The sequence below is a fragment of the Streptomyces sp. NPDC044719 genome, assembly GCF_056433405.1.
In genome coordinates, this window is record NZ_JBWKHE010000002.1 from 173015 (window position 1) to 228446 (window position 55432).

General features: G+C 71.7%; 54 protein-coding genes and 3 pseudogenes (2 of these 57 cut by a window edge). 29 read left to right on the forward strand and 28 right to left on the reverse strand.

Annotated features, from left to right (window positions below):
• Positions 1–170, reverse strand: partial view of an excinuclease ABC subunit UvrA gene (locus tag AC07DF_RS07425; protein ID WP_478967873.1) — the beginning only. It extends 2191 nt beyond the left edge of the window; the window shows 170 of its 2361 coding nt (coding positions 1–170); the start codon lies at positions 168–170; the stop codon falls past the left edge of the window.
• Between the two features lie 10 nt (positions 171–180).
• Positions 181–1167, reverse strand: coding sequence for an LLM class flavin-dependent oxidoreductase (locus AC07DF_RS07430; RefSeq protein ID WP_478967875.1), 987 nt, complete (start codon positions 1165–1167; stop codon positions 181–183).
• A gap of 131 nt (positions 1168–1298) precedes the next feature.
• Here AC07DF_RS07430 and AC07DF_RS07435 point away from each other — a divergent pair, with 131 nt between their 5' ends.
• Positions 1299–2009: a nucleotidyltransferase domain-containing protein gene (locus AC07DF_RS07435; protein WP_478967877.1), complete on the forward strand. Its 711-nt coding sequence runs from the start codon at positions 1299–1301 to the stop codon at positions 2007–2009.
• On the opposite strand, the gene rpmF is transcribed toward AC07DF_RS07435, so the two are convergent.
• The 4 genes from rpmF to AC07DF_RS07455 form a co-directional block, all read right to left on the reverse strand.
• A complete protein-coding gene (gene rpmF / locus AC07DF_RS07440) occupies positions 1992–2162 on the reverse strand; it encodes a 50S ribosomal protein L32 (RefSeq protein ID WP_104786949.1) in 171 nt (56 codons plus the stop codon). The two genes, AC07DF_RS07435 and rpmF, sit on opposite strands and share 18 nt — an antisense overlap.
• A gap of 105 nt (positions 2163–2267) precedes the next feature.
• A complete protein-coding gene (locus AC07DF_RS07445) occupies positions 2268–3863 on the reverse strand; it encodes a sodium/solute symporter (protein ID WP_478969438.1) in 1596 nt (531 codons plus the stop codon).
• Positions 3860–4306 carry a DUF485 domain-containing protein gene (locus AC07DF_RS07450; RefSeq protein WP_478969440.1) on the reverse strand — a complete coding sequence of 149 codons (447 nt, stop codon included), beginning with the start codon at positions 4304–4306 and terminating at the stop codon, positions 3860–3862. The genes AC07DF_RS07445 and AC07DF_RS07450 overlap by 4 nt, the downstream gene beginning before the upstream one ends.
• Before the next feature lie 405 nt (positions 4307–4711).
• On the reverse strand, positions 4712–5920 hold the full coding sequence (locus AC07DF_RS07455) for a right-handed parallel beta-helix repeat-containing protein (RefSeq protein ID WP_478967880.1): 1209 nt from the start codon (positions 5918–5920) through the stop codon (positions 4712–4714).
• Positions 5921–6023: 103 nt separating this feature from the next.
• Here AC07DF_RS07455 and AC07DF_RS07460 point away from each other — a divergent pair, with 103 nt between their 5' ends.
• Both AC07DF_RS07460 and AC07DF_RS07465 read left to right on the forward strand, forming a co-directional pair.
• A complete protein-coding gene (locus AC07DF_RS07460; RefSeq protein ID WP_478967882.1) occupies positions 6024–6518 on the forward strand; it encodes a phosphatase domain-containing protein in 495 nt (164 codons plus the stop codon).
• Positions 6519–6601: 83 nt separating this feature from the next.
• The gene (locus AC07DF_RS07465; protein ID WP_478967885.1) at positions 6602–6847 is read left to right on the forward strand and encodes a hypothetical protein; all 246 of its coding nucleotides are present in this window, start codon (positions 6602–6604) and stop codon (positions 6845–6847) included.
• A gap of 24 nt (positions 6848–6871) precedes the next feature.
• Here AC07DF_RS07465 and AC07DF_RS07470 read toward each other — a convergent pair whose 3' ends face one another.
• The 5 genes from AC07DF_RS07470 to egtA all read right to left on the reverse strand — a co-directional run bounded on the left by AC07DF_RS07470 (position 6872) and on the right by egtA (position 11642).
• Positions 6872–7087 carry a dodecin gene (locus AC07DF_RS07470; protein ID WP_478967887.1) on the reverse strand — a complete coding sequence of 72 codons (216 nt, stop codon included), beginning with the start codon at positions 7085–7087 and terminating at the stop codon, positions 6872–6874.
• A gap of 133 nt (positions 7088–7220) precedes the next feature.
• Positions 7221–8183 carry an L-histidine N(alpha)-methyltransferase gene (gene egtD, locus AC07DF_RS07475; protein ID WP_478967889.1) on the reverse strand — a complete coding sequence of 321 codons (963 nt, stop codon included), beginning with the start codon at positions 8181–8183 and terminating at the stop codon, positions 7221–7223.
• Entirely contained in the window at positions 8180–9007 is an 828-nt protein-coding gene (egtC, locus tag AC07DF_RS07480) for an ergothioneine biosynthesis protein EgtC (protein WP_478967892.1), read from the reverse strand. Before egtC ends, egtD begins: the two co-directional genes overlap by 4 nt.
• Complete coding sequence (egtB, locus tag AC07DF_RS07485; RefSeq protein ID WP_478967894.1) at positions 9007–10344, reverse strand: ergothioneine biosynthesis protein EgtB; 1338 nt, start codon at positions 10342–10344, stop codon at positions 9007–9009. The genes egtC and egtB overlap by 1 nt, the downstream gene beginning before the upstream one ends.
• Positions 10341–11642 carry an ergothioneine biosynthesis glutamate--cysteine ligase EgtA gene (egtA, locus tag AC07DF_RS07490; protein WP_478967896.1) on the reverse strand — a complete coding sequence of 434 codons (1302 nt, stop codon included), beginning with the start codon at positions 11640–11642 and terminating at the stop codon, positions 10341–10343. The genes egtB and egtA overlap by 4 nt, the downstream gene beginning before the upstream one ends.
• A 291-nt stretch (positions 11643–11933) precedes the next feature.
• Between egtA and AC07DF_RS07495 the strand changes: the two genes are divergently transcribed.
• Complete coding sequence (locus tag AC07DF_RS07495; RefSeq protein ID WP_478967898.1) at positions 11934–12761, forward strand: TIGR02452 family protein; 828 nt, start codon at positions 11934–11936, stop codon at positions 12759–12761.
• Here AC07DF_RS07495 and AC07DF_RS07500 read toward each other — a convergent pair.
• The 4 genes from AC07DF_RS07500 to AC07DF_RS07515 all read right to left on the reverse strand — a co-directional run bounded on the left by AC07DF_RS07500 (position 12746) and on the right by AC07DF_RS07515 (position 16502).
• Positions 12746–13192 (reverse strand): type II toxin-antitoxin system PemK/MazF family toxin, encoded by a 447-nt coding sequence (locus AC07DF_RS07500; protein ID WP_399017164.1) that lies wholly within the window; start codon positions 13190–13192, stop codon positions 12746–12748. The two genes, AC07DF_RS07495 and AC07DF_RS07500, sit on opposite strands and share 16 nt — an antisense overlap.
• Positions 13193–13234: 42 nt before the next feature.
• Positions 13235–14704: an SPFH domain-containing protein gene (locus tag AC07DF_RS07505; protein WP_478967901.1), complete on the reverse strand. Its 1470-nt coding sequence runs from the start codon at positions 14702–14704 to the stop codon at positions 13235–13237.
• Positions 14705–14838: 134 nt separating this feature from the next.
• Positions 14839–15057: a hypothetical protein gene (locus AC07DF_RS07510; protein ID WP_478967903.1), complete on the reverse strand. Its 219-nt coding sequence runs from the start codon at positions 15055–15057 to the stop codon at positions 14839–14841.
• Between the two features lie 20 nt (positions 15058–15077).
• Entirely contained in the window at positions 15078–16502 is a 1425-nt protein-coding gene (locus tag AC07DF_RS07515) for an amidase (protein WP_478967904.1), read from the reverse strand.
• Between the two features lie 215 nt (positions 16503–16717).
• Between AC07DF_RS07515 and AC07DF_RS07520 the strand changes: the two are divergent.
• Both AC07DF_RS07520 and AC07DF_RS07525 read left to right on the forward strand, forming a co-directional pair.
• Positions 16718–18107, forward strand: a pseudogene (locus AC07DF_RS07520) (glycoside hydrolase family 43 protein).
• Positions 18108–18207: 100 nt separating this feature from the next.
• Positions 18208–19272 (forward strand): aldehyde dehydrogenase family protein, encoded by a 1065-nt coding sequence (locus AC07DF_RS07525; protein WP_478967906.1) that lies wholly within the window; start codon positions 18208–18210, stop codon positions 19270–19272.
• 306 nt (positions 19273–19578) lie between these two features.
• On the opposite strand, the gene AC07DF_RS07530 is transcribed toward AC07DF_RS07525, so the two are convergent.
• Positions 19579–21564 (reverse strand): trypsin-like serine protease, encoded by a 1986-nt coding sequence (locus tag AC07DF_RS07530; protein WP_478967908.1) that lies wholly within the window; start codon positions 21562–21564, stop codon positions 19579–19581.
• 96 nt (positions 21565–21660) lie between these two features.
• Here AC07DF_RS07530 and AC07DF_RS07535 point away from each other — a divergent pair, with 96 nt between their 5' ends.
• Together AC07DF_RS07535 and AC07DF_RS07540 are read left to right on the forward strand one after the other, a co-directional pair.
• Entirely contained in the window at positions 21661–22641 is a 981-nt protein-coding gene (locus AC07DF_RS07535; RefSeq protein ID WP_478967909.1) for a polymorphic toxin-type HINT domain-containing protein, read from the forward strand.
• Complete coding sequence (locus tag AC07DF_RS07540) at positions 22638–23153, forward strand: hypothetical protein (protein ID WP_478967911.1); 516 nt, start codon at positions 22638–22640, stop codon at positions 23151–23153. The genes AC07DF_RS07535 and AC07DF_RS07540 overlap by 4 nt, the downstream gene beginning before the upstream one ends.
• A gap of 158 nt (positions 23154–23311) precedes the next feature.
• On the opposite strand, the pseudogene AC07DF_RS07545 reads toward AC07DF_RS07540, so the two are convergent.
• A pseudogene (locus AC07DF_RS07545) lies at positions 23312–23407 on the reverse strand (IS5/IS1182 family transposase); the annotation flags it as partial.
• Between the two features lie 284 nt (positions 23408–23691).
• Positions 23692–24633 carry an aldo/keto reductase gene (locus AC07DF_RS07550; protein ID WP_478967913.1) on the reverse strand — a complete coding sequence of 314 codons (942 nt, stop codon included), beginning with the start codon at positions 24631–24633 and terminating at the stop codon, positions 23692–23694.
• 46 nt (positions 24634–24679) lie between these two features.
• On the opposite strand from AC07DF_RS07550, the gene pdxR reads away from it, so the two are divergent.
• Positions 24680–26137 (forward strand): MocR-like pyridoxine biosynthesis transcription factor PdxR, encoded by a 1458-nt coding sequence (gene pdxR / locus AC07DF_RS07555; protein WP_478967915.1) that lies wholly within the window; start codon positions 24680–24682, stop codon positions 26135–26137.
• A gap of 226 nt (positions 26138–26363) precedes the next feature.
• Here the strand turns inward: pdxR and AC07DF_RS07560 are convergent, their stop codons facing one another.
• The 4 genes from AC07DF_RS07560 to AC07DF_RS07575 form a co-directional block, all read right to left on the reverse strand.
• A complete protein-coding gene (locus AC07DF_RS07560; protein ID WP_478967917.1) occupies positions 26364–27290 on the reverse strand; it encodes a hypothetical protein in 927 nt (308 codons plus the stop codon).
• A 123-nt stretch (positions 27291–27413) separates the two neighbouring features.
• Positions 27414–28931 carry a catalase gene (locus AC07DF_RS07565; protein WP_478967919.1) on the reverse strand — a complete coding sequence of 506 codons (1518 nt, stop codon included), beginning with the start codon at positions 28929–28931 and terminating at the stop codon, positions 27414–27416.
• A 209-nt stretch (positions 28932–29140) separates the two neighbouring features.
• On the reverse strand, positions 29141–30364 hold the full coding sequence (locus tag AC07DF_RS07570; RefSeq protein WP_478967921.1) for an FUSC family protein: 1224 nt from the start codon (positions 30362–30364) through the stop codon (positions 29141–29143).
• A 141-nt stretch (positions 30365–30505) separates the two neighbouring features.
• Complete coding sequence (locus AC07DF_RS07575; RefSeq protein WP_478967923.1) at positions 30506–31837, reverse strand: MFS transporter; 1332 nt, start codon at positions 31835–31837, stop codon at positions 30506–30508.
• A gap of 358 nt (positions 31838–32195) precedes the next feature.
• Between AC07DF_RS07575 and AC07DF_RS07580 the strand changes: the two genes are divergently transcribed.
• From AC07DF_RS07580 to AC07DF_RS07635, 12 genes are all read left to right on the forward strand, one after another.
• A complete protein-coding gene (locus tag AC07DF_RS07580; protein ID WP_478967925.1) occupies positions 32196–33014 on the forward strand; it encodes a 2-amino-3,7-dideoxy-D-threo-hept-6-ulosonate synthase in 819 nt (272 codons plus the stop codon).
• Entirely contained in the window at positions 33011–34225 is a 1215-nt protein-coding gene (locus AC07DF_RS07585; RefSeq protein WP_478967927.1) for a 3-dehydroquinate synthase II family protein, read from the forward strand. The genes AC07DF_RS07580 and AC07DF_RS07585 overlap by 4 nt, the downstream gene beginning before the upstream one ends.
• Before the next feature lie 6 nt (positions 34226–34231).
• Positions 34232–35644, forward strand: coding sequence for a class I adenylate-forming enzyme family protein (locus AC07DF_RS07590; RefSeq protein ID WP_478967929.1), 1413 nt, complete (start codon positions 34232–34234; stop codon positions 35642–35644).
• Positions 35645–35739: 95 nt separating this feature from the next.
• The gene (locus AC07DF_RS07595; RefSeq protein ID WP_478967931.1) at positions 35740–36015 is read left to right on the forward strand and encodes an acyl carrier protein; all 276 of its coding nucleotides are present in this window, start codon (positions 35740–35742) and stop codon (positions 36013–36015) included.
• Positions 36012–36302 carry an acyl carrier protein gene (locus AC07DF_RS07600; RefSeq protein ID WP_478967932.1) on the forward strand — a complete coding sequence of 97 codons (291 nt, stop codon included), beginning with the start codon at positions 36012–36014 and terminating at the stop codon, positions 36300–36302. Before AC07DF_RS07595 ends, AC07DF_RS07600 begins: the two co-directional genes overlap by 4 nt.
• Positions 36292–37845: a beta-ketoacyl-[acyl-carrier-protein] synthase family protein gene (locus AC07DF_RS07605; protein ID WP_478967934.1), complete on the forward strand. Its 1554-nt coding sequence runs from the start codon at positions 36292–36294 to the stop codon at positions 37843–37845. The genes AC07DF_RS07600 and AC07DF_RS07605 overlap by 11 nt, the downstream gene beginning before the upstream one ends.
• Entirely contained in the window at positions 37842–38666 is an 825-nt protein-coding gene (locus tag AC07DF_RS07610) for a hypothetical protein (RefSeq protein WP_478967936.1), read from the forward strand. The genes AC07DF_RS07605 and AC07DF_RS07610 overlap by 4 nt, the downstream gene beginning before the upstream one ends.
• Positions 38653–40314 carry a class I adenylate-forming enzyme family protein gene (locus AC07DF_RS07615; protein WP_478967938.1) on the forward strand — a complete coding sequence of 554 codons (1662 nt, stop codon included), beginning with the start codon at positions 38653–38655 and terminating at the stop codon, positions 40312–40314. The genes AC07DF_RS07610 and AC07DF_RS07615 overlap by 14 nt, the downstream gene beginning before the upstream one ends.
• Positions 40311–40841 (forward strand): hypothetical protein, encoded by a 531-nt coding sequence (locus AC07DF_RS07620; protein ID WP_478967940.1) that lies wholly within the window; start codon positions 40311–40313, stop codon positions 40839–40841. The genes AC07DF_RS07615 and AC07DF_RS07620 overlap by 4 nt, the downstream gene beginning before the upstream one ends.
• A gap of 3 nt (positions 40842–40844) precedes the next feature.
• Positions 40845–41762, forward strand: coding sequence for an NAD-dependent epimerase/dehydratase family protein (locus AC07DF_RS07625; protein WP_478967942.1), 918 nt, complete (start codon positions 40845–40847; stop codon positions 41760–41762).
• Positions 41759–43456 carry an MFS transporter gene (locus AC07DF_RS07630; RefSeq protein ID WP_478967944.1) on the forward strand — a complete coding sequence of 566 codons (1698 nt, stop codon included), beginning with the start codon at positions 41759–41761 and terminating at the stop codon, positions 43454–43456. The genes AC07DF_RS07625 and AC07DF_RS07630 overlap by 4 nt, the downstream gene beginning before the upstream one ends.
• The gene (locus tag AC07DF_RS07635; protein ID WP_478969442.1) at positions 43341–44054 is read left to right on the forward strand and encodes an SDR family oxidoreductase; all 714 of its coding nucleotides are present in this window, start codon (positions 43341–43343) and stop codon (positions 44052–44054) included. The genes AC07DF_RS07630 and AC07DF_RS07635 overlap by 116 nt, the downstream gene beginning before the upstream one ends.
• 20 nt (positions 44055–44074) lie before the next feature.
• On the opposite strand, the gene AC07DF_RS07640 is transcribed toward AC07DF_RS07635, so the two are convergent.
• Both AC07DF_RS07640 and AC07DF_RS07645 read right to left on the reverse strand, forming a co-directional pair.
• The gene (locus tag AC07DF_RS07640) at positions 44075–44896 is read right to left on the reverse strand and encodes a lipase family protein (protein WP_478967946.1); all 822 of its coding nucleotides are present in this window, start codon (positions 44894–44896) and stop codon (positions 44075–44077) included.
• A gap of 188 nt (positions 44897–45084) precedes the next feature.
• Positions 45085–45939 carry a LysR family transcriptional regulator gene (locus AC07DF_RS07645; RefSeq protein WP_478967948.1) on the reverse strand — a complete coding sequence of 285 codons (855 nt, stop codon included), beginning with the start codon at positions 45937–45939 and terminating at the stop codon, positions 45085–45087.
• A 68-nt stretch (positions 45940–46007) separates the two neighbouring features.
• Here AC07DF_RS07645 and AC07DF_RS07650 point away from each other — a divergent pair, with 68 nt between their 5' ends.
• Positions 46008–46988 (forward strand): EamA family transporter, encoded by a 981-nt coding sequence (locus AC07DF_RS07650; RefSeq protein ID WP_478967950.1) that lies wholly within the window; start codon positions 46008–46010, stop codon positions 46986–46988.
• A gap of 77 nt (positions 46989–47065) precedes the next feature.
• On the opposite strand, the gene AC07DF_RS07655 is transcribed toward AC07DF_RS07650, so the two are convergent.
• Positions 47066–47515: a spore-associated protein gene (locus AC07DF_RS07655; RefSeq protein ID WP_478967952.1), complete on the reverse strand. Its 450-nt coding sequence runs from the start codon at positions 47513–47515 to the stop codon at positions 47066–47068.
• Between the two features lie 329 nt (positions 47516–47844).
• Between AC07DF_RS07655 and AC07DF_RS07660 the strand changes: the two genes are divergently transcribed.
• From AC07DF_RS07660 to AC07DF_RS07675, 4 genes and pseudogenes are all read left to right on the forward strand, one after another.
• Complete coding sequence (locus AC07DF_RS07660; RefSeq protein ID WP_478967954.1) at positions 47845–48801, forward strand: SCO2400 family protein; 957 nt, start codon at positions 47845–47847, stop codon at positions 48799–48801.
• A gap of 112 nt (positions 48802–48913) precedes the next feature.
• A pseudogene (locus AC07DF_RS07665) lies at positions 48914–49435 on the forward strand (class I SAM-dependent methyltransferase); the annotation flags it as partial.
• 87 nt (positions 49436–49522) lie between these two features.
• Positions 49523–50326 carry a serine/threonine protein kinase gene (locus AC07DF_RS07670; RefSeq protein ID WP_478967956.1) on the forward strand — a complete coding sequence of 268 codons (804 nt, stop codon included), beginning with the start codon at positions 49523–49525 and terminating at the stop codon, positions 50324–50326.
• Positions 50323–51894 (forward strand): serine/threonine-protein kinase, encoded by a 1572-nt coding sequence (locus AC07DF_RS07675; RefSeq protein ID WP_478967958.1) that lies wholly within the window; start codon positions 50323–50325, stop codon positions 51892–51894. Before AC07DF_RS07670 ends, AC07DF_RS07675 begins: the two co-directional genes overlap by 4 nt.
• Positions 51895–51963: 69 nt before the next feature.
• Here the strand turns inward: AC07DF_RS07675 and AC07DF_RS07680 are convergent, their stop codons facing one another.
• Entirely contained in the window at positions 51964–53142 is a 1179-nt protein-coding gene (locus tag AC07DF_RS07680) for a hypothetical protein (protein ID WP_478967962.1), read from the reverse strand.
• 218 nt (positions 53143–53360) lie between these two features.
• On the opposite strand from AC07DF_RS07680, the gene AC07DF_RS07685 reads away from it, so the two are divergent.
• Positions 53361–53810 (forward strand): hypothetical protein, encoded by a 450-nt coding sequence (locus AC07DF_RS07685; RefSeq protein ID WP_478967964.1) that lies wholly within the window; start codon positions 53361–53363, stop codon positions 53808–53810.
• 39 nt (positions 53811–53849) lie between these two features.
• Positions 53850–54197: a hypothetical protein gene (locus AC07DF_RS07690; RefSeq protein ID WP_382485850.1), complete on the forward strand. Its 348-nt coding sequence runs from the start codon at positions 53850–53852 to the stop codon at positions 54195–54197.
• A 69-nt stretch (positions 54198–54266) separates the two neighbouring features.
• On the opposite strand, the gene AC07DF_RS07695 is transcribed toward AC07DF_RS07690, so the two are convergent.
• The gene (locus tag AC07DF_RS07695) at positions 54267–54644 is read right to left on the reverse strand and encodes a peptidase M23 (protein ID WP_478967966.1); all 378 of its coding nucleotides are present in this window, start codon (positions 54642–54644) and stop codon (positions 54267–54269) included.
• A gap of 52 nt (positions 54645–54696) precedes the next feature.
• Positions 54697–55071 carry an SH3 domain-containing protein gene (locus AC07DF_RS07700; protein ID WP_478967968.1) on the reverse strand — a complete coding sequence of 125 codons (375 nt, stop codon included), beginning with the start codon at positions 55069–55071 and terminating at the stop codon, positions 54697–54699.
• Positions 55072–55344: 273 nt separating this feature from the next.
• Between AC07DF_RS07700 and AC07DF_RS07705 the strand changes: the two genes are divergently transcribed.
• Positions 55345–55432, forward strand: the beginning of a protein-coding gene (locus AC07DF_RS07705) for a VOC family protein (RefSeq protein WP_478967970.1). It continues 341 nt past the right edge of the window; 88 of the gene's 429 nt are visible here — the first part of the coding sequence; its start codon is at positions 55345–55347; its stop codon lies off the right edge, out of view.

Consider the following 55432-nt stretch of genomic DNA (forward strand, 5'->3'; position numbering starts at 1 on the left):
GCCTCGGCGTAGATCGTGCCGAACGCCAGCGACGACTTGCCCGAGCCGGACACGCCGGTGAACACGGCCAGCACGTCCCGGGGGATGTCGACGTCGATGCCCTGGAGGTTGTGCTCGCGGGCGCCACGGACGCGGACGTAGGGGTCGTGGGAGGTGTGGGGGTCGTGCATGAGCAGGACTCTAACCGGGGGCGATCGCGGCCAGCCGCCGGTAGGAGTCCAGCAGGGCCTCGCGGTCGTACGTGCTGGTGGTGACCAGGACCTCCTGGGCGCCCGTCTCCTTCAGCAGCGTCTGAAGCTCATCGGCCACCTGCTCCTCGGTGCCGGCGACATGACCGGCGAGGCCTGCCTCGTAGAAGCCGCGCTCCTTGCCGGTCATCGTGAGCGCCCCCACGCGCTCGGCGGGCGACAGGGGAGGGAAGGTGCCGTGAGTACGGGAGTACGCCATCGCCCAGGCCTCCGGGACCAGCAGCCGCCGGGCCTCCTCGGGGGTGGCGGCCACGGCGATGGTGCCCGAGACGACGACGTACGGCTCCGGCGCCCAGGCGGAGGGGCGGAAGTGCTCGCGGTAGTGGTCGATGCCACGCCGCATCTTCTCCCGGTTGCGGAGATCGCCGATGACCATGGGCAGGCCCGCGCGGGCGGCGATGCCGGCGCCCTCGCCCATGGCCAGGACGAACGGCGGCACGGTCAGCCCCTCGGCGGGGCGGGCATGGACCCCGGTGGGGGAGGTGCCCCGGAACCAGCCGAGCAGCTCCCGCAGCTGGTCCTCGAAGTCATCGGCGTCGTCCTTGTCGCGGCCCAGGGCCCTGCGCACCCCGTCCGTGAAACCGACGGACCGGCCAAGGCCCATGTCGATCCGCCCGGGGAACAGCGACTCCAGCACCCCGAACTGCTCGGCCACGACCAGCGGCCGGTGATTGGGCAGCATCACCCCGCCGGTGCCCACCCGGATCGTCCGCGTCGCGGCGGCCACGGCGGCGGCCAGCACGGTCGGCGCGGAACCGGCGACCCCGGGAACTCCGTGATGCTCCGACACCCAGACCCGGTGGTAGCCCAGCCGCTCCAGCTCCCCCGCCAGCCGCACGGTGTCCCGCAGCGCCTCGGGGTGGGTGTGGCCCTCGCGGGTGCGGGAGCGGTCGAGGACGGACAGGCGTACTGGTTCCATACGAGGTTCTACGCCGCTCGGGGCCGCCGGTATTCCGCCGCCGCTCGGGGGCCACCGCCGGAAAACCGGGTGACCGTGTCCTGGCAGGTCAGGACAATGGCCCGGTATCCCGTAGTGAAAGGCGGCCGACCGTGACCGTCCCCAACGTCCTGCTCTCCGGCATCGTCGGATCGACCGCGTACGGACTCGCCCGCGAGGGTTCCGACATCGACCGCCTCGGCATCTTCGCGGCGCCCACAGCGGAGCTGCACGGTCTGCGCCGGCCCAAGGAGTCCCACGTCAGCACGGCGCCGGACAGCACGCTGCACGAGGCCGCCAAATGGTGCCGGCTCGCCCTGGGCGGCAATCCGACCGCGATGGAGCTGGTGTGGCTCCCCAACGAGCTGTACGAGGTGCGGACCCCGCTCGGCGACGAGCTCATCGGCATCCGTACGGCCTTCCTGTGCGCCAAACGCGTCCGGGACGCCTACCTCGGCTACGCCACCCAGCAGTTCCGGCGGCTCGAGACGCGCGGCGACGGCTCGTTCTCCGCGGACACCCGCAAGCGCACCGCGAAGCACGCCCGGCATCTCAAGCGGCTGTGCGGGCAGGGCCTGGAGCTCTATACCACCGGGCGGCTGACGATCCGCGTCGAGAACCCGGAGGAGTACCACGCCTTCGGGGAGCGCGTCGCCGCCGACCCGTCTGCCGCGCTGCCCCTGCTCAGACACTACGAGGCCGCCTTCGACGCCGGCCCCACGGCGCTGCCCGACGTACCCGACGAGGCACCGGTCGAGGCATGGCTGCGCCGGGTCCGCGCGCACTTCTACGCGGAGGCCGCGAGCTCAGCCGTCCGGGCGTAGCAGCCCACGCTCGTAGGCCTTGACCAGGTTCTGCGGTACGAGGTGGCGGACGCCGTCGACGGTGACCGGTACCAGTGCCGGGGTGGCCGCCTTCCACTGGGCGCGGCGGTGGCGGGTGTTGCTGCGGGACATCTTCCGCTTCGGGACAGCCATGGGGACTCCTCCTCGGTGGTCGGGCACCGAGGACGCTACATGAAAATGGATCCCATTAACAATGTGCGTCCCCGGTGCCCGTTCGCCGAGGCCTCCCGGGGCGGGTCAGTCGTCGGCGCCCACGAGCATCCGCACCTCGAACTCCTCGTGCACGCTGCTCTCCTCGGCCGGGCCCTTGTCCAGCACCGTGCCGAGCCAGCCCAGCAGGAAGCCCGCGGGGATGGAGACGATGCCCGGGTTCTGGAGCGGGAACCAGGCGAAGTCGACGTCGGGGTAGAAGGAGGCCGGGGCGGAGGAGACGACGGGGGAGAACACGGCGAGCAGGACGGAACAGGCCAGGCCGCCGTAGAGGCTGAGCAGTGCCCCCTTCGCCGTGAAGCGCCGCCAGAAAAGGGTGTAGATGATCGTCGGCAGGATCGCGGACGCCGCGATGGCGAAGGCGAGGAAGGCGAGCGTCGCGGTGTTCGCCCCCCAGGCGACGAGGGCCAGCAGGATGCCGAGGATGCCGATGACCGCTCCGGACAGCCGGGCCACGGTCAGTTCCTCCGTCTCACTGGCCCGGCCCTTGCGGATCACCTCGCTGTACAGGTCGTGCGCGAGGGACGAGGCCGCCGCCAGGGTGAGGCCCACCGCCACGGCGAGCAGGGTCAGATAGGCCAGGCAGGTCAGCAGCGCGGTGAGCACACTGCCGCCCAGTTCGTGGGCGAGCAGCAGGACGGAGGCGTTGCCGGTGCGGTCCGTGTTCTCGATGGTGTCCCGGCCGAGGAGCGCGGTGGCGCCGAGGCCGAGGATGCCGGCCCCGAAACAGACCGCGCCGACCAGACCGACGGCCCACAGGAGGGAGGAGCGCAGCACGCCGCTCTTGCGCGGGGCGAGCAGCCGCATCAGTACGTGCGGGAGCGCGGCGAGGCCGAGGACGATGGCCAGTTCGAGGCTGAAGAAGTCCAGCTTGTTGCTGACGGTCCCGCCGTAGCGCAGCCCGGGTTCGAGGAAGCTCAGGCCGGCACCGCTGCGTTCGGACGCCCTCTCCAGCAGGGCGTTGGGGTTCCAGTCGAAGTGGTGCAGCACCCAGCCCGCGGTGAACAGCACGCCGGCCACCAGCATCACGGCCTTGATGATCTGGATGACCGTGGCGCCCGGCATGCCGCCGAGGGAGGCGTACAGAATCACGAAGGTGCCGATCACGGCCACGCACAGAGTGCGGGTGGTGGCGCTCGGAGCTCCGGTGAACTGCGTCAGCAGTGCGACGCTGCCGACGAGTTGGGCCACCAGATAGAGCGTCGCGATGGCCAGGATGCAGACCGCGAGCGCGACCCGCACCGGCCGCTGCTGCCGGGGCAGGCGCAGCGCCACCGTGTCGCCCAGCGTGAACTTGCCCGTGCGGTGCAGGGGTTCGGCGATCAGCAGCAGCACCATCATCCAGGCGACGGTGGTGCCGCCGAGGTACATCAGTCCGTCGTACCCGGTCAGGGCGACCAGTCCGGTGCTGCCCAGCAGGGTGGCGGCGGACAGGTAGTCGCCGCACATGGCCAGGCCGTTGCGCAACGGCGACATGGCGCGGTTTCCGAGGTAGAACTCGCTGATCTCGTCACGCTGAGGTGCGGTCAGCAGTGCCGTGAACAGGGTGATCACGACGACGGTCAGGAACAGGACGAACGTCAGCTGCAGGCTGCTGTCGTCGATGGCGGCGGCGGTCCTCACCACGTACGGAACCCCCTCGTGCCGTGCTGGAGGGGCTGTCCGGCGCCCTGGGGCGCCGTGGCCGAACGGGCGCGGCGGCTGTCGTTCTCGAACTGACGGGACCTGAGGCCGCGGGCGAGCGGATCGACCCGGCCGCGCATGTGCCGGACGTAGCACCAGGCGGTCACGCCCATGATGACGAACTGCCCGAGGCCGAGGGTGAGTCCGATTGTGAGGTGGCCGAACAGCGGCTGGTTCATCACCGCGGGAACAAAACTCGACAGCAGCACATACAGCAGGAATCCGCCGGCGGACAGGACCGTCGCCCGGGCGCCGAACCGGCGCTGCGCGCGACGCAATGAGTGAAATTCGGGATGGTCGGATATACGAGACGGCGGTGTGTGTTCGATGTGCGGAAGCGGGAATGTGGGAGTATCTTCCCGCCGCGGTGGGAATTCGGGCACAGGCGCACCTTCTTCGCTGCTTCGTGCCCCGCACTCGACCCCGTCGGACATGTGGCGCGCCCGGCCTCCGAGCAGGGTGGAGGGGCGCCGGACATGGTGAGGGGGTGCGGGCTCTGTGGGGGGCTCGTGAAACCGAGAAACTCGCAGTTCGGAATCACGCGGACGGCCTCGGGGTTCTGTGTGGGGATCCCCGACCAGCCCCGGCCACGGGTGGTGGCGAGGCTGAATGCGGAGTATGTCAGTGCCGTGCTTGAGCCATCAACTGTGATGGTCAATTGACTTGTGGTCATGGCTCGTTCACGTCCCCGGTGAAGGGGTGGCGATACTGCGACGGCCTGCGTGAAAGGAGTTTCCGGTGGATAGTCCGGACCATTTATCCGGCCAGGCTGTCTCAAATGAGCCGGATCAGAAACGGGCGCCGACGGCGGTGCCGTTGCGTGGGACGAGGAACGCCGGCGCCTTGGGCAGCGCACCGTCCGCCGCCCTGGGGCCGGTGAGCGGACCCGGGTCGGTGCTCAGCACCGAGGCGGCGTTCCAGGTGCCGCCGATGTTCCAGGAGTTGCCGTCGGCGACCGTCTTCGCCCCGACGGCCGCCGCACGCTGGTCCGCGACGGACAGGTTGCCGGTGAGCCGGGCGGTCCCGCCCGAGATGTCGGCGTCGAAGCCCGTTCCGGTGTTGCCGTACGTGGTGTCGCGGCTCAGGGCGAGGGAGCCGGGGTTGCCGTTGTCGGTGAAGCCGTGTTTCGCGTTCTTGAAGGCCACGCTGCCGCGGACGGTGTGCGCCACCGCCGGGGCCGGGCTGCCGCCGCCGAGCTTGAAGCCGTTGCCGTCGCCCGCGAAGTCGGGGAAGTTCCAGCGGTTGAACCCGTTGCCGTACGCCACCGTGCTCTCGATCGTCACCGGGGAGGCGAACTCCCAGGCGTCGAAGCCGTCGTCGACGTTGTTCCACAGCCGGGCGCCGCGCACCACGTTGCCCGTGCCGCTGCCCTCCTTCACGGCCAGGCCGTCGGCGCTCTCGCCGTTCTTGCGCGGGTCGCGGTTGCCGTAACTGTCCAGGTCCAGGATCTGGTTGCCGCTGGATGCGCCCTGGAGCTGGAAGCCGGACTCGTAGTTGTCGTGCGTGCTCAGGCGCGAGAAGACGTTGCCGTCGCAGCCGTCGCAGTAGATCCCGTACGGGCCGTTGACGATCTCCAGATCCGAGATCCGCCAGTGCGACGCCTCCATGTGGACCGCCCCGCGCTCGGCACGGGGGATGCTGCCGCCGACCGGGGTGTGGCCGGCCGGCAGTCGCTCGCCGTCGACGACCACACGCTCGCCCGGGCGGGCGGCGAGGGTGATGGGCTGGGACGCGGTCCCCGAGGTGGTGATGGTGATGTTGTCCGTGAGGGCGTACGCCCCGCCGCGCACGCTGATGGTGTCGCCGGGCCTCGCCAGGTCCACCGCCCGCTGGATGGTCCTCAGCGGCCGGGCGAGCGTGCCGGGGGCGGAGTCGTCCCCGTTCGGCGCCACGACCAGGGTCGTGCCCGCGGCGGCCGCCGGCCCCGCCGGACCGCCCAGCGCCATGGCCAGCGCCGCCCCCGTCACCGCCGCCGACCAGATCCTCGTGTTGCGCATACGGCCTCCTGCCTCTGCCCGCTTGCTGTCGCAGAGCAGTGGCCGCCACGGGGGTGAAGGTTGCCGGGCGACGGCAAGCCGTCGCAGGCCTAAGGTGGGCAGCGTGAACGACGAGCGAAGCAAGGCCCCGCTGGCCGTGTTCGACCTGGACAACACCCTCGCCGACACCGCGCACCGGCAGCGGTTCCTGGAGCGCAGGCCGCGGGACTGGGACGGCTTCTTCGCGGCGGCGCCGCAGGACCCGCCGCTCCCGGAAGGCATCGAGCTGGTCCGGGAGAGCGCTCGGGAGTGCGAGATCGTCTACCTCACCGGGAGGCCCGAGCGCTGCCGGCGCGACACTCTCGACTGGCTCGCCGCGCAAGAGCTGCCCGAAGGGCGCGTGTACATGCGGCCGAACGCCGACCGCAGGCCCGCCCGGGTCACCAAGCTGGAGATCCTGCGAAGGCTCGCCCGCACGCGTGACGTCCGCGTCCTCGTCGACGACGACGAACTCGTCTGCGAGGACGCCCGGCGCGCGGGCTTCACCGTCCTCCGGGCCGACTGGGCCGCCCGGTCGGCCGAACTGAAGGTGGCTCAGGAGCGGGAAGGCCGGACCTGAGAGCACGTGTTGGCGGAGCGTTCACCTCCGCCGGGCACTCCCCCCCCCGTGTCAAGACACAGCGGACACAAACGGGGGTTGCCATGAGGGGAAGCCACAAGGGCGCGCTCGCGGGAGCCGCGCTCCTCGGCGTCGTGCTGCTCACGGGCTGTGCGAAGCCCGACCGGAGCGAGATCGTCACCTGGACCGACGAACACGGCCGCGCCTGCACCGGCGTGGCCGTGGTCGACTCCGAGGACGGCGACCGGGAGGTGGCGAGCATCGACTGCGACTATCCGCCGGAGGGCAGGCGGCCGGGGCGTGCCACCTCGGCACCCCTGCCGGACTGAGTCCGCCGTTCGGACCACAGCGGCCTACTCGCCCTCCTCCAGCCGGAAGCCCACCTTGAGCCCCACCTGCCAGTGCGCGATCTGCCCGTTCTCGAGCTGGCCGCGCACCTGGGTCACCTCGAACCAGTCCAGATTGCGCAGGGTCTGCGAGGCCCGGTTGATGCCGTTGCGGATGGCCGCGTCGACGCCCTCGGGCGAGGTCCCGACGATCTCCGTGACCCGGTAGGTGTGGTTCGACATGCCGCTGCTCCTGTTCCAGTGACGTCTGACGTTCCAGTGACGGGTGTCACGCGTCATTCCACCGTGCCCCACCCGGCGGCGAAGCGCGAGACGTCGCCTCCCGCTCCGCCACCGTCCCAGGGTTTCCCGGATGTCAGCGCGCCATGCTCAGCGACAGCGCGAACCGGCCGGCACCGTCCGTCCACCAGTGGGCCAGGTCCAGCCCCGCCGCCGACAGTTCGGCGCGCACACCCTCCTGCCGGAACTTCGCCGACACCTCGGTGCGCAACTCCTCGCCCGCCGCGAAGTCGACGGCGAGGTCGAGTGCCGGCACCTTCACCGTCTGCGCCGTACGGGACCGCAGCCGCATCTCGATCCACTCGTGTTCGGCGTCCCACACGGCCACGTGGGCGAATTCGGCGGGCTCGAAGTCGGCGCCGAGCTCACGGTTGATCACGGTGAGGACGTTCTTGTTGAACGCGGCCGTCACCCCGGCCGCGTCGTCGTACGCCCGGACCAGCACCTCCTCGTCCTTGACCAGGTCCGTGCCCATCAGCAGGGCGTCGCCCGGGGCGAGCAGGCCCCGCACCGACGCCAGGAACGCGGCGCGCTCGGCGGGCAGCAGATTGCCGATCGTGCCGCCGAGGAACGCCACCAGCCGGGGTCCCGGCGTGTCCGGCAGCGTCAGTTCCGCCGTGAAGTCGGCGATCAGCGCGTGCACGTCGATCCCCGGCCGCTCGGCGGCGAGCGCCTGCCCGGCCTGGGTGAGGGCGCTGCCGCTGACGTCGACGGGGACGTAGGTGTGCAGCTCCGTCAGGGCGTCCAGCAGGTGCCGCGTCTTCTCGGAGGAGCCGGAGCCGAGCTCGACCAGGGTGCGGGCCCGGGTCGCCGCGGCGATGTCGCCGGAGCGCCCGAGCAGGATCTCCCGCTCGGCGCGCGTGGGGTAGTACTCGGGCAGTTCGGTGATCTTCTCGAACAGGTCGCTGCCGTGCGCGTCGTAGAACCACTTCGGCGGCAGCGCCTTGGGGGTGCCGGTCAGGCCCCGGTGGACGTCGGCGCGCAGCGCGGCGTCCGTGGCGTCCTCGGGCAGGGTGCGGGTGAGACGGAACGGGCTCACGTGCGGGGCTCCTTCGGGGATGGGGGTCCCCCCGCTCGGGCGGAGCCGAGCGCGGGGGAGGGGACGAGGGGGCCGGCCGGCTCCTTCAGCGGTGTGAGCAGCACGTCCGTGCGGCTCGCCGCGAGAAGCGTGCGGTCGGGGACCTCCTGCCAGTGCGGATCGTCGTCGTAGGGCTCGGAGGCCACGACCGTGCCGCCGCCCGGCCGGGTGAGGTACCAGAGGGTGTCGCCCCAGGCCGTCGCGGTGATGGTGTCGCCGTTGGTCAGGAGGAGGTTGAGCCGTGAACCGGGCGCCGCGGCGGCGACCTCCAGGACCGTGTCGGCCATCGCCTGGCCCTCCTCGTCACCGCCGCGCAGCCGGGCCAGCACCAGCGCCCACACGAGCGCCGAGTCGTTGCGGGCCTCCAGCGACAGCAGGTCCTCCGGCGGCAGGCTCCGGGACACCGGCGCGAGCGAACCCGGCCAGCCCTTGACCGCGCCGTTGTGGCTGAACAGCCAGGTCCCCGCGGCGAACGGCGCCGCCGCGGCCTCCGCGTCCGCGCCCGACAGTGTCGCGTCCCGCACCGCCGCGAGCAGCGCCTCCGTCGTCACGACCCGGGCGAGATCGGCGAAGGACAGGTCCGCCCAGATCGGCCCGGCCCGGCGGTAGCGGGCCGGTACCGGGTCGCCCCCGGCGTACCAGCCGACGCCGAAACCGTCGGCGTTGACCGTCCCGTACCGCTGCTTCCGAGGCGCCCACGACTGCCGGTACAGGCCGTGCGGGGGATCGACCAGGAGCCGCCCCAGCGGCTCCTTCGGCCCCACGTACGCCACATGACGGCACATCAGACCTCCTCCGAGCGGGCCGTGCGGAACCCGGAGAAGATCTGCCGCCGGATCGGATGGTCCCAGTTGCGGAACGTGCCCCGGCAGGCCACCGCGTCCACGGCGAACGAACCGCCGCGCAGCACCTTGTAGTCGGGCCCGAAGAAGACCTCCGAGTACTCCTTGTACGGGAACGCCTTGAACCCCGGGTACGGCAGGAAGTCGCTCGACGTCCACTCCCACACATCGCCGATCAGCTGCCGCACGCCGAGCGGGGACTCACCGGCCGGATAGCTCCCGGCGGGCGCCGGACGCAGATGCCGCTGGCCGAGGTTGGCGTGCTCGGGGCCCGGGTCGGCGTCGCCCCACGGGTAGCGCATGGAACGGTCACCGGCCGGGTCGTACCGGGCCGCCTTCTCCCACTCGGCCTCGGTGGGCAGCCGGCGTCCGGCCCAGCGGGCGTAGGCGTCGGCCTCGTACCAGCACACGTGCAGCACCGGTTCGTCGGGCGGTACGACCTCGGTGAGGCCGAAGCGCCGGCGCAGCCACTGCCTGCCGTCCCGCCGCCAGTACAGCGGGTGCGCGAGGGAGTTCCGGCGGATGTGGGCCCAGCCGTCCGCCGTCCACCAGCGCGGGTCGTTGTAGCCGCCGTCCTCGATGAACGCCTGGTACGCGCCGTTCGTCACCGGCGTGGTGTCGATGTGGAACGGCGCGACCTCGCGCCGGTGCGCGGGACGCTCGTTGTCCAGGGCCCACGGCTCACCGGAGGTGCCCATCGTGAACGGGCCGCCCGGGACCAGGACCTCGGACGGGCCGGTGAACAGCGGCACCGGCTCCGGGTCCGGCGCGGTCAGGGCCTGCGGGCCCCTGCGCAGCTGATGCGTGATCAGCATGGTCTCGTCGTGCTGCTGTTCGTGCTGCGCGATCATCCCGAAGGCGAACCCGGCCTCCGTCAGCCGCGTCCCGTGGAACGCGGCCCGCTCCAGCACGTCCAGCGCCCGGCCGCGGACGTCGGCCGCATAGGTGCGCGCCTCACCGGGCGACAGCAGCGGCAGCTTCGGCCGCTCGGCCCGCGGGTGCTCGAAGGCGTCGTAGAGGCTGTCTATCTCCGGCCGTATCGCCTCCTGCCCGGCGACGGCCCGCAGCAGCCACTGCTCCTCCTGGTTGCCGATGTGCGCCAGGTCCCACACCAGCGGCGACATCAGCGGCGAGTGCTGCGTGGTCAGGTCGGGCTCCTCGACACAGCTCGTCAGCAGCGTGGTGCGGTCGCGTGCGACGACCAGCGAGGCGACCGCGCGCTCGCGGAGAATCTCGGGGTCGACGGTGTCGGTGTCGACGGCGGGATCGGTGTCGGTCATGGGCGGATGTCCTTCCCGTGGGCGCGACCGTCCATGGCGCGCTGTCGGTCGAGCAGGTCGTCGGCGGGGCAGCGGCCCCGGACGACATAGCGGTCCAGATGGGCCGAGACGGCTTCCACGACCTCGGGTGCGGCGCCGAGCCGGGGCAGGGCGTCCAGCGCGGTCGTGAAGCACGTGACGGCCACCTCGCGCAGTTCGGCGTCGGCCAGCCCGCCGCGGGCCGCGTCCAGCCACAGCGGGTTGTGCGGCGCGGGCAGCCCCAGCGTCCGCTCGGCCAGCGGCTTCACGGCCCGGTAGGCGGTCTCGGCGGCCTCCGGGTCGTCGAACAGCGCCGCCGTCACGGCCAGCGGCACGATCCAGCCGTCGTCCCCGGGCTGCGCGTCGATCATGCGCAGTTCCAGGTGGCCGCGTGGCCTGACCGGCGGGAACAGCGTCGTGACGTGGTAGTCGAGGTCCTCCCTCGTGGGCGGTCTCGGCACCCCCGTCCGGATCCACTCCCGGAAGGTGAGCCCCTCGGGGACGTCCCAGGGCGCGCGGTCCTGCCGTACGCACATCACGGGGGAGTCCAGCACGTGCCGGGCCCAGGCGCCGCGCGGGTCGGCGTCCAGCGGCGGTGCGCCGGCCCGGCCCGCGCCGATCCGCGTCCACAGCAGCTGCCGGGTGGACATCCAGCCGGTCGGCCGGTGACCGGCGAGCGGGGAGCTGGCGAACGCGGCCACCAGGACCGGGCCCAGATGATGGGCGAGCCACCAGCGCCGCACCAGGCCCAGGGGCCCGGGCTCCTCGTGGCCGGCGTCGAGGCACACCTGCACGGAGGCGGAGGTGCACATCATGGCGCGGCCGGAGGGGCCCGTGCGGTCCAGGCAGCGCTCCATGGCGTCGTAGCGCGGTTCGCGCAGGAACCGGCGGGGTTCGTGCCAGGGATCGTGGCCGAGGCCGACGAGCGCGAGGCCGGCCTCGCGCAGAACCGTGCGTACGGCGTCGAGGTCGGCGGAGACGGTACCGATGCACTCCGTCAGCGAGTCGGCGGGGGGCGAGCTCAGCTCCAGCTGGCCGCCGGGCTCCACGGTGAGCGCCGACCTCAGAGGCAGGTTCCGCAGTGCGGCGTAGGCCGCTTCGAGTCGTTCGGGTGTGACGGGGAGCTGCGGTGCGCGCAGCTCGTGGACGAGCCATTCCACCTCGACACCGAGGCGGCGTGGCGGGCCGGTTTTGAAGCAGATGCCGCGGACCAGGGCCTCGACGTCTGCGGCGGACAGGGCGGTGGGTGGCTCGGTACAGCCACTTACCGAATCGGACATGTCGGGATCCTCCTGAGATTCCACCATGCCATCGGACCGGGCTCTTGGCGGCCCGGGCCGGGATCACTCATCCCACCCAAGACCTTCGCGTCGCTCGGCACAAGGGGGCGAACCGGGGCGTTCCAGGCCGGTCATCCGGGCCGACCGGGCGTTTCCCGGTGCTTTCCCCGGCGTTTCTCCGACGGCGGAAACTCCGTTGCGCCGCCGATCCGGTATCACCCACGATGCCTGCGTGAGCACGACAAAGCAGGCCGCGGGGTGCGCGGTCACGGCGCGCACGGGGGTGGCGCCGTGAGCGCGCGCCTGCGCGATATCGCGCGGCAGACGGAGCAGATCGTGGCGACGGGGGCCTACCGGGCGCCGAACGGCCGCGAGGTGTCCATCGCAGGGGAACTGCGGGCGGCGCGCGAGGGCACGCGGCTGTACGGGCCGGAACCGGTACCCGTGCCCTCCGTTCGGGTGACACCGGCACAGGTCCGGACACTCGTCGAGGTCACGGGCGAGAGCAGCCTGGAGGCCGCCCGCCGGCTCGGCGGGGACGTGGCCGTGCTGAACTTCGCCTCGGCCCGTAACCCCGGCGGCGGCTACCTGAACGGCGCCCAGGCCCAGGAGGAGGCCCTGTGCCGGGCCTCCGCGCTGTACACCTGTCTGCTCCAGGCCCGCGCGTACTACGACCACCACCGGGCCCACCGCGACCCGTTCTACACGGACCGTGTCATCCACTCACCCGCCGTGCCCGTCTTCCGTGACGACCGGGGCGCGCTGCTGGACGAGCCGTACACCGCCGGCTTCCTGACCTCGCCCGCGCCCAACGCGGGCGTGGTGCTGCGCACGGCACCCGAGCGGGCCCACGAGCTGCCGAAGGCCCTGGCCCTCCGGGCCGAGCGGGTCCTGGAGACGGCCGCCGCCCACGGCTACCGCAGGCTCGTGCTGGGCGCCTGGGGCTGCGGGGTGTTCCGCAACGACCCGGCCCGGGTGGCGGGGGCGTTCCGGGCGCTGCTGGAGCCCGGCGGCCGGTTCGCGGAGACCTTCGAGCACGTGGCGTTCGGGATCCTGGACCGGACCCGGGACCGCGCGGTGCTGGGCGCCTTCGAGAAGACCTTTCAGGTCCAGCCGTAGCGTTCCTGCAGCCGGCGCCTGACCCGGTTGAACCGCATCCGGTCCACCGCGCAGGCCTCCCGGCGCATGCCGTCCTCGTGCAGGCGCAGCACCCGGTCCACGCCGACCCACGAGAACCGGCCCGACCGGTCCCACGGCCCGCTGCCGATCGGCACCCACTCCCGGTCGCCGTCGTGCTCCCGGCTGGACAGCTGCACGGCGAGGAACGTGCCGCCGGCCTCGCGGGCGACGACAAGCACCGGGCGGTCCTTGCCGCGCCCGTCGTTCTCCTCGAAGGGCACCCACGTCCAGACGATCTCCCCGGGGTCCGGGTCGCCGTCGTGCGCGGGGGAGTACTCCGTGCGGACCCGGCCCACCTCGCGCGGGTCGGCCTGGACGGTGGCGGAGGGGCCGTGGCGGCCCGGGACGTTCTCATCGGTAAACGGGGTCACGGGGGCACCCTAGAGGCTGCCCCCGTGGTCACACCCGGCGGGTCACTTGTCGTCCACCGGTACCTTCTGGGCCTGCCCGTTGAGGGGCGAGGTGCCCTGCGGCGCCTGCCCGTTCCGGTCCATCGACGCGAGCAGCCGGCGGGCCAGGCCCAGCCCTGTGCCGCCCATGGTGAGCGCCTTGGCGAACATGTCCGCCATGCCGTCGGCGCCGTTGAGGACCACCATGTTGTCGACGTTGCCGAAGGCGGACGCTCCGGCCTTGACGATCTCCGGCCAGTTCTCGGCGAGTTGCTGGGCGACGACGGCCTCCTGGTTCTCCGCGAGGGCGGCGGCGCGGGCCTTGATGGCGTCGGCCTCGGCGAGTCCCTTGGCCTTGGCGGCCTCCGCCTCGGCCAGCCCCCTGGCCTGCGCGGCCGCCGCCTCGGCCTCACCTGTTGCCCGGGTGGCCTGCGCGGCCGCCTCGCCCCGCGCCTTGGTCGCCTCGGCCTCGGCACCCGCGGCCGTCTTGACCCGGGTCGCCTCGGCGGCGGCCGCCAGCTCCGTCTCCTTGGCCTGGGCCTGCGCCCCCGAGATCCGCGCGTCGCGCTCCGCCTCGGCCAGGGTGCGCGTCTCGTAGGCCGCCGCGTCGGCGGGCTTGCGGACATCGGCCTGGAGCTGCTGTTCGCGCCGGTGCGCCTCCAGCTCCGCCACCCGCGTCTCCTGGACGACGACCTCCTGCCTCGCCCCGGCCTCGGCGAGCGGACCGGCCTGCCGGGCCTTGGCGGCTGCCTTGTCACGCTCGGCCTGGTAGCCGGCCTGGAGGATCTCGCTGTCCCGGGTGGCCTCCGCCATCCGGGCGAACGACTGCTGTTCGGCCTCCGTGGCCAGCCGGTTCGCCTCCGCCTGCGCGATTCTGGCGTCCCGCTGCACGGCCGCCGCGTGCGGCATGGCGAGGTTCCGGATGTATCCGGTCGGATCCTCGATCTCGTGGATCTGCAGCGAGTCCACGATCAGACCCAGCTTCTCCATCTCGGTGCCGCACGCGGCCCGCGTCTGACCGGTGAGCTTCTCCCGGTCCCTGATCATGTCCTCGACCGTCAGCCCGCCCACGATGGACCGCAGATGACCGGCGAAGACGTTGTGCACCCGCTCCGACATCAGCTTCTGCTGGTCGAGGAAGCGGCGGGCCGCGTTGGCGATCGACACGAAGTCGTCGCCCACCTTGAAGATGACCACGCCCCGCACCTTGAGCGGAATGCCCTGGTGGGTCACGCAGTCCACCTGGAGTTCGGTCTCGTTCAGGTCGAGCGAGAGCTTGCGCACCGCCTGCACACCGGGCATCACGAGCGTGCCGCGCCCGGTGACGATGCGGAAACCCATGCCCTCCTCGATGCCCTCCGTGCGGTGCTTGGAACCCGAGATGATCAGTGCCTCGTTGGGTTCCGCGACCCGCCACATGAGCTTGAACAGACCGATCGATGCGAGCACGGCGGCAACCACCGCCCCTGCCACGACGCCGACGACCATCGGCATTCGCCCCCTTTGGATGGTGCCCTCTCGGCACCGAACGAAGGGGAGTGTGCTCCTGCGCGGGGCCCGGGTACAGGGACCGGCGCATTCTTGCCCGAACCTTGACGCGTACGGCTCTCACCTGCGTCGCGGCGGGCTCAACTGCCGTACGCCGCCGTGACGTAGACGGTCCTCGGGGGCAGGTAGTCGACCACCGTCACGACCGTGCCCGGCTCGATGCGGTCCGTGGCGGAGGCAGGGTGGGCGAGGAAGTGCTCGGCGCCGCCGCGCACCCGGACGATCACCTCGCCGACCAGCCCGGGCCCGATCGTTCCGGTGACCCGCCCCATGAGCCCGACCATCGACGCGTCCGCCATGACAGACAGCGTACGGTCGCTCAGGCGACAGCGGAACGCGCCGTGACCGGGGGCGACGGCCACTTCTCGTACCAGCGCAGCTCCGCCTCCAGTTGGGCCGCCACCTGCACCAGCAGCGGCTCGCTGTCGGCCGGCCCCAGCAACTGGGCCCCGACGGGCAGGCCGTCCGCCGTGAACCCGGCGGGCACATTGACGCCCGGCCAGCCCAGCACGTTCCACGGCCAGGCGTACGGACAGGCCGCGATCATCGCGCGGTCGGTGGCGAAACCGCTGAGTTCGAGCAGGGCGCCTATGCGGGGCGGGGGAGCGGCGGTCGTGGGCGCGAGGACGACGTCGTAGGAGGTGAAGAACCCTCCGATACGGCGGTGCAGGACGGCCTCCGCCCGTCGGGCCGCCCGCAGCGGGGCCCCGCCCAGCAGGCGGCCCAGCCGGGCCGCGTCCCGGGTGCGCCGGTCCAGCAGCGCCGGGAAGGGCGCCTCGCCCACCCGCTCGGCGATCCCGGCCGTCGCCCGCGGCACGAAGGTCAGCCCGATCTGCCCGTACGGCGGGTCCGCCTCCTCGACCGTGTGCCCCAACGCGGCCAGCCGCTCGGCGAGTTCGACGATCCGGGTCCGGACCTCGGGGCGCAGCCGGGCGGGCACCGCCGTGAACGGCGGCTTGAGGGAGAGCGCGATCCGCAGCCGCCCGGGGTCGCGGCCGACGGCCGCCGAGGCGTCGACGGCCGGGGGCCGGTGCGGGTCCAGCGCGTGGTTGCCGCTCGCCGCGTCCAGCAGCAGGGCCGCGTCGGCGACCGTGCGGGCCAGGGTGCCGTTGACGGTGATGCCCTGGAAGGACTCACCGCGCGGCCAGGTGGAGACCCGGCCGCGCTGCGGTTTGATGCCGATCAGATGGGTCCACGCGGCCGGGATCCGCACCGAGCCGGCACCGTCCGAACCCAGCGCGGCGGGTACCAGCCCGGCGGCGACCGCGGCGGCCGAGCCGCCGGACGATCCGCCGGGCGTGTGCTCCGTGCTCCACGGATTGCGGGTCGCGCCGAACGCGGGCCCCTCGGTGAAGGGCCACTGCCCGAACTCGCAGGTGTTGGTCTTGCCGACGATCACGGCCCCGGCCGCGCGCAGCCGCCGTACCGCCTCGCCGTCCTCGGCGACCGGCGGGAACTCCCCGCAGCAGCCGAAGGCGGTCGGCTCGCCGGCCACGTCCATGTCGTCCTTCACCGCCACGGGGACGCCGAGCAGCGGCTTGCGCGCGCCCGTGGACAGTTCCCGGTCGGCCGCCTCGGCCTCGGCGAGAGCGGCTTCGGCCCGGACGATCCGGAAGGCGTTGAGGCTGCCCTGTGTCGCCTCGATCCGCGCCAGCGTGTGCTCCACCAGGGCGCGGGACGTCACCTCCCCGGCGGCCAGCGCACGGGCGGTCTCCGCCAGGCCTGCGGCGCGGTCGAGCGTCATGGGGACACCTCCGGAAGCGGGTGGTCTACCGAACGGTAACGTCCGGTGGCCGGTGACGGAACGGCGGCGACGGAAGTGGATGTTCACCGATCCCTTCTGGGTTCTGCGGCGCTCGTACAGAACCATTGACGCACTTCTGCCTCAGCTCTACCTTCTGACCGACTTTCCGAACCTTGTTCGGTATATCGACCCACTGAGTCGAGAGCGAGCCGCAGATGACCCCCCGTCCCGCCACCCCGTCCCGCCGTACCCTGCTGCGCACCCTGGCCGCCCTGCCCGCCTCGGCGCTGCTGCTCGGTGAGACCCCCGGACTGCTCGGCAGCGCCCTGGCCGCCGCACCGCCGAACGGCTCGGCCACCCGCTACACGATCGTGCCGTTCCTCAACAGCGACGACGGCACGGTCGACGTCTACCAGTCGGACGACGCCACCGACTTCCGGCTGCTGCGCTCCTCGGCCTACCGGCCGCCGGCGGGCCGGATCCGCGACGCGAGCATCCTCAGACACACCGACGGCTTCTACTACGTCACCTACACCACGCGCACCTGGCAGGACACCAGCACGACCATCGGCTTCGCCCGCAGCTCCGACCGCCTCAACTGGACGTTCATGTACGACCACACCGTCCCCGTCGCGAACCTCTCCCGCGCCTGGGCGCCCGAATGGTTCGTCGACAGCGACGGCAGCGTCAACATCATCGTGTCCTGCTCCACCGCGAACGACGAGTGGATCTTCACGCCGTACCGGCTGAGAGCCACGAACTCCGCCCTCACGGCGTGGAGTTCACCGGTCGCACTCTCCGGCATCGGCGCCAACCACATCGACACGTTCATCGTGAGGATCGGCTCGACGTACCACGCGTTCCCGAAGAACGAGACGACGAAGTACATCGAGTACGCGACCGCCTCGAGCCTCACCGGCCCGTACACGATCCGCAGGACCGGCGACTGGGCGGGCTGGGGCAGTTACCGCGAGGGCCCCGCCCTGGTCCAGCTGGACAACGGCGGCTGGCGCATCTTCTTCGACGGCTACGGCGACGGGAACTACTACTACAGCGACAGCCACGACACCTTCGCCACCTGGTCGGCACCGGCCGCACTACCCGCGATCTCCGGCACCGCACGGCACTTCACGGTGGTCAAGGAGACGGTCTCGGGCGGCCCGAGCCTGGCGAAGAACACCACCCGCTCCTTCCGCTCCGCCAACTACCCGACCCGCTACTGGCAGCAGCAGTCCGCGCTCCTCAACCTGCCGGTGGTCAGCGGCTCCAGCACCACCGCCGAGAAGCAGGCCCGCCACCTTCACGGTCGTCGCGGGCCTCGCCGACGCGAACGGCTGCTCCTTCCGCGACGCGGCCGGCAACTACCTGCGCCACTGGGACTTCCGCGCCCGCTTCGACCCGGACGACGGCACGAGCGCGTTCGCCAAGGACGCCACGTTCGTCCTCCGGACCGGCACGGCGTCGGGCTCCGTCCGCTTCGAGTCGTACAACTACCCGGGGCACTACCTGCGCCACTACGCCTACCAGCTCCGCGTGGAACGCTCGAATGGAACGGACCTGTTCCGGCAGGACAGTTCGTTCGTGCCGGTGACGGCTTGGGGGTGACCTGCGCCCCTGCCGAACTGGGCCAACGCGATGACGGTTGCGGAATGCTTCCCTCCTCTTCCCTCGATTCCCCTGGAGTTCCCGGCCGAGTGTGCACTAGTTGTGGGTAGAAGTCCGTGAGCTTGAGACGGGGCGCAAGATCCTGCACGGCTGTGCCGAGAGTATGAAGCCGGCGGTGATGGAGCTGGGCGGCAAGTCCGCGAACGTCGTCTTCGACGACGCGGACCTGAATGTCGCCTGCACCCGGGGCGCGTTCAGGTCGGTGGGCTCGATGAGCGGCCAGGGTTGTGCGCTGGCCACCCGCATGCTCGTTCAGGAAACCGTCTACGACCAGGTCGTGGAGCGGGTTGCCGCAGTCGCCCGGTCCATTGCGGTCGGGGATCCCTTCGATCCGAAGACCGCGTCCGGCCCGATCGTGAACCAGGAGGGCTTCGACCGCATCCTCGGGATGATCGAGCGAGCGAAGCGGGACGGCGCCCGGCTCGTCACCGGCGGCGCGCCGCACAAGCTCGACGGTGAACTGGCGGGCGGCTACTTCATGCAGCCCACGGTGTTCGCGGATGTCGATCCCCGCTCCGAGCTCGCCCAGGGTGAGGTCTTCGGTCCCGTACTCGCCATCACCCCGTTCACCACGGACGACGAGGCCCTCGCCATCGCGAACGGCACGGAGTACGGGCTCTCCGCCTATGTCGAGACGACCAGCCTGGCTCGGGCGCGACGGTTCGCGGACGAACTCGTCGCCGGAGAGGTGCTGTCAGGGACTTGTCCGGATCTTGTCCCGGACAGCGGATGGGAGCTGATGGTCAACTCCACCCGGACCGCTCCTGCACGATCCACGCTCCGGTCACGGCCGCCGGCGCCGCCCGCGAGGTCGTCCAGCTCGTGCACGCGGTGTTGCGCGGCGACGCCGCCGACCCGTTCCGCCAGGACCGGTGACCGCGGTGACCGACACGACGAGCCGCGGGCCGCGCATCCTCGGTGCGCTGCTCGACCTCATGGTCGTCGTGCTCGGCAAGCTGCCGGTACTCCGGGAGAAGGCCGACTGGGGGAGATCCCAAAGCACCGGCTACCCGACCACACGCGCGCCGGTCGGTCGGGAGCGGCGCTCGGCCACCGACCTAGAGCTCTCGCCGGAGCGACTGCGACAGATTCAGCACCTCATTGAGGAGATCCGCCGGCGCCAGGCGGCATACCCGCCTCCGCAGCCGCCGCAGCACCGAACTGGAGGAGACGCAGCGGCCTCTCAACCCGGCCGGGTGATGCCAGCGCGTCATGCGCCGGCGGGGAAGCGCTTCGCCCTGGCCTGCGTACGCTCCGTGCGGGCAGCCCGAGGACGCGGAGGCCCGGTACGTGCGGATCGTGCGACCGGACAGCCGACGCGTCGGCAAGGGCTGGCGAGGGAGTGCAACGTCCCGAAGGATGCGTTCCTTCAGGACGTTGCGTGCGCTCAGCGCCTTTTGCGGAGGCTTCGTCAGCGGGCCGCGTAGCCGAATCGGGAGCCGGTGGCGGGGAGGCCGCCCTGGCCGGGCTCGTAGGTGGTGCTGGCGGCGTTGGCTCCGCCGGCGGTCACGTTCGACAGGGGCAGGGCCAGGAGTGTCCCCTTGGATCCGGGGCCGTAGGGCATGCCGACGTACAGGTTGGTTCCGGTGAAGCGGATGCTCGCGCCCAGCTGATGGTCGGCGCCTGCCGGGCCGGGGATGCCTGACGTACCGGCCTCGATCCAGCGGTCGTTCGCGCCCGGAGCGGCGAGCAGCGAGAAGGTGGTGATGGCGCCGGCCTTGGCAGCGGTGCTGACGGCTTCGCCGGGCGCGCCGACGGCCAGCTTCATCGACGCCGAGGTGCTCACCGCACGGGGCGTGGTGTTGACGGCGGTCAGGGTCTGGCCGAAGCGGTCCCCGCTCTCCGAGGTACCGGAGACGTCGTCCGAGGCGGTGCCCGAGCTGTACACGTTCAGCTGGTTGTAGCCGCCGGCTGCGGGGACCCGGAAGGTGATCACGTTGCCGGCATCGGTCTTGTTGACACCGTCGATGTCCAAGTCCTCGCCGGGTGCTCCCACAGCGAGGATGGAGTCGGTTGCCGCTGCCGCTCCGGAGGGCCGGTAGGGAACCAGGGCGAGCGCTTTGCCGAACTGGTCACCGGCCTCGGATCCGCCGGAGACGGCGTCCAGGTCCTGGTCGAGACCCAGTAGCGGCGTTGGCCGCTTCTCGCTGTTGAGCTTGTGGGAGAAGACCGCCACGTTGCCGGCGTTGGCGTCAGCGTCGATGGCCTCACCCGGGGCGCCGATGGCGATGCGGTTGGCGTCGGCTGCGACGGCGCCGCCGAAGCCGTCGTTGGCCTCCACAGAACCGGGCACGCCCGTGTTGTCCTGGTCAATGCCGACGTTGGCGGTCGTGATGCCGATGCTGGTGCTGTCGCGCACGTAGAAGACCATGCCCGCCTTGGGCACGGAACCAAGGGCCTCACCCGGCGCACCGATCACCAGGAACGGTTCCCCGGAGGCGGTGGACCCGGCGGCCAGTGCCTGACCCATGCGGTCTCCGGTTTCCGGCGTCGAAGCGCCGAGGGAGCCGGGGCCGGAGTTCTGCTCGAAGTGGGTGTTCTTCACCGAGTTGGTGCCAAGGCCGCCCGGCCCGCCGTAGACGACGTCGACCATGCCTGCGTCGTCGGTGGTGCCGATGTCCTCGGACGGGGTGCCGATGACCAGGTCGGTGCAGCCGTCCTGATTGTGGTCGGTGGTTTCGATGGTCTCGCCGAACCAGTCACCGGCCTCGGCAGTGCCCGGCACCCAGTCCAGGTCCTGGTCGATCGAGGCCGTGCCCTTGCCGCCGCCGTAGACGACTCGGACCGCGCCCGCTGCGTCGACGCCGCCCACCACAGCCTTGGGGTCCGAGACCGCGATGTCCTCGGTGCCGTCGCAGTTGAAGTCGGTGATGCGCGGGGCGCCGACGGTGGAGCTCACCCACGCGCCCAGGTCGTCGACGCGGGCGACGGCACCGCCGGTGCGGCTCTCGGCCGGATCGGCTCCGAAGCAGCCACCCTGGTAGGACTGGCTGCTGAGCCCGACGAGTGAAGCTGTGCCGCCCGCTTCGCGTACGACCGGACCGCCCGCGTCCCCCGCGCACGCGGCCGCGCCACCCTTGCCGGTGACGGCGGCAGTAGTGCCGCTCGCGGAGTTCACCGTGTAGACACCGGTGTGCAGGTCAAGGGGAGCCCACTCGGCCGCGGTGCGCCCGTACCCCGCGAACTTCAGCTCCTCCCCGGCGGCGGGCGCCGAAGAAGCCAGAGCGATCGGGGCGACCTTGGTGACGGGCCGGCCCAGGCGGGCCAGGACCACGTCGCGGTCGGATCGCGGTACGAGTTCGACGACCTGGCGCCGGGTGTCGAGGATGTGGTTGCTGGACAGCTCGGAAGGGCCGACAACTGCGGTGGTCTTCGTCTTCGGGGCGCCAGGGGGCACTGTGGTGCCGGAGTCCGCGAAGCACGCAAGAAGCAACAGGAGAGCAAGCCCAAGTGCTACATCCCGATGAACCGGGACAGCCTCCCTCCGTGCGCCATGGCGGGCCACAAACTCGTGTTCCCCACCATCGACCCGACGATCAAGGAAGCCGCCTGGGAGATCCTCGGCCTGAACGACGCCAAGGACTGCGCGAAGAACCCCACTCTCGGCAAGTGCGCCCTGGCGGCCGTCAACATCCTGCCCGTCGGCAAGCTCAAGCTCCTCAAGAAGAGCCTCGAGGGCGTCGAGGGCGCGGTCGACAGCAGCCGCGCCGCGCGCGCGGCCCAGAAGTGCGCCGAGTGCTTCCTGGCGGGCACCAAGGTTCTGATGGCCGATGACTCGGTCAAGGCCATCGAGTCCGTCCAGGTCGGCGACGAGGTGCTGGCCACAGATCCTGCAACCCAGAAGACCGGGCCGCGCAAGGTCACCGACCTCATCGTCACCGACGACGACAAGTACTTCTCCGAGCTGACCATCTCCTCGCCGCGCGGCGAGGAGATGGTGACGGCCACCGACGACCACCCGTTCTGGTCGCCGTCCGCGGGCAAGTGGGTCGAGGCGGCCGCCCTCGAGCCCGGCATGACACTCAGGACCGACGCCGGCGACACGGTCACCCTGCGCTCGACCCGGTTCTTCCACCAGCACGCGCGGACGTACAACCTCACCGTCGAGGACCTGCACTCGTACTATGTCTTCGCAGGCGACACCCCGGTGCTGGTCCACAACAGCAGGTGTCTGATCGCCGACATAGTCGGACCCCAGGGCGAAAAGCTCTGGCTCCCCAAGGGGCGCAAGGCCATTGCCACGGCCAACAACCTGAAGGGGTGGATCTATGACATCAAGGCAGCAGAAGCCACGGCTGCCGGATTCCACAAGAGCGTCAAATACGTGCGCGTCATGGATCCGGTGACCAGCGGTCCGCATCCCTACCCCAACGGCTACATAAACTATCTGAACGACGCAGGCCAGGTCATCCATCCGATGACCGGAAAGACCCCGACCAAATCCGACCCCTACTGGCACATCCCGATCCCATGACCCTTGTAGAAGAACTCTTCACGTCCCAGGACTACCGGCGGGCTCCGGAGCCCATCGGCTGGGACCCGCTGAAGGAACCAGACGCCCTGGATGACGCCCAACTCCTGGACTGCAGAGTGTGCCCGACCGCGAATCGGGCGGCGCTGCTGTTCGACATGCGCGGTGCGTTGTTCTATCCAACAGGAAATTCCGCACTCCTCGTGGTCCGCGGACTGCAGTCGTTCCACTGGAGCGGAGCGACGCAGGAGAGGAAGCTGATGGCGTTCTCGGTGACGTCCAGTCGGCCCTCCGGAGCCGACGCCGACAGATTCCTGCTGGAGTTGGAGTTTTTCCCTGACGGTGAATTTTCTGTCAGTGGAGTAAGCGCGGACTTCTACCTTCTGGATGCCCACGGAATCTCTGATGCACCACCGAGCTACCCGGGGCACGATCTCGACCAAGTCCGGCATGATCTGCCCTCGTGGAACTCCGACTGCACGCTGTTGCAGTCGGCAACCACGGGTGGCAAGTGACGTAACGGTCCGGACGAAGCGGCTCGCCGAGGCCCTCCTCGGCGAGCCGCCGCATTTCGTGAGGAACCTTCGTCGCCTCCACATGCGGCACCAGAAGCACATGCCACAGCACGGCCTGGGCGCGGCCCAGGGGAGGAACCAGTGAGCGTTTTCCAACCTCACGCTGACGCGTGGTGAAGGACGACTACTGCCTTCACGACGTTGGTGATGCGGTTGGTGCTGCAGCGGAGTTTCCGCAGGAGCCGCCAGCCCTTGGCGCGGCCGCCTGCTGGGTCGGGGGCACGTCCATGTCGCGGATCATGCGCCGACCTGCCGTGAACACGGCGTAGGCCCCGATGGCCATGCCGACGCCCGCCACCATGGCACCGGCCGCGGTGAGCACGGCACCCGTCCTGACGAGGCGGGTATCGATCTCGATGACCCGATGGGGGTGGTGGTGCTGGTTCATGACTCCACCATCCAACGGGTGGAACCACCTCGCATCCCGGCCGAAGGCCGCGCCCTGGACGACGGCGATCGCCGGCCCCGTCCCGCGAAGTCACACCGCGGAGTCCATGCGTTCGCGCTGGTCAGCGGTCAATTCCAGGGACACCCCCGCGACCGCCTCGTCCAGCTGCTCGACCGTGCTGACGCCGACGATCGGTGTGGCAGCCGGGTTGCCTCCGGTCAGCCACGCCAGTACCACCCGGTTGCGGTTCGTGCCGGTCTCGGCGGCGATCTCGTCGAGTACCGCGAGGCGGCGGGTGGTGCCGGGGTGGTCGTACTCCGTCGGCAGTGGCTTGTCCGTGCGGGTGTAACGGCCGCTCAGCAGCGGCGTGTAGGCCCACAGAGCCATGTCCGGGTGGTGCTCGAGGTAGTGGAGCACTTCGTCGGTGACCGCACCGAACCGGTGCACCACGGTGGGCTGGGTGGCGGGGCGCGGTCGCAGATATGTGTGGTGCTGCTGCACCGCGGTGAAACCGGCGAGGCCGTTGGCGCGCGCGATCTGACGGGCCCGCTCGATCTGCCAGGCAGGGTAGTTGGAGCAGCCGAGACGTCCGACCGTGCCCGCGGACACCAGCTCGCCGAACGCGGCGACCGTCTCCTCCAGTGGGGCGGCCGGATCCGGCTTGTGGGCCCAGTACAGCTCGACGTGGTCCGTACCGAGTCGTCGGAGGCTGCCCTCGATCCCGCTCTTGACGGTGCCGGCCGAGAGACCTTCCGCGGTCTCCGGGAACCGGCCCGCCTCGGTCGGCTCGCAGCCCACCTTGGTGCTGATCCTGACGCGGTCACGGACGCCGGGGCGGCTCGCCAGCCAGCGCCCGAGCAACGTCTCGCTCTGCCCCCCGAAACCGCTCGGGTCCGCCCAGAACGAATAGCAGTTGGCTGTGTCGATCCAGACGCCTCCGGCGTCCACGAAACGATCAAGGAGCTCGTACGAGCCGCGCTCGTCCTGAACCGTGCCGAACAGCATGGCGCCCAGAGCCAGGTTTTCAATCATGCGCATCACGGTAGGCAGATTCGGATCGGCGGTACGCTCCAATCTTGTGGCCGATTCCCAGACCAATCTCGCGTGGGCGACGCTGCTGGACATCAGTCCGACGGAGCGCGGAGCGCGGCGCTTGCACGATCGTCTGGCTTACGCGCTGCGCACTGCCATCCGTAACGGCCGGCTGGCGGAAGGCGCCGCCGTGCCACCGAGCCGGGCGCTCGCCGAAGAACTCGGCTGCTCCCGCTGGGTCGTGACGGAGGCCTACGGGCAGCTCATCGCGGAGGGCTACCTCTCCGCCCGGGTCGGCTCGGCCACGCGGGTCTCGTGGTCACCGGACACCTCGCCGCCGCGCTCCCGCGTGCCGCGCCCACCGGCGCGGACACCGATCCGGTACGACCTCGCGCCCGGCCTGGCCGACCTGCGGGCGTTTCCGCGCCGCCGCTGGGCGGACGCCGTCCGAACGGTCACCGGCTCGGCCGTCCACTACGACCTCGGCCTGCCCGATCCCGACGGACACGCGGTGCTGCGCACCACCGTCGCGCAGTACCTGCGGCGCTCACGCGGCGCGGACACGAACGCCGACTGCGTGTCCGTGTGCGCCGGCGTCACCGACGGTCTGGTACGCACCTGCCGAGCACTGCGCGCCGAGGGGATCGCCGACCTGGCCGTGGAAGACCCGGGCTGGGGGCGGCTGCGGGACGCCGCGGCGAGCGCCGGCCTGCGCGTGCACCCGGTGCGGGTGGACCACGACGGCCTCCGCGTCGACGACCTGGCCCGCACGCCGGCCCGGGCCGTCGTCGTCGGCGCGGCACACCAGTTTCCCGCCGGCACGGTGCTCTCGCCGGCGCGCAGGGCCCGTCTGGTGCGCTGGGCCCGCGAGGTGGACGGCTTCGTCATCGAGGACGACTACGACGCCGAGTTCCGCTACGACCACCACCCGGTCGCGGTCATGCAGGGGATGGACCCGAGCCGGGTCTTCCTCCTCGGCTCGGTCAGCAAGACCCTGTCGCCGGCACTCGGACTGGGCTGGCTGGTCGCTCCCGCCGCTACGATCCCGGCGCTCCGGGCGGCGAACCTCGTCGCGGCCGCGCCACCGGTGCTGGACCAGCTCGCCCTCGCCACCTTCATCGACCGCGGGTGGTACGACGCCCACCTGCGCGCGTCGCGGCGGCGGTTCCGCGCCCGCCGGGACCTGCTGGTCCGGACGCTCGGCACCCAGGTACCGGAGGGCCGGGTCGCGGGCACCGCCGCCGGGCTGCACATCCTGCTCCACCTACCGGACGGCGCCGACACCCCCGGGACGGTCCGGGCCGCGACCGCCGCCGGACTGCGCCTGGCGGACCTCGACGACTATCGCGCGCAACGGTCGGCAGAACCCGCGCTCGTCCTCGGGTACGGCAACATCAGCGACATGGAGATCCCCCCGGCCGTGGCGCTCCTGCGCGAAGCGTTGCGCTCCACGACGGCGCCGCCGGTCAGCGGGGCGGCCGGCGGGGGGCCGGCTCCTCGGTGAGCCGGGTCGCGAGGCGGTAGGCGACGGTGACGTCCCGGTACTCCTGACCGGGGACGACCGGGTCCGGCAGGTGGGTGCGGTCGCTGTGGCTCGTCGACTCTCGCTCCCCGGTGCCGGGGAAGCGGACGGCTGTCCGGGGTTCCTGTGTGAAGCGGAGCCGTTCGGCGTGGACCGTCGACCGGAACGAGATGTCCCCCGCCGGGCTCCCGGCTGCCGGGCCTCGTGTTCAGGGCGGCTCCTCGGGCTCCTTGGCGGTACGGCGGCGACTGGACCTCGGTGGCAGCTTCCCGTCCTCGCCGCGCACCCGGCGCGTGCGGGTGCCGCCTTCGCTCCGGCCGGCCCGCCCCCGCTTTCCCTCCGCGCCCTCCCGTGCCGTGCCGCCTGCCGCATCCGTCTCGTCCGAGGCCTGTCCGGCCACGCTCCCGGTGGCGCCGCCCACCACCTCCTTGGCCTTCCCGACGGTCCGGCTCGTCTCCTGGCCGACGTCCTCCACCGCGCGCCCGGCGCCGGCGCCCACGCCCTCAACGGCCTTCCCGGCTCCCTGACCGACATCCTGTGCCACGGCTCCGGCGCCCTGACCGACGTCCTGTACGGCGGCTCCGGCGCCCTGACCGACGTCCTGTACGGCGGCCCCGGCGCCCTGGCCCACGTCCCGTACGGCCGTCCCCGCGCCCTGACCGACCTCCTGGACGGCTCGTCCGGCACCCGTACCCACCTCCCCGACGGCCTGACCTGCTCCGCCGCCGACATCCTGCACGGCGGAGCCGATTCCACGCGCCAGCTCGTGCAGGATCTCCGGGTTCTGGTCGATCGTGGTGAGCACTCGGTCGATGATCTTCGCGACGTGGTGGAGACGCACCTTGAGCTGGGCCTGGGCCTCGACACCCGAGATGCCCAGGTGCACCCGGCCGAGCGTGACGTCGGCGCCCACATTCAGTTTGAGCAGATCCAGCACCTCGGCCTGCAGCGAGACATGCGCCCGCAGGTCCTCGACGTCCAGGTCGATCTCCTCGACCTTCAGGACCGGAACGTCGAGGAAGACATCGGGGCTCTCACCGGCCGCGTCCTCCTCGTCGTAAGCGTCGAGCTCGTCACCGTGCTCGTCGTCGTACTCCGCAACGGATTCGTCGTCGTTCTCGGCGTTGCCGCGCATCGCCACGCCTCCGCGATTTTGGCGTCCTTTCGACCATTTTGATTGATGATGTGAATCGATGCGCGGTCAGTGCGGTCCAGGCAGCGAAACGCGGCGCCGAGCGTGCGCTGGGAATTCGATCCGTCAGGCCTTGTGCTGCATGTCGCGCCGCGCGGGATTGCCCTGCTCGGCGGCCTTCGGATCCTTCTCGTCCGCCTTGTCGCGCACGCCCTGGGCGATGCGTTCGCCGATGGTCCTGTCGATGTTCGACCAGTACTCGAAGGCCCGTTTGAGGACGGGTTCCGAGACGCCGTTGAGGAGATGCCCGACGACGTTGTCGACCAGACGGTCGCGCGCGGCGTCGTCCAGGACCTCGCGCACCATCGTGCCGGGCTGGCCCCAGTCGTCGTCCTCGGGATGACTGACGTAGGCCGCACGGGTGATGGCGCCGTCGGCCTCCCAGCTCGGCGGGGCGTAGCGCGCGGGGCTGGCCGCGGGGCCGCCCTTGGAGTTGGGGGCGTACACCGGGTCGGTGGTGTTGCGGTACGCCATCGCCCCGTCCTTGGAGTAGGTGTGGACGTCGACGACGGGGGCGTTCACCGGAAGCTGCTGGTAGTTGCCGCCGATCCGGTGGCGGTGCGCGTCCGCGTAGGAGAACAGCCGGGCCAGCAGCATGCGGTCCGGGCTGGGGCCGATGCCGGGGACGAGATTGTTGGGCTGGAAGGCCGCCTGCTCGATCTGCGCGTGGTTGTCGGTCGGGTTGCGGTCGAGCGTCATACGGCCGACCGGGATCAGCGGGTAGTCGCCGTGCGGCCACACCTTGGTGAGGTCGAAGGGGTTGAAGCGGTAGCCCGCGGCCTCCTCGTACGGCATCACCTGCACGTAGAGGGTCCAGCTGGGGAAGTCGCCGTCGCGGATGTGCTCGAACAGATCACGCGTGTGGTAGTCCGTGTCGGCGGCCGCCATCTGGTCGGCCTCGTGCTGGGTGAAGTACTCGATGCCCTGGTCGGTCTTGAAGTGGTACTTCACCCAGAAACGCTCGCCGGCGGCGTTGATCCACATGTAGGTGTGGGAGGTGTAGCCGTTCATGTGGCGCCAGGTCCGCGGGATGCCGCGGTCGCCCATCAGCCAGGTGACCTGGTGTGCGGACTCGGGGGAGAGCGTCCAGAAGTCCCACTGCATGTCGTGGTCGCGCAGGTTGTTGTCGGCGCGGCGCTTCTGGGAGCGGATGAAGTGCTGGAACTTCATCGGGTCCTTCACGAAGAACACCGGCGTGTTGTTGCCGACCATGTCGTAGTTGCCTTCGCTGGTGTAGAACTTCACCGCGAAGCCGCGCGGGTCGCGCCAGGTGTCCGGGCTGCCGCGCTCACCCGCGACGGTCGAGAAGCGTGTGACCAGGTCGGTGCGGGTGCCTGGCTGGAAGACCGCTGCTTTGGTGTACGCGCTGACATCGTGGGTCACCTCGAAGTGGCCGAAGGCACCGCTTCCTTTGGCGTGGGGCTGGCGCTCGGGGATCCGCTCCCGGTTGAACTGCGCCATCTGCTCGATCAGATAGGCGTCCTGCAGCAGGATCGGACCGGCAGGTCCCACGGTGAGCGAATGCTCGTCGCTCTCGACCGGGGCGCCGGAATCGGTCGTGGTGACAGGTGAGGTCTCCGTCATGAATCTGCCTTTCGTCGTGCGGAGCAGCGGCGTACCGGGCGCGCCGCCCGCGCCCGGAGCCTGTCGGTCCCGTTCAGGGCAGGTGACCTTCCCCGGCTGCCACAAACATCGCTTTCGCGACCAATATGTAGACCTTCCCGGGGCTGTGTCCGTCTTGCCTGACGAGGCCGAAGAAACACTCTCCTGCGGACACCTGTGAGGGTTCGGCCTCAGCCCTGCTCGCATCCGTGGGCTTCGTCGACGCCGTGCTTGAGCACATCGCAGGTGTGCTGGAACTCGTCCGTCAGCCGGGTGGCCTCGGCCATGAGGATGCCGTACGGCTGGGCGGGGTCGCTGAGCGGGAGGGAGCCGGCCCGGGCATCGTCCTCCAGCCGGTCGCGGCACCGCTGAGCCTCCGCGGCGGCCTCGCACAACTGGTGGGCCTGGTCTCGCAGACGGTCCCCGTCGACCTGGCTGAGCAACTCCGCGACGTGGGCGAGGGAGGCCAGGAACTCGCCGTAGGAGCGGGCGAAGCCGGCTCCCTCCTGGCCGGTGTGGGCATCGTGCCACTGGTCGAGGCTGCGGGTCATGGAGGCCACTTGGTGGGAGACGCGTTCCAAGGCGTCGATGACGGCCTGGTATCCGTCGAAGGACGTGCGGTGGCGGTGACGGCGCCACAGACGCCGGGGGTTGTAGAGCGTGCTCTCCCAGGCGGTGTGGACCGAGGACTGGGCCTGCTGCACGATCGGTGCCAGGTGGGAGGCGCGCCGGCGCCAGTGCCGGGTGCGTTCTGCGTCGAGCTCGCCTCCGCGCAGCGCAGGGTGCATGTCGCCGATCAGGTCGCACAGCGAGTGGGCGAGGGTGTGGATGCCGTACTCGGCGCTGCGGTGGCGCAGGGGAGGCAGGACCAGCGTGTTCACCACGACGCCGATGCCGCAGCCGATGAGCACGAGCACGATGATCTGCCCGAGCTGGGACCAGCGCTGTGCGTCGCTGGTGGCGGCGACGTAGGTGGAGAAGGCGAAGAACGCCGCGGTGGCGACCTGGGAGCCCTGGGAACCGAGGGGCCGCCACCGTCCGATGGCCAGGGCCGCGAGCGTCACCAGCACGAAGGTGAGCAGGTGGGGGCCGGCCAGCAGGCCCAGCACTCCCTGCAGTCCCACGCCCACGGCGACCGCACCGACGTAGCGCAGGGCCTGCACCAGCGACTGGTAGACGGTGACCTGCATGATCAGCACCGCGGAGAACGGTGCGAACGCCGGCGACTGCGCGGCCATGACATCGTTCGCGATCACCCAGGAGACGGTGGCCGCGAGGGTGCTCTTGCCGATGAGGGCCAGGGTGTGCCGCTCGTGCCCGTCCGAACCCGCCCGGCCGAACCACTGCCGCACCCGGGCCGGCCGGCCCGGGGACGCCGCCTGTGGACGCGGTGCTCCAGCAGCGGCTTCGGTCATCGTCTCTCCCGTCCTCGTTCCACCACGACTGCCGGGTCACGAGGTACCCCGTCCGGGTCACCGCAGACCGTGGCAGAGGCCATACCCGCCCTCCCCGCCGGGCCGGCTCGAGCGCCGCCAGGACGCCGTAGGTGTGAACTGTCAGGTGTCGAACTCGTGGTCGCGGGTCTCCGGGAGGGCCAGCAGGCACAGCAGGCTCAGCAGGCAGAGGCCGCCGGTGTAGAAGCCGAGGACGAGCGGGGAATCCCAGCGGCTGTTCAGCCAGGTGGCGACCAGGGGGGCGAAGCCGCCGCCGAGGGTGTTGGCGAGGATGAAGGCGGCGGAGGCTCCGCTGTAGCGCAGCCGGGCGGGGAACAGCTCGGGGAGGAAGGCGGCGACCGGGGAGAACATGAGCGCGAGAAGCATGAGACCGACCGTGTAGGCGCCGGTGATCAGCCAGGCGTCGCGCGAACTCAGGGACGCGTACATGGGTACCGCCCACAGCACGCAGCCGACGGCTCCGGTCAGCATCACCGGGCGGCGGCCGATCCGGTCGGACAGCCTGGCGACCGGGAGGGTGATGGCGATGCCGGCCGCGGCGCCGACGCTCGCGGCGGTCAGCATCGTGTTCTGGGGGATGCCCAGTTCCTTCGGGCCGTACGACAGGCTGTAGACGATCGTCAGGTAGTAGACGGCCGAACCGCCGATCGCCGCGCCGGTACCGAGCAGCAGCCGGCCGGGATGCCGCTTGAGCAGCGTGGCCAGCGGAAAGCGGGACCCCGGCGCCGGGTCCGGCGTCCGTGCGGTGCGATGAGCCGCGTCGCGGAACACGGGTGACTCGGAGACCGTCGAACGCACCCACAGGCCGATCACGACGAGCACGGTGCTGAGCAGGAACGGGATGCGCCAGGCCCAGTCGGTGAAGCCGTCCCGGCCGGCGAACTCGAGCGTGGGCAGGATGACGGCGCTGGACAGCAGGAAGCCGAGCGAGGGGCCGGCCTGCGGGACGGACGCGTACAGCGCGCGGCGGCCGCGCGGTGCGTGCTCCGCGGCGAGCAACACCGCCCCGCCCCACTCACCGCCCATGCTGAGGCCCTGGAGCAGACGGAGTGTCACCAGCAGGACCGGGGCGAGGAGTCCGGCGGTCTCGTACGTGGGCAGCAGTCCCACGCCGACCGTGGCCACGCCCATCAGTAAGAGGGAGGCGACCAGGGCCCGTCTGCGGCCCAGCCGGTCACCGATCGTCCCGAACAGGACGACGCCGAGGGGTCTGGACAGGAACGCCGCGGCGAAGGTGAGGAACGCGGCGAGTGAGGAGACGGTGGGGTCGCCGGACGGGAAGAAGGCGGGGCCGAGGACGAGCGCGGAGGCCGTGCCGTACACCGCGAAGTCGTAGTACTCGATCGTGGTGCCGACCAGGCTCGCGACGGCGACTCGCGGGGCCTCGGGCCTTGCGACGGCTTTCTCTGTCGTCCTGGACAGTGATTCGGGCATGAGAAGTCACCCTAGGCCCGGAAATTCGAATTCGACAAGGAAGCGTCAGGAAAACCCGGTCGTCCGAATTATCGAACGAGACCGCAGGGGTGCGGGAGAATTGTCGACCGTTTACACGTGGCATCCGCAACAAAGCGCCCGAGACTCCACGAACAGCACTCCATGCGGTCGTCAATCCCGCTGCACCTGTCACATTGCTGTCAATATTCATGCCGAATCCCGCATAAATATTGACCAGTGATCACACCTTGCCAACCGCCCGCCGCACGGGAAATGCTCACCACGGCGCAACTTGAAAGTTCTACGACCATCGTTTTTCGGACTTTATGCGGCCACCGGCTGGGGAGGCGTATTACCCATGCTGAAAACCGGCAAGTTATTACGCTTGAGAAGACTTTCGCTGGCCGGTGACGGCCGGCATCTGCTTGTTCCCCTCGATCACAGCGTTTCGGACGGCCCGATCGTCCCCGCCGGCCAGTGGGACGGTCTGCTGCGGGCGCTGGTGGACGGCGGGGCCGACGGGATCATCGTCCACAAGGGACGCGCCCGCGCCTTCGCGCCGGACATCCTCAAGAACTGCGCGCTGGTGGTGCATCTGAGCGCCAGTACGGCCTGCTCCGCCGACGTCCACGCCAAGGTGCTGGTCGCCGATGTCGAAGAGGCCCTGCGGCTCGGCGCGGACGCGGTCAGCGTCCACGTGAACATCGGCTCGGACACCGAAGCACGGCAACTCGCCGACCTGGGGGCGGTGGCCCGCTCCTGTGACGAGTGGGGCATGCCGCTGATCGCGATGGTCTACCCTCGTGGCCCCCGGATCGAGGACCCGCGCGATCCCGTCCTCCTGGCGCATCTGGCCAATGTCGCCGCGGACCTGGGCGCGGACATGGTGAAGACCTCCGTCGCCCTGCCGGTCGAGCGGATGGCGGAGGTGGTGGCGGGCAGTCCCATCCCCGTCCTCGCGGCGGGCGGTCCGCCGGACGGCTCCGACCTCGTCGAGTACGGCACCGCCGTGATGGCCACCGGCTGCGCGGGACTGGCCGTCGGCCGCCGGATCTTCTCGTCCCCTTCGCCCGCCTCCCTGGTGTCCCGCCTCTCCGCGGTCGTGCACGGCGACGGCGGTGGCTCGAATGGCATGAGCATGACCAACCCTTCGACGTTCGTGGCAGGAGTCGCATGAGGTTCGCATGGATCGATCTGCGGGAAGTCCCCGGCCGGCAGCTCCAGGCGGTGGTCGACGCCGCCGTCCACGCCCGGATGGCCGGGGTGGTGGCCGCCGATGCCGAGCTGCTCGCGACGCTGCCCCCGACCGTCACCCGGGTGCTGGCACCCGAGGGCCGGGCCCCGGCCGCCGCGAAGAAGCCCGGTGACAAGGAGGGGAAGGGCACCGGCGCCAAGGAGGCGAAGGACGCGGCCGAGGCCGGGTCCCCCTCCAGGTCCGGAAGCTCCCCGGCCGGTACCGGGATCGACGTCCTGCTGCGGAGGTTCGGCACCGAGGACGAGCTGGACGCCCTTGCCACCGGCAACCGCGCCGCCGGTGGCACACCCGCCGCCGGCGTCGTCGACGTACGGGACGACCGCACGCTCCAGTTGTCGTGCACGGCTGCCATGAAACTGCCGTACACCGTCATCCACTTCGCCGACCCGACCAAGATCCCGCTGGAGATCGTCCTCGCCGCCGCCGAGTCCGCCGACGGCAAACTGGTGACCGTCGTCGACGGCCTGGAGGAGGCGGCGATCGTCTTCGACGTCCTCGAACGCGGCTCGGACGGCATCCTGTTCACGCCCCGCGGCGCCGACGAGGTGTTCGCGCTGGCACGGCTGCTCGAGGCCACGACACCCCAGCTGGAGCTGTCCACCCTGACCGTGGAGAGCATCCGGCACGTCGGACTCGGCGACCGGGTCTGCGTGGACACCTGCTCCCACTTCGAGGAGGACGAGGGCATCCTCGTCGGCTCGTACTCCTCCGGCTTCGTCCTGTGCTGCAGCGAGACCCATCCGCTGCCGTACATGCCGACCCGGCCGTTCCGGGTCAACGCCGGGGCCCTGCACTCGTACACGCTCGGACCGGACAACCGCACCAACTACCTGAGCGAGGTGGGCTCCGGCAGCGTCCTGCTGGCGGTCGGCGCCGACGGCCGTACCCGGCGGGTCGTCGTCGGCCGGGCCAAGCTGGAGTCCCGGCCGCTGCTGGAGATCCGCACCCACGCCGAGGACGGACGGCTGGTCAGCCTGACCGTGCAGGACGACTGGCACGTACGGGTGCTCGGCCCGGGCGGGAAGGTCCTCAACGTCACCGAACTGCGCACCGGTGACGAACTGCTCGGCTACCTGGCCACGGACAAGCGCCACGTCGGGCTGCCCATCGGCGAGTTCTGCAAGGAGGTCTGAGGCCCCATGGGCGAACTCGCACCGGACACGGCCGACTCGATAGGCTCCCTCGTCCAGCGGCTGTTCGACACCCGGGACGACGGCCTGCCGTTGCTGATACACCGGCAGGAGACGGTCACCCGCGCGGAGTTACGTGAGCGGGTGGCCAAACAGGCCGCCGTGTTCGCCGGATACGGCATCGGCCCCGGCAGCACCGTCGGCCTGCGGACACCGCCCAGCTTCACCCAGGTGGAGGTGCTGCTCGCGCTGTGGCGGCTCGGCGCCCAGGTGCTGCTCCTCGACTTCCGGCTCAAACCGGCCGAGGTGGAGGCCCTCTGCGCGGTCTGCCGGCCGCAGTTCCTCGTCGGCGCCGGGTCCAACGTCCGGGCGGCGTTCGGCTTCCGGCCCGAGTACGAGGTCACCACCGAGTGCCACAGGTCCGGCCGGCCGGCCGCCACCGGGCACCGGCTGGTGCAGTTCAGCTCGGGCTCCACGGGACGGCCGAAAGTCATCGGCAGGACCGTACGGTCGCTCGCCGCCGAAGTGGACGCGTTCGCCACGGTCCCCGGCATGCCGGGGGAGGGCGACCGGCTGCTGCTGCTCAGTTCGACAGCGCACAGCTTCGGTCTGATCGGCGGACTGCTGCACTCACTGGCGGCCGGCGCCTCCGTGGTGTTCGCGCCCCGCGTCTCGGCCCGCGACATCCTGCGGACCGCGGTGGACCACCGGGTCACCGCACTGTTCGGAGTGCCGACGCACTTCGAACTGCTCGCGTCCGCCCTCGATCCCCCCGCCCTGCCCGAACTGCGGATCGCCGTGTCGGGCGGCGAGCTGATGCCCCCGCGGGTGGCGGCGCGGTTCGCCGAACGGTACGGCGTCCCGGTGGGCGAGGCCTACGGCACCACCGAGACCGGCATCGTCGCCATCGACGTCGCCGGCGCGCTGCGGCCCTCGGTCGGCCGGGCCGCACCGGGCGTGGTGGTACGGCAGTACCGGGGCGAACTGGACGTGGCGCTCGCCGAGTCCCCGTATCTCTTCGACTCGGGCGGTTCGCAGTACGCGGACGGCTGGCTGCACACCCGGGACCGGGCCACCGTGGACGACACCGGGGCGGTCAGCGTGCACGGCCGGGCCGACTCGCTCGTCGTGACCGGCGGTCTGAAGGTGGATCTCACCGAGGTCGAGCACGTGCTCCGCGAGCACCCGGCGGTCGAGCAGGCGGTCCTGGTCCACGAGGGCGTGACCGAGGCGTATGTCGCGGTGGCCGCCGACACCGAGGAGCCGTCCGCGGAGGAGCTGCTGCGGTGGTGCCGGGAGCGGCTGGCCGACCACAAGCTGCCGCGGGTGATCCGGCTGCTGGAGACCATGCCGCGTACGTCCAACGGGAAGCTGCTGCGCCAGGCGGCGGCGTTGCGGGCGGCGGCGGGCGGTGCGTCGTAGGCCGGCCCCGGCCGCCGAACACCTTCCGCACGATCCCCCGATTCCCTCATGCCCCCGATCCACCCACCGGTACCTCTCACTGGAGTTCTCCGACCATGAGCACATCGACCCTGGAAGAAGAGATCCGCGAGTTCGTCCTGACCGCGGTCGTCGACGAGATGAACATCCTGACCAGCCGTGAGGGCATCACCGACGAGAGCCCCGTGACCGTCGGCGGGCTGGACGTCGACTCGCTCAGCCTGATCGAGCTCACGATGCGGCTGGAGTCCCGGTTCGGCGTGGAGATCCCGGACACCGACATCGAGCCGCTGGCCTCCCTGACCCTCGGCGGACTCGTCGCCGAGGTCGTCCGACGCGGTGCGCGGGCATGAGCACGGAAGCCTCGCCGTCCCTCATCACCACCGACACGGTCCGGCGGTTGCTGTCGGACCGCAAGGTCTTCCCCGGGCTGCCCGACGACCTCGGCGAGGACGCCGAACTGGTGCTGGACTCCCTCGGGCTGGTGTGGCTGCTCCATGTGGTCGAGGAGCGTTACGGCCTGGTCGTCGAGCCCACCGACGAGGACATCGCCGGGCTGACCTCACTGCGGCGGCTCACCGGATATCTGCGCGCGGCACAGACGGGCCGGGCGGAAGGGAGCGGCCGGGATGAGCGGTGACGTGACGATCACCGGCTTCGGCATACGTACCGCGTTCGGCACGGGCGCCGATGCCCTCCGGCGCGGGGTCTTCGCGGGGGTCCCCGCCTTCCGCCCCACCACGCGGTTCGACACCGGCCCGTACCGGACACCCATGGCCGCCGCCGCCCCCGACGGACCCGATGCGGTCGAGGACTGGGCCCTGCGCCACGCACTCGCCCGCTGCGGCACGGCAGCCCTCGACATGGCCGGCCTCGGCCCGGGCACGGAGGCGGCGATCCTGCTCGGGGTCGCCGGCGACCACACCAGCGTGACGCGGTACTGGCGGAACCGGCCGGAGGCGGCCACGTCCGTATCGGGGGGTGCCGCTGAGGACGAGGGCGCGGGGCGGAACGGGGGCGTCGTTCCGAACGGGACTGCCGGCGAGGGCGTGGGCGGGCACGCGGGTGTTGTGCTCGATGGCGCCGCGGGCGCGGACGCGGGCCGGAACGGGGGCGTTGTCCCGAGCGGCGTTGCCGGTGAGGGCGTTGTCCGGAGCGGGGACGTTGTCCGGAACGGTGCTGCCGGTGAGGGCGTGGGCGGGCACGTGGGTGAATGGCTCGATGGCGCCGCGGGCGCGGACGCGGGCCGGAACGGGGGCGTTGGCCCGAGCGGCGTTGCCGGTGAGGGCGTGGGCCGGAACGCGGGTGTCGTGGCTGGGGGCGGGTCCGGTGGGGAGCCGGGCGGCGGAGCCGCTGCGCGGTTCGCCGACGCCGTGCCCGCGCGGCTCGCCGAGTTGCTGGCCGGGCGGCTCGGGCTCACCGGGCCCCGGCTCACCTTCACCAACGCCTGTGTCGCCTCCGCGGCCGCGCTCATCCACGCCTGCCGGCTGATCTCCTCCGGCCGGATCGACGTGGCGGTCTGCGCGGGCGGCTACCTCGTGGAGGAGGAGACCTTCGGCAAGTTCGACTCCGGCCGGGCACTCTCCCGCGACGGCATGGTGCGCCCGTTCAGCGCCGACCGCAGCGGGCTGCTGCTCGGCGACGGAGTCGCGGCCGTCGTACTGGAGTCCGCCGAGCACGCCCGGCGGCGCGGTGCCCGGCCGCTGGCGTCCGTGCCGGGCTGGGGCGCGGCGACGGACGCGCACCACATCGCCCAGCCGCATCCCGAGGGAGCCGGCCTGGCCCGGGCCGCACGGCAGGCGCTGCGGCTGGCCGGCGACCCGGACGGGGCGGCTCTCGGCTATGTCAACGCCCACGGCACCGGCACCCGGTACAACGACGGCGCCGAGACCCGGGGGCTGCGAGCCGCCCTCGGGAAGCGGGCCGATGCGATCCCGGTGAGCTCGACCAAGAGCACCACCGGGCACCTCCTGGAGGCGGCGGGCATCGTGGAGTTCGTCATCACGATGCTGGCCCTGACGGACGGTGTGCTGCCACCGACCGCCGGGTTCACCAGGCCCGACCCGGAGTGCGACCTCGACTGCGTGCCGAACCGGCCGCGCCGGGCCGACCCACGCCGGGCCCTCACCATCAACGCCGCCTTCGGGGGCGCCAACACCGCACTCGTGCTGGAGCGGCCGTGACGACGGACAAGCCCGTACCCCGCTCACCCCTCGGCGTCATGGAGAGCGCCACCGCGACCCACGGCACCGGGCGCCCTGACGACATCGAGCTGCCGAGGCTGCCCGGCTTCGTGGAGTCGGCGTTCAGCCCGCTGGCGTACGAGGTCGCCAGGCGGTGCCTGGCCGAACGGCCCGATGGGGGCACCCCCGGGGGAGACTCCCGGACCGCCGTGGCGCTGGCCGGCCTGATGGGCGACACCACCACCGCCGATCTGGCCAGCCGTCGTATGGTCGCCGGGCGCGTCCACAACCCGCTGCTGTTCATGCAGGCCACCCCCAACTCCGTACTGGGCCACATGAGCCGGGAGTTCGGGATCACCGGGCAGATGTTCAGCATCTCCACCCTGGACGACGCGCTGACCGAACTGCTGGCCATGGCGGATCTCCTGCTGGAGGACCCGGAGCTGGACCGGGTGCTGGTGCTGGGTGTGGAGCTGGGCGGCGGAGAGCGGGCCGCCGCCGTGCACCGGGAACTGGACGTCGGCGACCACCCGTTGGCGGACCTTCCCGCGAACGCCGGAAGGGCGGCCGCGCTGCTGCTCACCCGTCCCGGCGCCGGGACTCCCGTCACGGTCCGGGCGGACGAGACACCCGGCCGCGACACCGGGACCGCCGCCTGCCCCGGAAGCATCCAGGGCCTCTTCGATCTGGCCGCCGGCCACCGGCGGTTGACGCGGGACGGCGGCGGCCACCTCCTGGTGACGCCCCCGCAGGCGCCCGCGTTCGTCCTCACGTCCGACTCCGAGGCAAGGAAGGAGACAGAAGCCCATGCTCATCAGTAGGCAGGAGCGCGCCCGGATCTGCTCCGACACCGAACTGGGCGCCGGCAACGTCCTGGAGCGCCTGAGGGCGTACGGCCGCCCGCTCGACGAGCCGGTGCTGCGCACGGACGGCAGCTGGCAGGCGCCGGGCGGCAGCCGTCCGGGGGTGCTGACGCTCGGGCAGCTGATCGAGGCGGTCGAGACCTACGCGGGCTGGTACGCGGCCCGAGGAGTGCGGCCCCGCGACCCGGTCGCCGTGCACTCCCACTCCAGCACCGAGTTCGCGGTGAACTTCCTGGCACTGACGTCCCTCGGCGCGATCCCCTCGTTCGTCAACGGCAACCTGGCCCCGGAGACCGCCCGGGAGTACGTGCGCGGCCAGGGGGCGGTGGGCGCCTTCACGGACCCGGAGCACCAGGCGGTGCTGTCGGGACCGGGCCTCGGGTTCTGCGTCACCGCCGCCGGCATCCGGCCCGGGGACCGCGCGGCCCTGCCGTCGTCGTACCCGTACCGGCACGACCCCACCGACCCGGTGCTCATCTCGCACTCGTCCGGAACCACCGGCACCCCCAAGGGGGTTCCGCACACCCACCGGACGCTGATGTACGCGCAGGTGCACCGGCTGCGCTACTCCACCGGGACCGACATGGAGCGCACCCTGGTCGGGCTGCCGGGCGCGCACAACGCCATGGTGGCGACACTGCTGTACTGCCTGCTGCTCCGCACGGACATCAAGCTGCTCTCCAGCCGGCGCGGCAGCGATGTGCTGGACGCCATCGAGGAGTTCCGGCCGACCACGGTGCTGGCCTTCGCCGGGACCTTCGGCGAGATGGCCGCAGAGGACCTGACCGATCGCCGGCTGGACAGTGTCCAGGTGTGGTTCAACACCGGGGACGCCGCGCACGAGGCGCACATCCGGGCGCTGGTGCGGTACGGCAGCCACGAGAGGATCGGGCGCGATCTGCGCCGTACCCGGGTGGAGGGCTCCGTCTTCGTGGACGGGCTCGGCTCGTCCGAGGCGGGCTACTCCGTCTTCCACAACCGGCACACCAAGGACACCTCGGCCTACTCGCGCTGCGTCGGCAAGCCGATCAGCTTCGCCGAGGCCGCCGTGCTCGCCGAGGACGGCACCCCGCTGCCACCGGGGCGGATCGGCCGCCTCGGCCTGAAGTCGCCGACCCTCACGCCCGGTTACTGGAACGACTCGCTGACCTGGAACCGGCTGCGGCTGGGCGGCTACTGGCTCACCGGGGATCTCGCCCACCAGGACGAGGACGGCAACTTCTACCACCTCGACCGGGCGCCCGACGCGATCCGGACCCGCGACGGGCTCCTCTTCAGCACCCGGACCGAGGAACTGCTCCTGCGGGAGCTGCCCGAACTGGCCGACTGCACGGTCGTCGGGGTGGCCCCCGAGGGCGTACGGGCGGACTGGGACGGCGGGGGAGAGGCCGAGGCGTACGCGCTGCTTCAGCTCGCGGACGACGGCGCCCAGGCCGGCGACGGCGAGTCCTGGACCGGGCGGGTCAACGCGGTCCTGGCGGCCGCCGGGTTCCCCCTGGTGGCCAGGGCCCTGCGGATGGAGCCCGACGAGGTGCCCAAGGGCGCCACGGGCAAGGTCCTCAAACGCGTGATGCGCGACCGGTTCGCCGCAAGGGGGCAGGAGTGAGCAACGGCGGGACCGACCACCGGGCGCGGACCGTGGACGCGTACCGACTGTGGTGGCAGCACGACGCCCACTGGTACCAGGGGGTGGCCGGGCGCTTCGGGCAGGAGGCCGCGAACGAGATCAACGCGGAGGCGATGCGCAAGGTGGCCGTGCACGTCGGGCAGCGCGTCGCCCGCCGGTCGGGCCCACTGCCCGACAGCGGTGACACCGGCAAGGACCTGGAGGAACTGCGCCGCCGCTACGACGAGTGCGGTGACCGCATGTTCCCGCCGGAACTGCGCAACGCCTCCACCGAGGTGGAGGGCGACGACGGAATCGTCCTCACCCTGCGGCGGAACTTCGCCATCACCATGGTGCGGATGGCCGGTTCGCTGGAGGGCTACCGGTGCCCCTGCACCGACATCCACGCGGGCTGGTCCGAAGGGCTCGGCGTGGCCCTGACCGAGAACCGGGCCGAGAGCTGTCTGCGCGACGGCGACAAGGCCTGCCGTCTGCTGATGCGGGTCGCCCCGGACCGGGAGGGCTGAGCGGTGCGGGTACTGGTCGCCGGTGCCTCCGGAGTGGTCGGGCATCCGCTGGTCGGCGCGCTGCGGGCGCGGGGGCACCAGGTGAGCGCCCTGGTACGGGACGCCACCCGGGCCCCGGACGCGGACGAGACCGTGGTCGCCGACGCCCTCGACCGCGCGTCCCTGCTGCCGGCGGTCGCGGCCGTCCGGCCCGACGTGGTCGTGCACCAGATGACGGCGCTGCGGCTGCTGCGCGACGATCCCGCGGGCGCCTTCGAGCGGACCGCGCGACTGCGCACCGAGGGCACCGCCCACCTGGCCGAGGCGGCCCGGGCGGCCGGAGCGCGGCGGCTGGTCGCGCAGTCCATCGCCTTCGCCGCGGCCCCGGCCGGGGCTCCGGTCCTCGACGAGGACGCACCGCTGCACGTGGACGCCCCGGACCCCGGCTGGGCCGCCACCGTACGGGCCGTCGCCGAACTCGAACGACTGGTCCTGAACGGTGCGGGCCTGAGCGGCCTGGTCATCAGGTACGGCACCTTGTACGGCCCCGGCACCGCCTACGCCCGTACCGGCGGAACCGGGCAGCGGGTGCTGGCCGGGAAGCTCCCACTGCCGGAGGGCGGGGCGGGGATCACCTCGTTCCTGCATGTGGAGGACGCCGTGGCAGCGACCGTGGCGGCCGTCGAGTCGGAGGCCACCGGCGTCCTGAACATCACGGACGACGAACCGGCTGCGGCCGCCGAGTGGCTGCCGCACTACGCCCGTGCGCTGGGCGCTGCTGTCCCGCGCACGGTTCCGGCGGCGATGGCGCCCCGGCTGCTCGGCTGGTTCACGGCCCATCAGCTCACCGCGGCACGGGGCGCGTCCAACGACCGGGCGCGTACGACGCTGGGCTGGAAGCCGCTGCGGCCCAGCTGGCGTGACGGGCTGGGGACGCCATGACCGGGCCCGGCGAACCGGCCGCCGTCCCGTCGCGGCCGGCGGCCGTCCTCCTGGTCGTCGTCTGCGCCCAGATGCTGATCTGGCTGGACACCTCGATCCTCAACGTCGCCGTCACCACCCTGGCCGACCCGGTTGAGGGCCTGGGCGCGACGCCCGCCGAACTGGAGTGGGTGGCGAGCGCCTACACCCTGGTCTTCGCCGGCGGTCTCTTCGCGGGCGGCGCGCTGGCCGACCGGTTCGGCCCCCGGGCCACCCTCCTCGCCGGACTCGCGCTGTTCGGCGCGGCCTCCGCCGCCGGGGCCTTCGCGGGGAGCCCGGCGTGGCTGGTCGTGGCACGCGCGTTCATGGGCGCGGGCAGCGCGCTGCTGATGCCGGCGACCCTGTCGGTGATCGTGCAGAGCACCCCGGAGGCGAAACGTACCCGCGCGATCGCGATCTGGAGCTCCTCCAGCGGTCTGGGCGTGGCCGTCGGCCCGGTGGCGGGCGGGGCGCTGCTCAGCAACTTCTGGTGGGGATCGGTGTTCCTGGTCAATGTGCCGATCGTCGCCCTGTGCCTGGCCGGAGTCGCCGCCGTCGTACCCGAGTTGAAGGGGCCCCGGCGCAGAGCGCTCGACCTCCCGGGCCTCGCCCTGTCGGTGCTCGGCCTCGGCGGCGTGGTCTACGGGATCATCGAAGCCGGCGACGGACAGGCCTGGTACGGGCCGCGCGTCCTGCTCCCGCTGGCCCTGGGCGGCGCCCTGCTCCTCGCCTTCGTGGCCGGTCAGCGCAGGTCCCCGGCGCCCAGCCTGGACCTGCGGCTCTTCCGGCAGCCCGGCTTCACGGCCGGGAGCGTGGTGCTGCTGATCGCGTTCATGGCCCTGGCCGGGCACCTGTTCTACGCCGCCTTCTATCTGCAGGGGCCCCGCGGGCTCACCCCCGCCGAGGCCGGCACCGTGATGATCGCCGCCGCGATCGGCATCGTCCTGGGCAGTCAGGCGTCCCCGGCGCTGAGCAGGCTGCTGTCGGCCCGGTGGACGGTCGCGGCCGGCGTCCTGGCCACGGCGGCCACCTACGTCGCCTACGCCTGGCTCGACGGGCGCACCCCCATCCCGGTCATCGTCGCGCTGTTGTGGATCCAGGGCTTCGGGATGGGCCTGGTCGGAACGCCCGTCACGGCCGCGATGATGCGCGGGGTGCCACCGCATCTCGCGGGCGCGGGCTCGGCCGTCAACAGCGTCACCCGCCAGGTCGGCGGAACGCTCGGGGTGGCGATGGCCGGTTCGATCCTCTCCGGCGTGTACCGGGAGCGGATGGCGGACACCGAACTGCCCGGCACCGCACAGGGACTGGACCCGGCCGCCGAGGAGCAGGCCCGGGCCTCCGCCGAGGCGGCCCGCTCGCTGGCCGGTTCACTGCGCCTGCCCGAACTGGCGGCCGCGGCGGACCGGGCCTTCCTCGACGCGATGTACACCGCCACCCTCGCCGTCGCCGCCCTGGCCCTCGTCGGATGCGCGGTGGCCGTCGCAGGGCTGCGGACCCGAGCACCGCGACATGAGAGCACACAGGACAGCGACAGGACAGGAGAGGGAAGCCATGCCGGTGCGGGCAACGAGCCGTTCAGTCTTCGTCACCGGGGGAAACAGGGGGATCGGGCTGGCCATCGCCCGCCGTTTCGCGGCGGCGGGAGACCGGGTGGCGGTGACCTTCCGAGGTGAGGAGCCGCCCGCTTGTGAGGGCTTCCTCGCCGTACGGTGCGATGTGACGGACAGCCATCAGGTGGACCGGGCCTTCACGGAGGCCGAGGAAGCCCACGGTACGGTCACCGTCCTCGTCGCGGGCGCGGGCGCCGCCAACGACCGCCTGCTGGTGCGGATGAGCGACGCCGACTTCACCTCCGTCATCGACATCAACCTCACGGGTGCCTTCCGCGTCGCCCGGCGAGCCGTGCGCGGGATGCTCCGCGAAGGCCACGGCCGTATCGTGCTGGTCTCCTCCACGTCGGCGCTGCACGGCGCACCCGGGCAGACCAACTACGCGGCGGCGAAGGCCGGGCTGGTGGGGTTCGCGCGGTCGCTGACCCAGGAACTCGGCCCCAGGGACATCACCTGCAACGTGGTGGCGCCCGGCCTCACCGAGTCGGACATGAGCCGCGCCCTCACCGCCCGCCAGCGCGAGGACCTGCTGCGCCGGACCCCGGCCGGCCGCCTCGCCCGCCCCGGGGAGGTCGCCGACGCGGTGGCGTTCCTGGCCGGTGCCGGGTATGTGCGCGGCGCCGTCGTCCCGGTGGACGGAGGCGCCGGGCTGGGGCACTGAGGGCGGGGTGTCCCCCTGATTCAGGCCAGGTTGCGTTCGAGAGCCCTGACGTAGTTGTTCATGAAGTGGTCGCGCACTCCGTCGCTCGCCGGGGCGAAGGCGTCGGCGGTCATGCCGCCGGCACGGTCGACGAACCCGGTGACCAAGGGCAGCGTGGTGTGCACCTTGCCGTGGGAGTCGATGTACCGCAGGGCCTCGACGTGGGTGAAGGCCGGCTCCGGGGGCATCTGCGGAACGATGTCGTTGTTGTTGACGAACCGGTAGAGCCGGTCCTTGAAGCCCTTGTTGCAGGCCTTGGCGAGCAGCCGGTCGCAGGTACGCGGCTGGCCGAAGGTGTACACGCCGTCGGCCCGCAGCTGCGGCTCCTCCAGGTACATCCGGCAGCCGGCCAGCATGGCGAGTGCCCCGCCCAGGCTGTGGCCGGTGAACCAGACCGACTGCTCCTGGTCGCGCAGGTCGGCGAGGCCGTCCCGGACCGTGGGGAAGATCGACTCCAGGGCCTCGCCGAAGCCGTGGTGGATGTATCCGGTGCCTGCCGGGCCCGGTACGGGCGGTGTGACGGCGTCCGTGAGCCAGTCGCGGATCTGCACCGGTTCCGTCCCCCGGAAACCGATGATGATCATCCTGTCACTGGCCATCGTGTACGCCTGGGTGTCCTCCAGCGGAAACGGCGGCGTGAACCGCGTCTCGTGATGGAGCACCCGGTTGAACCCCCACTGCCGCGCCCGCTGCTCGATGGTGGCCCGGTCCTTGTAGGCCAGGTCGGACGCCTTGGCCATCCAGTAGGCGTGCTGAAGGCTGTATCCGGTGACGGAGTGATCGATGCTGTGGGGCGCAGACACCAGCGGGTCCTTTCCCGGGTGCGGCGCTCGGCGGCTGAGGCGAGCCGCGGAAACGGCACCCTGAGGTGGCGGGGGAGGCAGCCCCGTCCTATCGCGGGCAGGGGGCCGCTTTCGTGGCAGCGCGCCCCGGGGTCACCCGGACGGACCGCCGGCGTGACCGGGACGCTCCTGCGGCACGTGCGGCCGGGTCATCCCGTGCCGTACAGCGTCGTGAGCAGTTCGAGCGCGGCCTGGGCGGCGGGATGCGGTTCGTCCCGCCACCAGGCGAGGCGCACCGCGATCGGCTCGGCGTCGCGCACCGGCCGGTAGACGATGCCGGGGCGCGGGTACTGGTGCGCGGTCGACTCGGCCGTCATGCCCACACACCGGCCCAGCGAGATCGCGGTCAGCCAGTCGTCGACGTCGTGGGTGGCCCGGGTCGCCGGAGGGGAGTCCGGTGGCCACAGCTGTGTCGTGGTGGTGCCGGTCCGCCGGTCGATCAGCAGCGTGCGTCCGCCGATGTCGGCGAGCCGCACGGAGCGGCGGCGGGCCAAGGGGTCGTCGGAGGCCATCGCGCACAACCGTCTTTCCAGGCCCACGATGGCGGAGTCGAAGCGGCGGTCGTCCAGTGGCCTGCGGACCACGGCCAGGTCGCAGGCCCCCTCCGCGAGCCCGGCGGTGGCGGAGTTGACGCGGACGAGCCGCAGCTCCGTCTCCGGGCGCGTGTCGGTCCAGCGGCGCTGGAACGCCAGCGTGTGGCGGCCCACGGCCGACCAGGCGTAACCGACCCGCAGGCAGGCATGACCCGAGGTGGCCTCCTGGACCAGATCGTCCACCTCGCCGAGCACCCGCCGGGCATGCCCCAGCACGCGCAGCCCCGTTCCGGTCGGGCTCACCTCGCGGGAGGTCCGCCGCAACAGCCGTACCCCGAGAACGCGTTCGAGGGAGGCCAGCGTGCGGGACACGGCGGCCTGGGAGACTCCGAGCGCGATGGCGGCATCGGTGAAGCTGCCCTCGTCCACGATCGCGACGAGACAGCGCAACTGCCGCAGCTCCACATCCATGACTGCAGCGTATAGATGGCGCCCCGGATGCATTTTGCGCAACCCCCGGGCAGTCTCAGGATCGGGTCATGCACGCAGCCTCCGCACCGACGCCGGCGCCCGCGCAGGGAACCGTCACGGCGTCCTCCGCCCCGGAACTCGGCACCCCGGAACTCGGCACCCCGGAACTCGGCACCCCGGAACTCGGCACCCCGGCTCCCGGCGTCCCGGACGCCGGTGGCAAGCGCCTCGCCGGTGTGGTCACCATGTTCGGCAGCGGTCTGTCCAATCAGACCGGCGCCGCGATCGGTTCCCTGGCCTTCCCCGTCCTCGGACCGGTCGGTGTCGTCGCCGTGCGACAGTACGTCGCCGCGATCGTCCTGATGGCCGTCGGCCGCCCCCACCTGCGTACCTTCACCAAGCGCCAGTGGTGGCCGGTCCTGCTGCTGGCCCTGGTGTTCGGGACGATGAACCTGTCCCTGTACAGCGCCATCGACCGCGTCGGCCTCGGCCTCGCGGTGACGCTGGAATTCCTCGGGCCTCTGAGCATCGCCCTCGCCGCGTCGCGCCGCCGTGTGGACGCCTGCTGCGCGCTGATCGCCGCGGCAGGCGTCGTCACCCTGATGCGGCCGCAGCCCTCCACCGACTACCTGGGAATGGGTCTCGGACTGCTCGCGGCCGTCTGCTGGGCGTCGTACATCCTGCTCAACCGCACCGTCGGCCGGCGCATCCCCGGAGTGCAGGGATCGGCCGCCGCGGCCGGGGTGTCCGCCCTGATATTCCTGCCGGTCGGCATCGTCCTCGTCGTCGACCACCCGCCGACCGCGGGGTCCGTGGCCTACGCCCTGGTGGCCGGCGTCCTGTCCTCGGCCGTCCCCTATCTGGCCGACCTCCTCACCCTGCGCCGTGTCCCGGCCCGGGTCTTCGGGCTCTTCATGAGCGTCAACCCCGTGCTGGCCGCCGTGGTCGGCTGGATCGTCCTCGGCCAGAACCTGGGCTGGACGGAATCGGCCGCCGTCGCGGCCATCGTGGCCGCCAACGCGCTCAGCATCCTCACCTCACGCGCCTGAGCCCCACACGAGGAACCGGGCCACCACGGTCCCCCGCGAACGCGCGGCGGGGCAGTGGTGACCCGGCTGGAGGGGGGTCAGCGGGTGAAGGTGGTCCGGTGTTCCTTCAGGGAGCCACAGTTGGAGCCGACCACCTGGACGTACACGTTGGCGATGTTGCCGCCCCAGTCGACGCAGAGGCCCTTGCCCCGGACGTAGGTCGGTCCGGCGTACGACTTGAAGAGCCCCGCGTCCGAGTCACCTTCCTCGGTGTCGGGGACCCAGACGTACGCGGACATGTCCACGGCCGCCCCCGGGTTGTTGCGGATGGTCGTGACGCAGTTGTGTCCGTTGGACGCGTTGTACGTGAGGTAGACCGTGCCGAGCGTGCCGACGGCCGCCGAGTTCACGGTCTTGTAGCCGCTGCCGCAGACCTTCTGCGGAGTGGTGTTGGGCGCGGCGGACGCGGGCGACGCCAGGGCGGTCATGGTTCCCGCCGACAGCGCGGCCACGGCGGACGCGGCCAGGACGGAACGGATGAATCTCATATTTCCCCCTTGCAACTCTTCGAGGTGGTTGCTCCTGCATGGTGTGACCCGCAGGGGATTCAAAGGGTTGTGCGCCAACTCCCGGGAAATTCAGGCGAGATGTGGCGAGCGCGAGCGAGAATCCGGTCCGTGGGGCCGGCCGGGCCGGAAGTCCCGGCGGCGGGTGCCCGAGTGTGCCCAGCCTCTTCCGGCTTTACTCACGGGTCGCTTATGGCGCACGCGACGTGCAGAGGATCTGCGCAGGGGTGTCACACGGGCTGCACACGGCTCTTCCAAAGTCTCGTTAGCGTTACGGCTCGATCCCACCAGTCAGATCGGGAAGACCACACATGGACTACTGCTCCTCGTGCCGTCGGCACCTCAACGGCGCCTTGGTCTGCCCGGGGTGCGGCGCCTACGCCCCGGACATCGACCCCTCCGCCGCCGACGGCCGTACCGGCCCTGCCGCGCCTCCCGTGTGGCGTGAGGGCAATGTGTGGGACGACCGGACGGTGTGGGACGAGAACCGGGCCCGCACCCGGGAGCTCCACCTCGGGTACACCGGGTCGCCCGGAGTCCACGAGGCCCCGGTCACGGACCCGGCCGGGGGCCCCGAGATACCGGACACGGACCCGTCCGACGGACACGGCACCGCCGCGGCCGACGACTACCGGGTCCCGCAGCAGGGGCGGGCGGCCCGGCGTCGTCAGCTGGCACGCTGGAAGAAGAACCAGCGCCGGGCCGTGGTGGCGACCGCCGTCGCGCTCGTCGGCGGCGGCCTGACCGTCGCCGCCATGAAGGGGGACTCGACTCCCGGCGTCCAGGCGGCCACGACGCCGGAGGACACGACCATGGGCGGCGCCGGCGGAGAGGCACCGACGTACACCGAACCGACGTCGACCCAGCGCGACACCCCGCGTTCCACGCCCACGCGGCCGGGGACCGGCAAGGCCCCGCACCGCGAGCAGGCCCGGACCACAACGCCCCGCACTTCACCGGCGGACCCGAGGACGGACGCGGCGGCCACGCCCCGCGAGCTGCCGCTGACGACCCCGCGGCAGCGGACCACCGTCCCGAGCACCGCCGACACGGTCACCGGAAACGCCGGTGCGTCCACGTCGAAGGTCACCGAGCGGACGACACCCCCCGCCGAGAGCGGTGCGGACACACAGCAGCCCTCGGACCCCACGACCCCGCCGGCGGCGAGCCCCACACCCACCGCTCCCTCGAACTCGGGATCGGGCTCGAACTCGGATTCCGACTCGAAGTCCAAGGAGCTCTGCCTGCTCGTCATCTGCCTGGGCTGAACGACGAGAGGGCGGCCGCCGAAATCCGGTGGCCGCCCGCGGCCCGCTCTCCGTACCTTCGGGCGCATGGCTGACGAGTGCTTCCGGCATCCGCGGCTCGCCGCGGTCTACGGTCGCTCGCGGCAAGCCCGGTGGCGAGCGGGTGCGGTGGATCCATGGCGATGCGACGGCCCTGCCGCCCCTGACCGCCGACCTCGCGACGATGACGGGCAACGCGGCCCAGGAGATCACCGACCCCGAGGACTGGCGTGCGTTCCTGCGAGGGGCCCGGGCCGCTCTGCGGCCGGGAGGCCGCCTGGTCTTCGAGACGCGGATCCCGGCTCGCCGCGCCTGGGAGGAGTGGAATCGCGAGGCCACGTACGCGGTGGCGGACGTCCCCGGAACCGGCGCCGTCGAGCACTGGGTCGAACTGCTCGACGTGTCCGGCCCGTTGGTGACGTTCCGTGGGGTCTATCGGTTCGCCGCGGACGGACAGGTGCTGACGTCGCAGTCGACGCTGCGCTTCCGCGAGCGGCTGGAGGTCGAGACCGAACTCGCCGCGCAGGGCTTCGTGGTGGAGGACGTACGTGACGCGCCCGACCGCCCGGGGAAGGAATTCGTGTTCGTCGGACAACGCCCGGAAACCGCCCGCTGAGACGGCCCCGTCGGCTCTGCGCAACCGGAATCCGCCCGTACAATCCTCGCGACCAAATCGGGGGCGTCAGCATCGGGGGAATCCGTTGTGGAAACGATCATCGTGCAGTTGCCCGGTCCCGCACAGTGGGACGGGGACGGGGCGGGCAGTCCCGAACTGATCCACCTGGGGCCCGGGGACATCGCCGACTTCGGACGCGGCATGCCCGGCGGCACGGGAGTGCGCATCACCCTGACCGACCCCGGCGTCTCCCGCCGCGCCGGGCAGCTCGAGGCGGCCGGGGACTACTGGCGGCTGTCCAACTTCAGCCGCAGCGTGTCGTACGTCGTGGAGAACCTGGAGGGAGCCGGCGAGTACCTCACCGTCGCCCCCGGGCGCCTCGGCGCGCCCGTGCCCTTCGAGTTCTCCCGGGTGGTGCTCCCGGCCCTGTCCGGCAATGCCGCCTTCAAGGTGTTCGCTCCCCAGCACGCCTACCTCGGCGAGCGGTCTTCGCCGGGCGGCGGGGAACAGACCGTCCACCCCTTCGCCCTGGACCCCACCTCCAAGTACTTCCTCGTCCTGGTGGCCCTGTGCGAGCCCCGGCTGCGCGATCCCTCCGACTCGGCGCTGCCCGGCGTCGGGCAGATCGTGGAGCGACTGCGGCCATTGGCGTCCTGCCGGGACCTGACCCGCTCGGCGGTCAATTACCACATCGACTATCTCGCCTTCGCCAAACTGCGCCTCGATCTCGGCGAGGAGAGCGCTGCCGGAGCCGACGGCGGCCGCACCGGCGCCAAGCGCACCCGGCTCGCCTCGGTCGCCCTGCGCTTCGGCCTGGTGCGTGAAGAGCACCTCGGCCTGCTGCCGCCCCGCAGCGCCGGGCGCCTCGCCCCGCAGGAGGCCGGCGCATGACGACACCCGACGCACAGGACCCCCAGGAACTGCGGGACGACGACCTGGAAGCGACTCGCCCCCGTCTCCCCGAGGGCTTCCGGATCGACGGCTGGGAGCTCGGCGCGATCATCGGCTCCGGCGGCTGGGGGACCGTGTACGAGGCCCGTACGGTCGCCGACGGCACGCCCGCGGCGGTGAAGGTGCTGCCGACCGGTGCCCTGGGCCCCGGCCAGCGCGCCGCGCTCGGCGAACTCGTGGCACGCGAGGTCCGCTTCAGCGCCGAGGCCGACCATCCGCACCTCGTCCGGACCCACGCCGTGTGCACCGTCGAGGCGCCGGAACTGCCCGGCCTGGACGGTGCGATCGCGCTGGTGATGGACCGTGCCGAGAAGAGCCTGAAGGACGTACTGGACGCCGCCGGGAGCGGCCGGCCGATCGACGGCGCCGAACGCGTCCTGCGCGGGGTCGCCGCCGGACTGGCCCATATGCACGACGCCGGCTGGGTGCACGGCGACCTCAAACCCGCCAACGTCCTGCTCGGGCCGGGCGGGCAGGTGTGGCTGGCCGACTTCGGGCTGGCCACCGAACTCGACGGCACCCACGCCCATCTGCCGCCGCTCGGCACCCTCGACCATCTGCCGCCCGAGTGGTGGTCGCAGCGCACCGGCACCCGGGGCGCCGTGGTCCGGCCCACCGCCGACATCTGGGCCTTCGGCGTCCTCGCCCACCAGGTGCTCACCGGCGGACTCCATCCCTTCGCGGGCGCGACGGCCCGGGCCCGCTCGCTCGCCGCCCAGACCTACGCGCGCGGCACCGCACCCCTACGGCTCGACGCCGACCTCGCCGACGGCACGCGCCGGCTGATCGCCGACTGCCTGGCACCGGACCACACCACCCGTCTCCCGCACACCGCGCGCGACATCGCCGCCCGGATCGAGGTCATCGCCGGCGCTCCGCGCCGCCGCCGGCGACGCCTGGTGCCGGCCCTCGCGGCCGGGCTCGTCGTCCTGACGGCCGGAGCGGTCGCCGGCGTGGCCCTGCTCGGCGGAGGCGCCGGCACCCGGGACGACGACCGTGACAACGGTGTCTCCGCCGCCGCGACCGGCGCGCGAAGACCGGTGCCGGGTGAGATACCCGCGGACTCCGACGTACCCGAGGCGCTGCGCCCCGTCATCGCCCGCGCCGCCCACCGCTGCACCGACGAGGAGATCACGCCCGTCCTGCTCGCCGCGCTGATCAAGGCGGAGAGCGGCTTCGACACCAACGCGTCCCGCCCGGAGAGCGACGAGTACGGCGTCGCCATGTGGACCCCGTCGGTGTTCCGCGCCTGGGCCGTGGACGGTGACGGTGACGGCGACAAGGACCACATGTCGCCGCCGGACGCGATCGCCACGATGAGCCTGTACGTCTGCTGGCTCGACCAGCGCTTCAAACAGGCAGGGCTGCCGAAAAAAGACCTTCCCGCGCTGGTCGCGGCCGGCTACCGCACCAGCGACCGCACGGTCATCGAGGAGGGCGGCGTGCCGCCTCGGGTACGGCCGCACGTGGACAAGGTGCTGCGCTACCTCGAAGCCTACGAGCGCTGACACCTCGGCACGCGCGAGCGGTGGGCCGGACCCGTCAGGGCCCCGCCCACCGCTCGTCCCCCGCTCCCGTCACGGCCGCGCCGAGGCGCACTCCGGGACGTTCGGCAGCCGGTTGTCCGGCGAGCTGACGTAGATGTTGGAGATGTAGCCCCCGTACTGGGGCAAGTAGGCCCACCACTCGTTGGTGTAGGGCGGCACGCTGACCACCTGGCCACGGACCTGACACCCCACCAGCACCTCGACTCCGGCGGGGAGTTGAGTGACCCGGGCATCGCCCGTGGCCGGACCCTTGCGGACGTTCACGAACTCGCCCCAGGTGCCGAACCACGTCCCGGAGGGCCGCACCCCGCCCGGCACGTTCAGCGAGCGGGTCAGCCGGCCGAGGTCGGTGTAGGCCTTCCCGTACGACGTCCCGACCGGATGCAGCGTCAGCACGGCCACGATCGCCCGATCGTCCGCGCCCACCGTGCCGGTGGTGTGCAGCGCGGGACGGGTGAGGTCCACGGCCGCGGCGGCTTTGACGGCGGGAGCGGCGGCCGGTTCTGCCCCGGCCGTGGTTCCCGAGGCGCCGCACGTCCCCTTCGCGTACTTCCCGGACCAGCCCTGCTTCACCGCCCAGGGCCGCTCGAACGACCCGGCGACCCCGAAGTGCTGGTCGAAGCGGTCCGAGGCGCAGCGTGTGGAGCGCCGCAGATTGTCCATGACGAAGTCGCGGACGGGCGCGGGCGCCTTGTCCAGGAGGTAGCGGTAGATCGTCACGGTGTCGCGGGCCGACAGGGCGGTGTAGCCCCAGTAGCCCTCGTACCCGGCGGGCGGCGGCGCGGTGTCGCGCAGGCCGAGCCGGGCGGACATCCGGTCGATGATCGCCGAGCCACCGTAGTTCGACCAGTAGTGGTCCGCGGCATCGTCCCGACTGCTGCGCAGCATCGGCTCCAGGCGGGCCCGGTCGGCCTCGGGGACCGTGTGGTCGGGCCCTCGGTCCCACAGGAAGTCCAGGGCCAGCAGCAGTTTGACGACCGACGCGGACCGGAACCGCGCGCTCTCATCGACCTGTTCGGTGAAGGTGCCGGTGCGGCGGTCGAAGACCGCGACCCCGGCGGTGACGCCGTCCGGGATCTGGACGGCCTCGGCGCCGCGGCCGGCCTGAACGGCCGTGGCCGGCCGGGGAACCGCCGTCGCGCCGCCCGGGAGCGACACGATCGTGACGACGGTCGCGAACGCGGCGGCGCCGCGCAGGAGTGTGCGCATGGTTGCCCTTCATGGTCGCCCGAGTGTCCGGCGGGACGTGCCCCCCCCGCGCCGCCACATTAGGAGGAGGCGCGGGGCGTGCGGTCCTGACGTATGTCAGGGAGCCCCCGAAACGAGACGACCTGGGTGTTCGACCCTGATAAGTGTCAGGTGTCGTGGATGTGGTGACGGCCCTTACGGTCACGACCAGACCACCCGTCGACGACGAAAGAGAGCTCATGAGCCGCCGATCGCTCAGGACACTGCTGGCCGCCGGGGGCGCCGCCGCTGTGATGGCGCTCCTCCCCACCTCCGCCCAGGCCGCGCCGTACTCGGGCGGCAATTACGGGGCCTACGGCCAGGAGGGGCAGTACCCCACCACCTCCTTCTGCTCGGGCTCGTTCCGGCAGATCGGGCCCACCAAGTACGCCGAAGGCATGGCCCTGAAGTACTTCTACTCCGACAAGTGCGGTTCCTTCGCCCGGATCGAGAGTTCGAGGCCCGGCTGCGCGGCCGTGCTGCAGCGCTCCAACAGCGGCGTGGGACGGGTCGACGGATGGGTCTCCGAGACCGTCGACGCCGGCATCAACTACGCCTACACGCAGATGGGCAACAACCTCAACGGCCGCGTCTCGCGCGCGCTGCTCTCCTGCGACGGCCACGACCTGACCTCGACCGGCTGGTACTGAGCCGCACCCACCACGCAGGACGACAAGAAGGAGTCAGTCATGCGCAGACACATCCGGCGCGCCGCGTGTCTCGCCCTGGCGGGTGCGGCCCTGATGCTGTCGCCCGTCACCGCCAACGCCCAGGAGCAGGCGCCCGCTTCGGACACGTCCACGCAGCGGGTGCAGTCCCGGGGCGGCTACTTCCTCGGTGACGGCGTCAACATCCGCAGCAGGCCCGTGGACGGAACGATCCACGGCCAGGGGTACTTCCGCGAGACGTTCACCGCCCACTGCTGGAACGGCGACGGTCACTGGATCTACCTGACGGCCCACCGGGGCAATGTCACCGGCTGGGTCAAGGTCGACTACGTCTATTACACGGACATGGGCCCGATGGGCTACTGCTGACCGGCACGAGCCTGCGGCGGGTCACCGAATTCCCGGTGACCCGCCGCAGGCGTGTGGAGCGATGGTGCGTCAGCAGTCCGGGACTCCGGCGATCTTCTCGCCGCCCCGGATGTACAGGTTGTTCACCCAGGCGATGTCACTGCCCGAGAACTCCATGACGGCGGTCCACCAGTTGTTGGTGCCCACGGCCGGGTCGTGCACCGTCTGGCCCTGCGTCTGGCACACGGCGTCCGCCCACCACTTCGAACGGACCGCGAGACGCGGGGACTCGGTGGTCGGCTGCTGGCGCAGATTGACGTCGGTGGCCCAGATGTAGACGTCGGTGAGGGTCGGGTCGCCGTTGTTCGCCGCGGCGGCCGGGGCCGCCTGGGCGGTGCCGGCCAGCGAGCCGACGACGAGAGCGGTCGCGGCGAGGCCCATGGCGGTACGGCTGATCAGTCGCTTCATGTGTCTGTCCCCCGTAGGACGATGGTGTGGTCGGGAGTGGTCATGAGGTGGGTCAGCAGCGCGCCGAGGCCGGCAGGTCGCCGTACTCGTTGCCCTTGAGGTACACGGCGCTCACGTAGCCCTCGAGGAGCTTCACCCAGACGTCGTTGCTGTAGCCGTTGTCGGTGATGCGCTCGCCACGGGTCCAGCAGTAGGCGCCGAGAGGCTGCCCCGCCGGGCTGGTGGTGATCTTTCCGTAGGAAGTGCCGGGCCCGTAGCGGACGTTGACGTTCTCGTACGGCACGACCGCGTAGGGCGCCGCTTTGACGCGGGCGACGCCCTCCTGGCCGGCGGCCGACGCCGCGGCGGTTCCCGCGGTGAGCGGGCCGAGCAGCGCGAGCGCCCCGGCGCCGACGAGCGCGGCCCTGGCGAAGATACGAGTGGACATGTCGAGTTCCCCCTGAACTGATGTGCAGCGATGCGGCTCGTGGCCGACGCTCAGCACTGTAGGGAGACCCGGGGCGGCACGGTCCCTGACAATTGTCAGGGTTGTCCGGGACGGCAGGGACGCGAGCGTTCGGCCACCCTGCCGGACGCGGCCGAAAACCGCTCGACGCCCCTCACCGCCTCTGTCTACGATCCACGGCGCGGCATCGCGTGCCGGTCACCGGCCGGGTGAGGCATGGAGGCGCCGCGGAGATGCCCGTGGAGGCATTGACCAGTGTCAGTCGAGTTCAATCACACCATCGTCCTGTCCCGTGACCGGGAGAAGTCCGCTCGTTTTCTCGCGGAGATCCTGGGCCTCGAGG

What these genes read in the sequence shown, in the direction of transcription:
- AC07DF_RS07645 (WP_478967948.1), bottom strand. Translation starts at nt 45,939, where the DNA reads ATGGATGTGGAGCTGCGGCAGTTGCGCTGTCTCGTCGCGATCGTGGAC.
- AC07DF_RS07605 (WP_478967934.1), top strand. Translation starts at nt 36,292, where the DNA reads ATGAGCGGTGACGTGACGATCACCGGCTTCGGCATACGTACCGCGTTC.
- AC07DF_RS07550 (WP_478967913.1), bottom strand. Translation starts at nt 24,633, where the DNA reads ATGATTGAAAACCTGGCTCTGGGCGCCATGCTGTTCGGCACGGTTCAG.
- AC07DF_RS07680 (WP_478967962.1), bottom strand. Translation starts at nt 53,142, where the DNA reads ATGCGCACACTCCTGCGCGGCGCCGCCGCGTTCGCGACCGTCGTCACG.
- AC07DF_RS07655 (WP_478967952.1), bottom strand. Translation starts at nt 47,515, where the DNA reads ATGAGATTCATCCGTTCCGTCCTGGCCGCGTCCGCCGTGGCCGCGCTG.
- AC07DF_RS07685 (WP_478967964.1), top strand. Translation starts at nt 53,361, where the DNA reads ATGAGCCGCCGATCGCTCAGGACACTGCTGGCCGCCGGGGGCGCCGCC.
- AC07DF_RS07650 (WP_478967950.1), top strand. Translation starts at nt 46,008, where the DNA reads ATGCACGCAGCCTCCGCACCGACGCCGGCGCCCGCGCAGGGAACCGTC.
- AC07DF_RS07600 (WP_478967932.1), top strand. Translation starts at nt 36,012, where the DNA reads ATGAGCACGGAAGCCTCGCCGTCCCTCATCACCACCGACACGGTCCGG.
- egtA (WP_478967896.1), bottom strand. Translation starts at nt 11,642, where the DNA reads ATGTCCGATTCGGTAAGTGGCTGTACCGAGCCACCCACCGCCCTGTCC.
- AC07DF_RS07595 (WP_478967931.1), top strand. Translation starts at nt 35,740, where the DNA reads ATGAGCACATCGACCCTGGAAGAAGAGATCCGCGAGTTCGTCCTGACC.
- AC07DF_RS07570 (WP_478967921.1), bottom strand. Translation starts at nt 30,364, where the DNA reads ATGACCGAAGCCGCTGCTGGAGCACCGCGTCCACAGGCGGCGTCCCCG.
- AC07DF_RS07565 (WP_478967919.1), bottom strand. Translation starts at nt 28,931, where the DNA reads ATGACGGAGACCTCACCTGTCACCACGACCGATTCCGGCGCCCCGGTC.
- AC07DF_RS07510 (WP_478967903.1), bottom strand. Translation starts at nt 15,057, where the DNA reads ATGGCGGACGCGTCGATGGTCGGGCTCATGGGGCGGGTCACCGGAACG.
- AC07DF_RS07695 (WP_478967966.1), bottom strand. Translation starts at nt 54,644, where the DNA reads ATGAAGCGACTGATCAGCCGTACCGCCATGGGCCTCGCCGCGACCGCT.
- AC07DF_RS07615 (WP_478967938.1), top strand. Translation starts at nt 38,653, where the DNA reads ATGCTCATCAGTAGGCAGGAGCGCGCCCGGATCTGCTCCGACACCGAA.
- AC07DF_RS07630 (WP_478967944.1), top strand. Translation starts at nt 41,759, where the DNA reads ATGACCGGGCCCGGCGAACCGGCCGCCGTCCCGTCGCGGCCGGCGGCC.
- AC07DF_RS07660 (WP_478967954.1), top strand. Translation starts at nt 47,845, where the DNA reads ATGGACTACTGCTCCTCGTGCCGTCGGCACCTCAACGGCGCCTTGGTC.
- rpmF (WP_104786949.1), bottom strand. Translation starts at nt 2,162, where the DNA reads ATGGCTGTCCCGAAGCGGAAGATGTCCCGCAGCAACACCCGCCACCGC.
- AC07DF_RS07580 (WP_478967925.1), top strand. Translation starts at nt 32,196, where the DNA reads ATGCTGAAAACCGGCAAGTTATTACGCTTGAGAAGACTTTCGCTGGCC.
- AC07DF_RS07465 (WP_478967885.1), top strand. Translation starts at nt 6,602, where the DNA reads ATGAGGGGAAGCCACAAGGGCGCGCTCGCGGGAGCCGCGCTCCTCGGC.
- egtB (WP_478967894.1), bottom strand. Translation starts at nt 10,344, where the DNA reads ATGACCGACACCGATCCCGCCGTCGACACCGACACCGTCGACCCCGAG.
- AC07DF_RS07470 (WP_478967887.1), bottom strand. Translation starts at nt 7,087, where the DNA reads ATGTCGAACCACACCTACCGGGTCACGGAGATCGTCGGGACCTCGCCC.
- AC07DF_RS07575 (WP_478967923.1), bottom strand. Translation starts at nt 31,837, where the DNA reads ATGCCCGAATCACTGTCCAGGACGACAGAGAAAGCCGTCGCAAGGCCC.
- egtC (WP_478967892.1), bottom strand. Translation starts at nt 9,007, where the DNA reads ATGTGCCGTCATGTGGCGTACGTGGGGCCGAAGGAGCCGCTGGGGCGG.
- AC07DF_RS07585 (WP_478967927.1), top strand. Translation starts at nt 33,011, where the DNA reads ATGAGGTTCGCATGGATCGATCTGCGGGAAGTCCCCGGCCGGCAGCTC.
- AC07DF_RS07455 (WP_478967880.1), bottom strand. Translation starts at nt 5,920, where the DNA reads ATGCGCAACACGAGGATCTGGTCGGCGGCGGTGACGGGGGCGGCGCTG.
- AC07DF_RS07590 (WP_478967929.1), top strand. Translation starts at nt 34,232, where the DNA reads ATGGGCGAACTCGCACCGGACACGGCCGACTCGATAGGCTCCCTCGTC.
- AC07DF_RS07430 (WP_478967875.1), bottom strand. Translation starts at nt 1,167, where the DNA reads ATGGAACCAGTACGCCTGTCCGTCCTCGACCGCTCCCGCACCCGCGAG.
- AC07DF_RS07505 (WP_478967901.1), bottom strand. Translation starts at nt 14,704, where the DNA reads ATGCCGATGGTCGTCGGCGTCGTGGCAGGGGCGGTGGTTGCCGCCGTG.
- AC07DF_RS07515 (WP_478967904.1), bottom strand. Translation starts at nt 16,502, where the DNA reads ATGACGCTCGACCGCGCCGCAGGCCTGGCGGAGACCGCCCGTGCGCTG.
- AC07DF_RS07700 (WP_478967968.1), bottom strand. Translation starts at nt 55,071, where the DNA reads ATGTCCACTCGTATCTTCGCCAGGGCCGCGCTCGTCGGCGCCGGGGCG.
- AC07DF_RS07540 (WP_478967911.1), top strand. Translation starts at nt 22,638, where the DNA reads ATGACCCTTGTAGAAGAACTCTTCACGTCCCAGGACTACCGGCGGGCT.
- AC07DF_RS07560 (WP_478967917.1), bottom strand. Translation starts at nt 27,290, where the DNA reads ATGCGCGGCAACGCCGAGAACGACGACGAATCCGTTGCGGAGTACGAC.
- AC07DF_RS07675 (WP_478967958.1), top strand. Translation starts at nt 50,323, where the DNA reads ATGACGACACCCGACGCACAGGACCCCCAGGAACTGCGGGACGACGAC.
- AC07DF_RS07535 (WP_478967909.1), top strand. Translation starts at nt 21,661, where the DNA reads ATGGCGGGCCACAAACTCGTGTTCCCCACCATCGACCCGACGATCAAG.
- AC07DF_RS07690 (WP_382485850.1), top strand. Translation starts at nt 53,850, where the DNA reads ATGCGCAGACACATCCGGCGCGCCGCGTGTCTCGCCCTGGCGGGTGCG.